We start from the raw sequence: 56622 nt of genomic DNA on the forward strand, positions 1-56622 counted from the left end.
CCACTGGTGCCCGTCTGGACACGGGCCTCAGATCACGACATCGATACCGTGGTGTACAGCTCCCGCAAATCCTTCCTGCGCCAGGAAGGCGCCCCGGAAACCCTCAACGATGTAAACGACGTACAGCTGGACCGCTACTACAAGAACTTTATGCAAGGCATGGGGGAAACCGAAAAAGCTTTCCTCGCCTCCGTCAGCCGGCTGGGCCGCTACCCCGTCGAAGGCGGCCTTGCCGTGCGCTGGGAAAGCGACGGCGTGTACATAGACACGTCACTGAACCTGCACGACCCCAGGCTGAAAAACGCCTTCACCCGCGCCGTCAACAACATGGTGAACCTGGCCCAGGCCATCTACCGGCAGGGCATCTTCAAGAGCTGCCTGTTCAACGCCCGCAACACCCTGCACATCGACCGGGACGAACCGGATCAGCCCTTTGAGCCAGAGCCCGGCATGCGGCTGAAGTACGAAGTCAGCGCGGCACCGGAAGTGGAAGACGAATCCCGCGTGCACTCCTACTTCGAAGACGGCCCCGACCCGGAAGAATTCCTGGTGCTGCCGCAAACCATCATCAGCGCCCTGGAAGCCCTGAACAACATCCACCACACCGGCATGATCATCTTCGAAGCCCTGCCCCGCCACCTCAAGATCCACAGCCACTACCGGCTGCTGGACCCGGACCGGGAAGACGAATTCTCTCGCCTGCTGGACGTGATCCTCTCCTCGGTGGACAAGATCACCGGGCTGGGCGTCTCCGGCTTCATGAAAATGCCCTACAAGGACACCCGCTTCTTCCCCCACATCGAACGTTTGCCGGAACGCTACTACCCCAGAAACCCCAGGGCCGAAGCCGATTCCGCCTGAACGCAATATCCGGCCCAACCAGCGCCAAGAGGACTGGACAGAACACCCCATCACACGTAAGATTGCGCACTCGAAATTGACGCCAAAGCGTTGATATCGACAACCGCCCGTAGCTCAGCTGGATAGAGCGCTGCCCTCCGGAGGCAGAGGTCAGAGGTTCGAATCCTCTCGGGCGGGCCATATTTTTCAAGGACTTGTGTGAAAACGCAGGTCCTTTTTTATTGGCTGTGTCCAAATTGTGTCCATGGTGTGTCCGCACAAATTGGGAAGGAAATCGGGGCGATCAAAATCTGACCTTTGCACTGAACGAAACCAAAACACCTCTGAAAAAAGATTCATTGAGGGCGCTACGGTCGCAAAGCGAACATTCAGGCAGATAGACCAACCCTCACCTTTGGAGGTATTCAGCCTCCTTTTTTGGCATGTCCGCAGTAACGGGATAGAACCCCTGGTGTCGAACTTGCCGGACGGCAGGCGCTCCAGATCCAGGTCGGTCTTGAACTCGCTGTGAAACTGCTCGCTGGTGGCGTGGTCGCTGTACAGCACCATGACTTGTTGCTCACTGGCCATATCGGCGGGCAGGGACGTGATTCAGCCTTCGAGGCTGACCTCCGGCTCCAGATACAGCTGAGCGCTGGCATCGCTGGTGCGAACGGTGAACGTGACCTGATCGAAAACCATGAACGGCTCTGGGAAACCAACGGAGTGGTACATTAACCAGGTTCCTTCTTGGCCTGACATTTGAAAGTGGCCGTCCATAACCGGATATTCTGAGTCGTTCGCATCGAAATAACTGCCTCATACTCCGACTGAACTACATTTTACTGGAAGCATCAGGGAGAATTATATGAACGTCGCATTTATCGGGCTCGGGATCATGGGCAACCGCATGGCCAGCAACCTGCTCAGGCATGACGGAATTACACTGACGGTCTTTAACCGGTCTCCCGAGGCAATGGCACCGCTCAAAAGCGCCGGCAGAAACGGGTGAGCTGACATTCCTGCCGGGCGGTGAGTCCGCTGATGTGGAACAGGTCCGGCCAAATCTGTCTTCGGGCAGGCCAACAGCGCAGGCCACGGACGCGATGACTTTGCTGCGGTATTCGATTACCTGCAGACGCTCGATCACTGAATGTCCTGGAATGGCGTTCACGACTGACTCCTACCTAGTGCGGTCGCTGTTCTTTCCGGGCTCTGATATCGCTGGCTTAAGCTTCTTGATTGGCCACCACGTCATCATACAACGGTAAGGGATGCATGCTTCACGAACTGAATTTTGGCGGAATGCTGTTCAGTCCATTGTTGGTGCTGGTGCCGATGGCATTCATTTTGAGCGCTGTCACCCGGCTGGCGTTGCACCGTCTGGACCTGCGCCGCTACATTTGGAAGCAGGCATGGTTCGATGTCGCCGCGTTCGTGTGCTACCTGGCCATCATTGTTTATCTGTTTGAGGGCTAGAATTAGCCAGACGGGACACATAGGGAAGATTCATGGAAAAGCTACTGCGTGTTGGTATTACGTTGCTGGTGGTGGCGATAGCGGTTGTTGCCGGCAGTTGGGTCTGGAACCATTACCTGTATTCGCCATGGACCCGCGACGGAAGGATTCGTGCCGATGTCATCACGATTGCGCCAGATGTTTCAGGCTGGGTCACGCAACTGAGCGTGGCAAACAACCAGGCTGTAAAGCAGGGCGATCCACTCTTTACCATTGATGATACGCGCTATCTGGCGGTGTTTGCGGAAGCAAAGGCGAAGGTCGCAGAGAAACGCCTTGCTCTGGAACTTGCCAGACATAGGTACCAGAACCGACAAGAGCTGTCCGACGAACACGCCCCCATTGAGGAAGACCCGGAAACCTACCGTATTGACCGGGAGTCCGCGGAGGCCGGTCTTGAGCTCGCCAGGGCGGAACTGGAGATGGCACGTATTGATCTGGACCGCACGCAGGTGGTGGCGCCGGCAGACGGCACCATCAGCAACCTTCATCTGCGTCAGGGCAACTACGTGGATAAAGGAAAGGCAGTGCTGTCTGAGGTTAAGGCCGATTCTTTTTATGTTACCGGGTACTTTGAGGAAACCAAATTGCATAAGGTGCAGGTGGGGCAGTCTGCCCGGATTACCCTGATGGGGGGCGACCGGAAGTTGACTGGAACCGTCGTCAGCATTGCCCCGGGGGTTGCCGATATCAATACCAACAGTAACGACCAGATGCTTCCCCAGGTTCAACAGGCATTCAACTGGGTGCGGTTAGCCCAACGGATCCCGGTAGATATTGCGCTGGACCCGGTGCCGGAGGATATACATCTGAGTGCCGGGATGACGGTTTCTATCTATCTGGACTCCGAGTAGCGGGCCGGCGCATATGTCACCCCATCCGCTATTGACGCAACTCCTGACGCCGAATCGATACGCCGTGATCTTCGCCATCAAGGGCGTGGTCGCCATGGCGTTGGCGTTGCTTGTGTCGATGGCCCTGCAACTGGACAGGCCCTACTGGGCGATGGTTTCCGCGATTTTCCTGCAGATCCGCCCGGAAAGTGGGCTGGTCATCGAGAAAGCGCTCTGCCTGATCGTGGGCTCGGCGGCTGGCGGTGGCTTTGGCATTCTGGTGCTTGCGTTGCTGACACCGTATCCGCTGCTGGCGCTGGGGCTGTTAACGTTGTGGATTGGCCTGAATTCAGCCATCTCCTCCATGGTGCACAACCTCAATTATATCTATGCCTTCGCAATGGCAGGGATGACAGCCGGTCTGGTGGTTATCCTGGTGATGGCGGATGCCGGCACAACCAACAGCCAGGCGGTTTTTACAATCGCCCAGGCGCGGATCAGCGAGATTGCGACCGGCGCCGTGTGCGCCATGCTGGTCAGCCAGCTGTTATGGCCGGTAACCGTAAAAGCTGGCCTGCGTGTGAACGCCCGCAAGGTAATCAACAAAACGCTGGCATATCTCAAACTGGAGCTGGAGCCCGGGAGCTCCCACAAGCAGCGTCACCAGCATGCGGACGAGATTCTGGAAACCCTGGTGGCACTCAATGACGATTCCAGCGCCGTTACCTACGAAGGCCCGGAAGGCTCCGGCCGGAGCAGGGCAGCCCATTTGTTGTGCAACAAGGTAATGTCACTGCTGGCGGTTACTCAGATACTGGGGCGCTTCCACCGGAATCATGGCGACCTGGTATCTCCTGCGTTCAGTGAGGTGCTCAGCCAGCTGCGCCGCTACTTCGGGGAAATCGCGGAAGCAGACAGCTACCAGGAAGGTTACCGGCTTGCCCATGAGCTGCGGCGATCCTTGCTGGAGCAGCGAACCGGGTTCAGGAATGAGTCCGCCATCGTGACGCGCCTGACCAGAACGGCACTGGAGCTGGTGAGTGATCTGGTGGTGGTATTGCGGGCCTATAACGCGCTGGAAAGCCGTGACCGGACGTTGCTCAAGGCACCCATGCTGGAAACCCACCGGGATCCGCTGGTCGGATTGATCAATGGGTTTCGTACGGCCGTGATATTTGGAATCGGGGCGATAATCTGGATCCAGACGGCAAGCTCGGCGGCCCTGATGATCATGATCATGCCCGTGGTGTTTTCCGTGATGTTCGCCCGTTTCTCGCTGGCTGAGCTGACGCCTATTCTGCGCCGGGTATTGATTGGTGCAACGGTGGCGATTCCCGTGGCGCTGATCTTCGGGCTGGGCCTGTTATCTCGTGCCAGTGGCAATGTCGAACTCCTGATACTGGTTCTCGCCGGTCCTTATTTCTTTGGCCTGCTGGCCCTGGCCGATCGTGCCACGCTGCCTTACGGACTGGGCTTCTGTATTCCGTTCACCATCATCACGCAGCCCAGCAACAGCATGACATTCAATGCCGAAAGCGCGGTGAATATTGCACTGGGACTGTTCGTGGGAATCAGTATTCTCTATTGGGTGTTCAAAGTTATTACCCCGCCTGACAACCGGTTTATGCAGCGCCGCCTGCTGAAATCAACGGCCCGTGACCTGACCGCCATTGACGATCACGAAACGCCGGAAAACTGGTTTAATGGTCGTATGGGGGAGCGTCTGTTGCGGCTGGCCAATTATGATCAGAGTTCTGAAAGCAGCGAACGCTATATGACAGACCTGGGGTTCACCGGGCTTAATCTCGGGCATGTGTCCATTCGTCTGCGCAAGCTGATTCAGGATCAGCGCAGCCCCACAGTTGATACGCTTCTGAAAGAGTGGCAACAGACCCTGGCCGAAACCTACCTGTTAAGCGCCCGCGGTGTCGTGAATCCAGCGTTCCGGGAGGCGAACGCCAGGCTGCTTGAGGCGATTCACGCCCAAGGAGATCCGGATCAGAAAACGGTTATCGTCGAAGGCATGTTCGAGCGGCTGGCACTGACAATGGAGCGAACCGCCAGAACAGTGGCTGAGGCGACAGGCCAGAAGGCAGGTCCAACACCGCCACTACATGCACCGCAAGGCCAGGTGCCGGAGCCAGTCCGTAGAGTCCCTTGAAGGGGTCTCATTAATTTCTCGTTATTTCCAGGAGCCCACGACTCAGGCTGGAAAGTATTGCCTTAACGCACGCATCGAGCCGAATTCGCAGGCTGCCCAGATAGACGGTTTGCCAGGCAGGGCCGGCTGGGAACTCACCTTCTTCAACGGCTGAATGTCTGCCTCTTCGCGAACTTCGATCACAGCGTAGCCTCGAGCGTCGTCGGGGAGCTGTTCCAGATTAACGCTAAGGGTCGGAAGTGCCGTCATGTCGACTGCCAACACGAACCAGTCGCCGTTTTGACTGATCAACTTTCGGGCGCCGGGGCCTGCCACCAAAATCTTGTCCCCGCGCTCGGCTTCACTGGCTCAGGCAGAAGCTGGACCGTGGTCCTCGTGCATGACAAAATCCACGTCGATTTCTTCGGGACGCTGCTTGCGGATAGTGTAGATTCGCATCAGGGGGCGAGCGTCACCGCCTTGAAGGAACAGCAGCTTGATATAGGCACTCTTCTGCCCTTGTGGAAAATCCTCCAGCCCATCGCCGCCTAGGGTGATTCGGAGCATGTTTTTCGTCACCCACTAACGTCTTTTTACTTCAAGCTCTCTCTCCTGGGATTTAGCCAAACCGTTATCTCCTAATTGATCCATCAAATTCGCCTTTTCTCACGACACACTGCAAAACCGCGCCAGGGCCAGTATGTAAACTTCCCTCCTGGATATCCCGTACTTTTTCTTCACAGACCAAGATATGGTCTCGGGCAAAAACCGTTTCCACTTCCTCCCGATAAAACATCATGTCCGGATCACCCGGCCCTCCTGTGCCACGCCCGATCTGATCGACGGTATAGCCCTCAAGAATCAGATAGCCGCCTGGCTTGAGAGCCAGACGGGCATTCTTTAAGACCCTCTCTCTAACCGCACTGGGTGTGTGTGCAAAGATCATCACCACTGCATCGTAGGCTGATGGTAGAGGTTCATAAGTTGCCAAATCCGCTTGAATGGTGGTTAAGTTCACCTGATTCTTGAGCGCAAGTTTCTTCGCTTTCTCAAGCCCAACACTAGACAAATCCACGCATGTGACATCGTGGTTGTGACTCGCCATATAAACGGCGTTTCTCCCCTCTCCTTCCGCCAGACACAGAACAGCGCCGGATAAATCAGATAGTTCCTGGCTACACAACTGCTCGACAAGAAACTTATTTGGCTCTTCTCCATAAACATAATCGTCCTGAGCAAATCGCTCGTCCCACATATAAAGCGTCTCCAACTATGAGTATGCTTTTGCAGCCGGATCAGAGGCTCCAGGTCACACCATCCGCTTAAGAGTATCGTCGCCCTTCAAGAAATGATGAACCAGCGCCATGACAACGTGCCCTGCAACCAGCACTGAAAGAATCCATGCCAAAGGAGAATGCAACCCTCCGAGCGTTTTCGCCCAGTCCAGTTCATCACCTTTGGGCAAAATCTCGATGCCAAAGGCTGTCACCCCATAACCACCACCGAGCATCACCAAAATCCCGGTAACAGGCATCAACAAAAGGGCCAAATACAACAATCCATGGCCCGCCTTGACCAGCCCGGCCATTGAAGCGTTTGGTAAAGGTCTTCGTGCTCGCTGAAGAATCGCCCAGAACAGGCGTACGACAATTAGCACCAGGAGCAATGTTCCGATCGATATGTGCCAGGGAACGAGCGTTTGCCCAACCCAGTGCTCGCCATCAGAAATACGATCCCCGAACTTCAGAACCTGCCAGACCACGAGTAACGCCATAGACCAGTGCAAAAACTTGCTGATGGTTCCGTATCGAGTTTTGCTGTCTTTAATCATCGATCTCTTACATCCCCGAAAAGTGTTGAATTTTTAGGCTTCAGTAATATAGCTCGCACGGGAAATGCTTAGAACAGGCTATAATCTTGGGAGAGCTTTAACTGAGAGTAGGAAGTAGACATTGGACCGATATACCAGCATGCGCGTTTTTGTCCAGGCAGCCGCCCGGAGCAGTCTGTCGGCCGCGGGGCGGACATTAGGCATGTCTCCAGCTATGGCAACCAAACATATCGATTCCCTTGAGGCAAGACTTGGAGTGAAGCTGCTCCATCGGACAACCAGAGGACTGTCCCTGACCGATCCTGGTCGGGAATATCTGGAAGGATGTCAGCGCATTCTGCAGGACCTGGCCGAAGTGGAATCTGATATTTCCGCCCAGCGGCAAGAAGCAAAGGGGCGTTTGCGGATGAATGTTCCACTCTCCTTCGGGCTTAGGTTCATTGCTCCACTGATGCTCGGGTTTAGCGAGCGGTATCCGATGGTAGACGTTGAACTTGGACTGAGTGATTCGCGGGAGAATCTATTCGATGGCAACTGGGATCTGATTCTCCGCGTGGGCTATCTGGCGGACAGTGATCTTAGAGCGCGGCGCTTGGGAGATAGTCCCATGAAAGTCTGTGCGTCACCGGATTATCTGGCGAAGCACGGCACCCCTCGGCGCGTGTCTGACCTATCCAACCACAACTGCCTGAGTTATACCCTGTCTCCTTTTCAGAGCAAGGATTTCTGGGCCTTTGGTCACCAGGGTGAAATAGAGGTCCCGGTAAAGGGCAATCTCAGAGCCGACAACGGCGATGCCTTGATGGCGGCTGCCGGTCGGGGCCAAGGCATAATCTATCAACCCGAGTTCATCGTGTCGGATGCTCTAGCTAGAGGCGAACTGATACCCCTGACCCTGGACCATCCACCACTGGAGCCTGGCGGGGTCTACGTGCTGTACTCGCCTGATCGGCGGTTACCCCTGAAAGTCCGGGCAATGATTGATTACCTGATTGAGGTGTTCTGAGACAGGCGTTCTAAGACACAACGCCAGAAAAAGCGGTTTGATTCTTGCAAAGGTTGGCTTTTGAACAAAGTGAGCTGAGGTGGGATAGCCTCTGAAGGCAGCTATAACATCCAGAGTGCGGGCAACCTGATCACCAGAGATGCCGTTGGCCACAAGGATGTCTGGACACTCCTCGGTGAAGTCATCGACAATGGTCAGGCACTTGATCCACCGGCCACATATGAGGCGAAAAGGTCAGGTCGCAATCGGTTGATACTAAGGGAGCTGTGAAGCTCAATAGGCGCCCTTGATCAACTGAATGCCGGGGGTCAGGACCTCAACCCAGGCGCTTTCAAGAGCTTGCGTATGCTCGGGATCGTGTTTGCGGACGGTTTTAAGCAGAGAGCTCAGCCAGAGCTCGTACCATTCCGGCTTGATGTCGTAGTGATTCCTGTTGTGGCTCTCGCCCAACGCGCGTAACTTTCGGTCTGACATGCCTCTGGCGTGGAGGATCAGTTGCATGATTCCATTACGAAGCAGGTGTCTTTGCGCTGCCATATCAGTGTCGATAAAACGATTTTTGATTACTTCTGAACTTGACATGAAGTAATCATAGAAATCGATGAAGAAGGCGTCATTACGACAGCAGCGCCCGTAGCTCTGAAAAACAAGGTCTGTATTATTCATGATGTGATTTCATCCCTGGGGCAGAATTGCAAAAAGCGGGCATAATATACTTATTCGAAAAAGCCTTTTCCGTCAGGATTTGTAACGGATTTCTAATCGAATGTTTTGTAGGGCACGCGCAGTTCGCGAACTGTAGTTGCCCCCAGCCACCACAACACTCTACATGCGACTCCGCACAGGGCGTTTCACTCGGAATGGTTTACTTGATCTATCCATCGCACAATGATGCGAGACTCGAAGGTACTGGTTTATTTTGAAAAGCTGGTAGTGCATCGACACACCTCTGTTCGATTCGTCAGTTGCCTGTCGGCTTTGATGAGAACCTGCGTTCGACAAATCGCGACAGCGATTTGGGCGTCGGAGCAACGCGACGGCGGGGCGAAGCCCCGAGCAACGCGCACAAAGCGTTGCAAGTCCATCCTGACCCATCAAGATTTATACACACTTTGTCTCTGCCCCCCATGTCCGATTACACCGCATTTGATCGCGACGTCTTGACGCAACCAGCCAACTATGATGCAATCGTTTGCATAACTTGTACAACATCAAGTGTCATGATCTGCGTAGCCATTGATCAGTAGGGATAAAAATCGTCATCTCTCACCTGATGAACCCGGTGATTACAGTTGGTCATTCGGTAAATGATATTTTCCGAAAGCACTCTCATGCCATGAAAAGTGTGCCTCGTGACTTCTGAACTCGATGATTCGGAAAAATATCATTGTAGTTTTCAAAAGTTATTGCTTGTCAATTAGTTACGTTCACCAGTTATAGATCTCTTATTTTTAAATAAGTGATTATTTGTTTGTTCAATAATAATGACACGGATTGTCTCAGGGTATCCGAGAGGCAGAAGATATTATGAATAAAAATGCTCGCCTGCACGAACATGTGGTCATTGTTGGAGGTGGCGCCGGTGGTCTTGAGCTGGCGTCCCGCCTGTCACGTAAATATTGCCCCAGGGGCCTCAAGGTTACCCTGGTGGATTCTGAGCACACCCACATCTGGAAGCCGCTACTGCACGAGGTGGCCTCCGGTTCGCTTGACGCCAGCATCGACGAGTTAAGCTATGGCGCCCAGGCCCGCTGCGACGGTTTCGAGTTTCAGTTGGGCCCAATGGAGTCGCTTGATCGCGAGCAACAGTGCATCCGATTGGCGGCCGTGCACGGGCAGGACGGCAAGGTGCTTCTGCCGCCCCGCTCACTTTACTATGACTACCTGGTCATCGCGGTGGGGAGTGTCACTAACGACTTTGGTGTTGAGGGCGTTGCGGAACACTGCACCTTTCTGGACTGCCGTGGCGAAGCCGAGAATTTTCGCACCAGCTTCCTGGAAGCGTACCTCAAAGCCAGCAACCAGCCAGACGAACGATTGCGGGTTGCCATAGTCGGTGCGGGAGCCACAGGGGTCGAGCTTTCAGCTGAACTTTACAATGCGGCACGTGAACTTAAGACATACGGCATATCCAGACTGGATCGTGAACGGCTCGACGTCATTCTGGTTGAAGCCGGCCGCAGCATCCTACCCGCCCTGCCTGAACGAATTTCGGATGCCGCCCGAGAAGAATTGCGGAAGCTTGGCGTGGAGGTCCGCGAAGAAACCCGTGTAGCCTCCGTTACCGAGGATGGCCTGGTTACCGACAAGGGGAAATTAATCGAGGCGCAATTGAAAGTGTGGGCAGCGGGTATCCGTGCGCCGGAATTTCTAACCGGACTTGATGGCCTGGAATACAACCACATGAATCAATTGATCGTCAGCAAAGGCCTTAATACCACCAAAGATAAAAGGATATTTGCCATCGGTGATTGCGCAGCTTGCCCGAAACAGGACGGTTCCGGCAACGTGCCTCCTCGCGCCCAGGCAGCCCACCAGATGGCAGCCCATCTGTTCAGGCATTTTCCCAAGGTTCTCGCCATGGAGGATCTGCCACCCTACGAGTACAGGGATTACGGCTCACTGGTGTCGCTCAGTCGCTTTTCGACCGTTGGCAGCCTGATGGGAAATCTGACCAGTGGAAGCCTGATGGTGGAAGGACGATTGGCCCGTATCGCGTATGTTTCACTCTATCGTCTGCACCAGTTAGCCACGCATGGTTACGTCAAGACATTACTGATTACACTGGTGGCTCGTATCAACAGAGTACTCAGGCCCCGGCTAAAGCTTCACTGAAACCTGTACGCCGTATAAGCCTCCCTATTGAAGCTGCAATTCGAGGAACGTGTGATCCGGAAGAGCATGGCATCCTTCCGGACCACATTGTAAGTACTGTAGTCCTGAAGGATGCCTTGTTTTCTCGTGTTCAGGCAGGTGTCACCACGACGTGGCAATATACTGGGTCTCCAGAAACTCCTTTATACCGTCCTGGGCACCTTCACGGCCGATACCACTCTCCTTCATTCCGCCAAACGGAGCGGCCGGGTCGGATACAAAGCCACGGTTCACGCCAACAATGCCCGCGTTGAGCCTCTGGGCAATGCCCATGGCCTTGCCAACATCACGGCTGAAAACGTAGGCTGCCAGGCCATAAGGTGTGTCGTTGGCCTGCTGGATAACCGATTCCACATCCCGGAAACGCACCAGAGGCGCAACAGGGCCAAACACTTCCTGATCAAGAATGCGGGCATCCGGTTCAACATTGCTCAGCACGGTGGGCGCAAAGAAGAACCCTTCCTCGTGCAGAGTCGTGCCTCCGGTTTCAACGGTGGCGCCGTCGCTTACTGCCTCGGCAATGATGGCCTGCAGCTTGTCCAGTTCTTTACGGGAAATAATGGGGCCGACATCCACGTCAGCTTCGAGACCATTCCCCACTTTCAGGTTGGAGAACCGCTCTACCAGCCGGCTGCAGAACTCGTCGTATATGGAATCGTGAACATAAAGCCTGTTCGCAGCAATACAGGACTCACCGGCATTGCGCATTTTGGCAAGGAAGGCCCCTTCAATCGCCGTGTCGATATTTGCGTCGTCACAGACAATCAGCGGCGCGTTCCCGCCAAGCTCCATTGAGGTATTAAGGATCCGTTCAGCAGCGGAGCCAAGCAGAAGGCGCCCTACTCCCGTGCTGCCTGTGAAAGATATTTTCCGCAGCCGTGGATCCCTTACCAGGGTATCCGTCAGAGCGCCTGCGTCATCCGTTGTCAGGATATTAACGAGGCCATCCGGCACCCCGCATCTTTGCATCAGGTCTGCAAGATACATGGAGGTCAGCGGTGTCTCTTTCGGCGGTTTTACAATGACGCCGCAACCGGCCGCAATGGCCGGTGCGATTTTCCGGGTGATCATGGCCGCCGGAAAGTTCCAGGGTGTGATCAACAACGCCGTACCCACCGGCTGATGAGTCACCACAATGGTGTGCTTGCCCGAAGGTGATGGCCGCATTTCGCCCCCCAGACGCAGGGACTCCTCGCCATACCAACGAAAGAACTCCGAGGCATAATCCACCTCGCCCGCTGACTCCTTGAGGGTTTTTCCTTCTTCAAGTGTGATCAGCCTGGCAATGACGTCTTTTTCTTTCTGCATGGTGTCGAAGACGGATCGCAAGACTTCGGAGCGCTCCCGCGGGGTCAGCGCCATCCACTCCTTCGCAGCCCTGTCACAGGCATCCATAGCCAGCCTTGCATGCTCAGACGTGCAACTGGGAACAGTGGCGATGACCTTCTCGGTAGCAGGATTAACGACCTCGAATTTACCACTGGTTTCAGTGATCCACTCGCCGTTGACAAACAGCCCGTTCGGTATGCTTTGCCCGATTTCTTCAATATATTCTTTCAAACCATAGACTCCCTGATTCTGCAACTGCCTTGAGATTGGTTGCCGGTTAATACTTGTTGGCGATAAACAGTTCCTTGGACGGGAACAGCGTGATCACCTGGCAACCATCGGGGGTCACTACGACTTCCTCCTCGATACGGGCGGCACCATTACCGTCAGCCGCAGGGCAATAGGTCTCCAGCGCAAAGACCATTCCTTCCTGCAATTCGAAGGGGCTGTCAAACGATACAAGCCGACTGATAATGGGCCGCTCGTGCAGCGCCATGCCCAGACCGTGGCCAAACTGCAGGCCGAAGGCTTCCATCTCGTTGGCGAAGCCAAAGTCCGTCGCCTTGGGCCATACCGCCGCAATCTTGTCGGTGGTCATACCGGGCTTGACCAGCTCAATGGCGGAATCAATCCATTCCCGAGCCTGCTTGTAGGCATCCTCCTGCGACTTGGTAGAACTGCCGATATTCAGAGTGCGGTAGTAACAGGTGCGGTAACCCATGAATGCCTGGATGACATCAAAAAATGCCTGATCACCCGGCCGGTACATGCGATCAGTGAAGTTGTGGGGGTGCGGACAACAGCGTTCACCGGATACGGCGTTGATCGCCTCCACGTCATCGGAACCGTTGTCGTACAGGAACTTGTTAACCAGGGCCACCATCTCGTTTTCACGGGCGCCCGGGCGGAGCTTTTCTGCCAGGTGATCATAGGCACCATCCACCATCGTGGCGGCCATATTCAGCAGGGTGATTTCATCCTGGCTCTTGATCTGGCGCGCATCCAGCATGACCTGCTGCACATCCCTGATTTCCAGGCCCGCTTCCTGAAGCGCGAATAACATAGGTGGCTCGCAAACATCCACGCCAACCGGCATGTCGGCAACGCCCTCGGCTTTCAGGATATCCCGGATCTCTTCGGCAGCGCGCTTGAAAAGGCCAGCCTCCTTACCAATGGACCCTCTCAGCCCCAGCATGCCAGCACGACAACGTTCCTGCTTCAGCCAGGGTGCGTAAATGCGGTGGTGGGCGGCGGCTGAACCGAAGTCCCAGAGGTAAGGGTCGGAATTGCCGGTAAACAAGGCATAGCGACAGAACTTGTCTCGGGTCCATTCACCGATAACAGAGCTGGTGAGGTACCGGATGTTGTTGTTGTCGAAACACAGGATGGCACCGAGATCGGAGCCGGCCAGAGCTTCCCGCGCCCTGCCAGTTCTGTAGCGGTGCAGCCGGTCGTAATTTACACGTTCTTCAAAATCGACATGCATCCTGCCCGGTGCCGGTATGGGACGCCCCCAAACCCAATGAGGATCGACATCCTCGGAACGAACAATGGTTGGTTCACTCGGTTTTACTGTCTTGGCCATGACTCCTCCTCAATGCGGCGGCAAAGATAAGCCTGCTCTGGTAATGGAAACTTGCGTTCCATCTCTTCTTTGTCACACTTTAGTGCAAACGTTTGCGTAATTCAATTAAAAAGGAGACAAAGAGCATTTGCGCAATCAAGTTCGTGTATAATTCAGGGAATGTAGTATTACAGCTAAATCAAACGCAGAAGCTCACGACGTAATTTCACGTTGCTATCAAACTCCCTATCAGATACTGGATTCACGTTTTGGTACACAGGAAACGGGTAACACTTCGCGATTTGGCCGAACACCTCAATATAAATACCTCCACGGTTTCCCGCGCCTTGAGTGAGAAATCAAGTGAGATGATTTCCCCTGATGTCGTCAAACGCGTGAGAAAAGCCGCGCGGGAAATGGGCTACAAGCAGAATGCGGCCGCGTACGCCCTCAAGGTCGGAAGCACCAAGACCATTGGCATGATCATCCCGGACCTTATGAACCCCGTGTTTCCACCGATCATACGGGGGATACAGAGCGTCCTTGATCAATATGGGTACACAGCCTTTCTGGCCTACAGTCAGAACAACGAAGGCACCGCCCATACCGAAGTGGAGAGGCTTATCAGCCGGGGCGTCGACGGCATCATCTACGCGGCTGCCTTTCGCAAGGATAGCGTCGTGGAGTTGTGCAAGAGTCAGGGTGTTCCCCTGGTTCTGGTCAACCGGGTGGTCGATCAGGGTGATGTGGATACGGTAAAAGTGGACGACTCACTGGGCATCAAGATGGCAGTGGATCACCTGCTTGAGTTGGGCCACCGCAAGATTGGCTTTATTGCCGGCCCCAAGGATATCTCTGTTTCCTATATCCGGCTGCGCGCCTTCACGCGGACAATGGCGGAGCATGACCTTGAAGTGGAGCCCCACCGCATCGTGGAGGCTCATGCCCTGTCAGAAGCCGCAGGCACGCAGGCCATGTCGGTATTTCTGGGGCAGAACCCCGACGCCACCGCCGTTATCGCGTCCAATGACCTGATTGCCCTGGGCTGTTTTACCGCCCTGAAACAATTTGGCTATAGCTGTCCGAAGAGGCTGTCCATCGTGGGCTTTAACAATATGCCCTACCTCGACTGGTTTGCGACGCCGCTGACCACGGTCTCTATTCCACATTTCCAGATGGGCGAACGGGCGGCAGAGCTACTGCTCAAGCGCATAAAATCCGAGAATCTGGACTACAACGAGGAAGTGCTGCTGAAGCCGAAACTCGTCATCAGAGACTCAACCGCGCCCGTGATCCGTCCCAAGCAAAAAAGCGACGCTACATAGCGTCGCTCTACTGACACTGCCAAAGCAACGATCACACAGTCTGGCCAGTAATGGCTCTGATCAGCGTATCTTCAGTTACCTCATTGCGGTCAAAGCATTGGGTAATGCGGCCATCGTACATGGCGACAATCCGGTCACTGACGGTCAGCACCTCCGGCATTTCCGAGCTGACAACGATCACCGCCAGGCCGGATTTTGCCAGCTCCCTGATCAGATGATGGATCTCTGATTTGGAACCAACGTCAATTCCTCTGGTGGGCTCGTCAAGGATGAGGATCTTTGGCGAGGTACTTAACCATTTACCAATGACCACCTTCTGCTGATTACCACCACTGAGGTTGAGCGTTTCATATTCCCAGCCGGGGCATTTGATTCGAAGCTTTTCCATATACTCTTCGAATATGGTTCTTTCAGCAGCGGTATCTATCCAGCCGAATTTGGTAAATTTGCTGATGTTGGCCAACGTGGTGTTGTCCTTGCAGCTCATACCGAGAACAAGGCCCTGTTCCTTGCGGCTCTCCGGCACCAGGCCAAGACCATGATCGATGGCATCGCACGGGGAATTGATGACCAGGTCTTCTCCGTTGATCTGGACACTTCCGGTATCAGGCTTACGCAGACCGAAAATGGTTTCCATGACCTCGGTACGGCCAGCCCCCACCAGGCCGTAGAATCCGACGACTTCACCCACATGGACATCGAATGAAATGTCGGAATACAAACCCTCGATACCCAGGCCATCGACCTTCAGCGCCTTGTTGCCCAGTTCCGGCGGCTCATGCTCAATATCGGCATCCAGATCACGGCCGATCATGCACTGAGTCACTTCGTCTTCATTGGTTTGCGCGGTTTCAAAAGTGCCCTGGTAGGTGCCATCCCGCAGCACTGTAATGCGGTCGGAAAGTTCAAAAATCTCATCCATCCGATGCGAGATGTAGACAATGGCCGTGCCACTTTCCTTCAGCTCTCTGATAACACCAAACAGCACTACCTTTTCGTAGTCCGTCAGAGAGGCTGTGGGTTCATCGAAGACAACCACCTTGGGCTGGAACACCAGCGCGCGAGCAATTTCTACCATCTGCTGGTTGGCAATTGAAAGATGACCAAGCGGATCCGTGGGCTGGAATTTGCAGTTAAGACGCTCAAGGATCTCGCCACACCGCTGGTTCAGTTGACGATTATTGACAAGCATTCCGCCAAAACGGGGAAGGTTTCCAAGGAAAACATTCTCCGCCACGCTCATGTCCGGAACCAGGGAAAGCTCCTGGTGGATCAGCAACACGCCGTGGTCCCTTGCCTCCAGAGGACTCGACATGGTCACAAGCTGATCCTCGAGAATGACCTCACCCCCGTCCGGCTTGTAGATGCCCGCCAGTATCTTCATCAGCGTGGATTTACCAGCGCCGTTTTCACCAAGAAGGGCATGGACTTCACCTGCGCGCACATCCAGGTCCACGTTATCCAGGGCCTTTACACCCGGGAAAGATTTACTGACATTTTTCAACCTCAGTAGGGGTTTCTGGTCTGGCTGCAGGTTCGCCGATTCGTTACTTTGTGCTGTCTCGACATGCATACTCATGCTCCTACCCCTTGCCCCTGCTGCTCAGAGAAACGTTTGTCGATAAAGAGGACGATGATCAGGATGGAGCCCAGGATGATCAGCACGTAGAAGGAAGGAACCTGAAGCAGGTTCATACCATTTCTCAGAATGGCAATCGCAAGGACACCGCCAAGGGTTCCGATAATGCTGCCATAACCACCCGTAAGGCGGGTCCCTCCGAGCACCACTGCCGTTATCGTCCAGAGCTCATAATCACGACCAAGATTTGGCGTGGACGCGCCCATTTCGGTGGACAACAAAATGCCTGAGAGCGCCGCCATAAAGCCGACGAAAATGAAATTGAATAGCATATGGGGGCCAACACGAATACCCGCCTCTTTGGCAGCCGCCCTGTTACCACCAACCGCAAACACATTGCGTCCGTGAATGGTGTACTTCAGCAACAGGTGGGAAACGACCGTCATGAAGATAAAAATAAACGCCATCACAGGTATGAAAAAGACCTCGCTGGCACCGAAATCAGAATACGCCAGGTCTTGTGCGTAGAATGACTCCTCTCCGGTATATATAAAGACCAGCCCTCTCACGCCTATCATTGCACCCAGGGTGACAATGAAGGCGTCGACGCCGGTTTTCCAGGCAATAATGCCATTGAGGGCACCAATCAGAATGCCCGAAAGCAACCCGACCAGCACCGCGCCTGTTATGCCCAGCTCAGGTTGCAGCCCTACAGCGAGACTTGCCGCAAGTGCCAGGGTGGCACCGACTGACAGGTCAATATTGCCGTTGATCATCACAAATGTCATACCAAGGGCGATCAGGCCAATAGTCGATGCCTGCACCAGGATATTGGTGAAATTACCCGTATCGAAGAAATACGGTGATGCAAAGCTGAAAAATACAAAACAGGCCAGAACAAAGATCCATATCGGCTGTTTTTTTATTGAGGCAAAAAGTTTATTCATTGCATTTATCCCCGTTATAGTTCGGGTTTCAGTAAGAGCTGAACAATTTTCCGCGTTTTGCTGCTATATCGAGCCAGACTGCAGCAATGATAACCACCCAGGTGACAAGCCACTGGCTGTAGTAGGGATATCCCAACAACTGAAGGCCGTTCTGGATTAACGCAAGAATGAGTACGCCAATAACGGTTCTGACAATGCTCCCTGAACCACCAAGAAGGCTGGTTCCGCCAAGAATGACGCCCGCAAGAACCAATAACTCGTAGCCCTGACCAACGTTATTCTGGGACCCCATAACCCGTGACCCCAGAATCAGGGCAGCACAGGCAGTGGTGAACGCAGAGAGCAAATAGGTACTGAAGACAAGGCGGTTTCTGCGCAGGCCCGAGAAGAGTGCAGCGGTTCCATTACCACCAATGGCAAAAACCTTGCGGCCGAAACTGGTTTTCAGAAGCACAACCTGCAATACGATTGCTGACACTATAAATATTAACGCTGGAACCGGAATACCGAAGAGATCGCCTCGTCCGAAGATATCAAACCACGTATTTTCGTCATTGGATATATCGACATTTTTACCACCGGTGTACACCAGGGTAATACCCTGAATTGCAGACAGCATACCCAGGGTGACAATAAGAGAGTTCAATCTCAGATAGCCAATCAGGAAGCCATTGACGGACCCGATCAAAAGGGTAAATACAAACATCAGCGGGATTGCCATACCGGGCCCGACCTTGTCATGAAGATCGACCACCAGAACCGTGGCAAAAGATAGCAGGGACCCTACAGACAGATCGAGATTTCCCCCAATGACGACAAACGTTACGCCCAGTGCGATGGTTCCGATAATGGACGCCTGCATCACCACTTTGAAAAAGTTATCTGTACTGAGAAACTTGTCCGTCGTCAGTGAAAAAATAACAACACATAAGAAGAAAGCTATTGTAATACCATGCTTTCCAAAAAACTGAAGCGGTGTTATTTCTCTATTGGTTAATCCTGGTCTAAATGAATCCAGCAATGCTTTCATTATTCGACTCCACTAACTGGGGGCCCTTAATGTCAGGGACCCCCATTTATTGTCAGATATCCCGGTTCAGAAAACAGGCTTTTCAAACTCGTCCATGTTTTCACGGGTAATCTTTGGAGTGTCGAAGTAGCTCATCTTTTCGACTTCTTTGCCCTGAGCAACGGCAATAGCGGTCTCCAGCGCATTGCGCGCATCCTCTGCGGGTGACTGGTATACCGAACCATGGTATTCACCCCGAGCCATTGCTTCATAACCAACCGCGAAATTGGTCGCACCAATGAAGATCATCTCATCCGCGCGATCTTCAGATTTGGCAGCATTCAGGGCACCCACGCCCATGTTGTCGTCGCCAGCATAGACGCCATCGATCCGGTCATAACTGGTCAGGAAGTCTTCCATGGTGCGCTGTGCTTTCTCGCGATTCCAGTTACCGGGCTGTGAATCCAGAATTTTCACATCAGGACAGACTTCCGCCAGCCTGTCCTCAAAGCCTTTTTGCCGCTCTTTGGCTGTTGTGTAACCGGGCTGTCCGGTAATCTGTACAATCTCACCTTTGCCACCAAGCTGATCGCACATCATTTCCGCAGAGTAAGCACCCTGCTTTATGTTGTCCGGCCCCGAGAAGGCAGCAATCAGGGGCTGACCGGCTTCAGCAATATTGGAGTTGGTGACAACGACCGGAATCCCTGCTTCCTTCGCCCTCTTGACCGCAGGAACAACCGCCTGACCATCGGTCGGCCAGATGATGATCACATCGACCTGCTGCTGGATCAGATCCCTTACCTGGGAAATCTGGCGGGCAACATCACCACCGGCATCCAGGACCACGGTTTCCACATTGTCTGTCTCGTCAGCAGCATCCTTGAAGGCCTGCTCATAGGTAGTCTGGTAGCTGTCCACACCCACATTGTTCTGGGTAATACCAATCCTGAAAGTTTCCGCCTGCGCCATCCCTGACAATCCCAGAGTGAGGGATCCGGCGAGAAGGGAAATTTTGCCGATATGCTGGATGATTCGAACTGAACTGATCTGAACTTTCATTGTTTTGACTCCGTTGCTTGTTTTTTTACGGATATGAGAGTTATTGAAACCTCATTGTTAATCGTTGCAGACTGCAAGCAATAATGCAAACGTTTGCACTAGTTTTTTCTGTTTTTTTGGAATTGGTCATCAGTGCTGATGCCCCTCCTCCACCTGCCCTTGCTCCACAAGCAGAACTTCCGTTGTAATCAACAGTGTCGCCAGCGAAGATGCCGTCTGGAGCGCCAACCTGGTAACTTTGGTAGGGTCGATGATGCCGGACTCAAACAGGTGCTCTACGTTCCCTGTTGCAGCATTCAAACCGTAGTCGAGACTCCCTCCCCTGATATTTTCGATAATCACGCCAGGCACCAGGCCAGCATTTTCCGCAATGGTTGAGATCGGTGCTTCCAGAGCCCTGATGGTCAGTGCGTATCCGGCCGCTTCATCGGGCGTCAGTTCTGCCGGCGCACGCATTTTTTCGATCACCCTGATCAGCGATACACCGCCACCTGGTACGTATCCTTCCTCGACTGCTGCACGCGTGGCCTGGATGGCATCACCAATACGATCCTTTCTTTCTTCCAGCTCGACTTCTGTTGCTGCACCGACTTTGATAACGCCGATACCACCGGAAAGCCTCGCCTTTCGCTGCATCAGCTTTTCACGGTCGTAATCTGAAAATGCATCCGGTATCTGCTGCTTGATCTGGTCGATGCGATCTGTGATCGCATCCGGGTCACCTGCGCCATCGATAATGGTGCAGGTATCCTGGGTTATCACGACTCGCCTGGCACTGCCCAGATCCGGCTCCTGGAGGTCTGAGACGGCGACGCCCAGCTCACTTGAAACCAGCCGGGCGCCGGTCAATACGGCTATATCGGCAATCATGTTTTTACGCCGGTCACCAAAACCCGGTGATTTAACCGCCGCCACTTTTACACGGCCTTTCATGTGGTTGACGATCAGCGTAGGTAGGGTGTCATGCTCAAACTCTTCGGCAATGACCAGCAGTGGTCGCCGCTCTCTTCCGACTGTCTCCAATAACGGAACCAGGTCATTGAACGAATCGAACTTTCCATCGATCGGCAGAATCAGCGGGTTTTCCAGATCCACCGACATGCTTTTGTGGTCGTTGATGAAATGAGGCGAGGCATACCCGCGATCAAACTGCATGCCTTTGACCAGCTTCAGCTCCAGGTCAAGGCCGGTCCCATCCTCAACCGTAATGACCCCTTCAATGCCAATCTCACTCATGGCGTCAGCAATCATCTTGCCCACTGCACCATCGCCATTGGCCGAGATGGTTGCGATACGGCGGATGGACTCAGGCTCATTGCACGGCCGTGACATGGTATTGAGCGCATCGACCGCATCTTTTATTGCCTGCTCTATACCCCGTTTGATGGCAACCGGGCTCATGTTTGCCGCAACCGCCCTCATTCCCTCATTCATCAGTGCCTGAGCGAGGACCGTTGCCGTAGTGGTGCCATCGCCTACTTCTTCATTAACCCTGGATGCGACATTACGGGCAAGACGCGCCCCCGTGTCTTCTATCTCGTCGGATAACTCCGTTTCCTTCGCAACCGAAACACCGTCCTTTGTCACATAGGGCAAACGATCCTTCTTGCTGATAACCACATGACGCCCACAGGGGCCGAGCGTGGCTTTTACGGCATCGCCGAGGGTGTTGATTCCCCGCAACAGCGAGTTGCGGGCTTCCTGGTTGAACTGGATGTGCTTGGCTGACATAGCAATAGGCTCCTTGATAGTTACGGTGAAGAATCTTTACTGGTTGCGGGTCCAGGCGAGCACATCGTCGGTGTGAATAATCACTCTGCTGACACCGGCGTCCGCTACCACTTCGCCCTGCCCGGCGGCAAAGTAAACAGTGTCGCCCTTCTGAAGACCTTCAAGGCGGGTTCTGGCGTCATAACCAATCTCGACAACACATCCTTTTGGCGACTCTCCGGTGCTTCTGTGCGACATGACAATACCTTGGGCGGATTCTTGCCGTTGCTCTATCAGCTCCAACACAACGCGGTCTGGGGCGGGGTTCAGCGTCATAACAGGTTTCTCCGATTGGTAAATTCGTTGTTGTTACTTATATTTATTCCATGCAAAGGAAATTGTTCAATTCAATGTAGCGCAATCGTTTGCATTTGTAAATCCGGTTCGCTAGACTTGCTCTAACACTCGAAACCCATACAAAGACAAAAGCTGGGAGAAGTTATGGACAAGACACGTTTAAAGGGCAAGAACTGCCTGATTACCGGGGCTGCCAGAGGCATTGGTGCGGCTGTTGCGGAGCACTACGCGGCGCAAGGCGCAAAGGTCTGTGTAGCAGATATCAATCTTGAGGGGTGCCAGGAGGTTGTTTCCCGTATCAAGGAGAATGGCGGCGAAGCCATAGCGGTTACTCTGGACGTTACCAGCCGGGAACAGATGAAGGCAGCCGTCCAGGCGACCGTTGATGCGTTTGGCAGCCTGAATGTGATGCTCAATAACGCGGGCATCAACAAACCCCTGATGTTTCTTGATATCACCGAGGAAAACTGGCGCCAGATCATGGATGTGAATGGCTGGGGTTGTCTGCTCGGAATGCAGGAGGCCGCAAAGCAGATGATTGCCCAGGGCAAGGAAAACGGCCCCTATAAAATCATTAATGTCGGCTCGATTCTCAGCCGACAGGCCTTTGACGACGTCATCCCTTACTCATGCAGCAAGCATGCAGTACAGGCAATGATCAACGGTGGCGCCAAGGCACTGGTCGATCACAATATTACGGTCAACGGCTACGGACCGGGTGTTGTCAGAACGGAACTGTGGGAGCAATTGGACAAGGACCTTGTCGCCATCGGGAAATTCGAAAAGCAGGGGCAGTCGATGGACGAACTGGCCGAAAAAATGATCCTGATGAAGCGATATTCCTATCCAGAGGACATCGTGGGAACAGCCTCTTTCCTCGCCAGCAGCGAATCCGACTATATGACGGGCCAGTTGCTGATGATCGATGGCGGCATCGTACTCCAGTAAGAAAGTCGGTCTCCACGAATGTAAGCTGAATAGCGCTTCGTCGATGATGCCCTGACGCTAAACCGGCATTCCATTGTTGTTGTGTAGTGTTGTTTCTAACCCCCCTTGTCAAAGGGAGTTTGCGCCAGCATCTTGCTGGCGCTTTTTTTATTCCTCTCCTTCGATTTTAAACACTTCTGGTTAGATCCAGTGCGTCAAAACTGCCGGCCTTCCACCAAAGAACTGTGGTAAAACATCTGTTTTTTGATGCAAACGTTTGCATTATAGATCAGCTTTTGCTAAAAATTGAATGTGCAGTTGCACACCTCATGTAAACAAAAACAATTCGGAGAGAACCATGACTAGTGTGATACCGAAGGTTAGATTTAATTTTCAGAGCCTACCTGCTGTCGCTGGCGCACTTGCAATGCTTTGCACTTCAACAGTAATGGCACAGGATTCATCCGATAACAGCATGGAAGATATGCAGCGCCGGATCGCAGACCTGGAGGACAAAGTACCTCTCAGGGTCGGGGTTGGCGTAGAGACACTTTACATCCTCGCAGACAGTGACGAATCCAGCCGTGACAAGGTCGGCAACTATTTCCTCGACAAGTTCGAACTGTCCATTAACGGAGATTTCGACGGCGGGCTCTATTACCGGTCCAGATGGGATTACCAGGTTACCCAGCAGGCCTTTTTCCCGGCCTGGACCTATGCCGGGCTGGAACACAATGACGACTGGTCGACGGAAGTCGGCGTCATTATTCAACCACTTGGAGCGGGCGTGGACGGCTCCTATTACGACAACAGTTTTTTGAGTGACGTTCCGCTATGGCTGGGCCTGGCCAACAACTCCGAGCCGGGCATCAAAACCAAGTTCAAGCAGGGCAATATGGACTGGGTGTTCGCCTTTACCAAAAACGCCGAGCTGGCCAGCTCACCTACGGCCCGTTTCCGCCCTGATCTCATCGCACAAGACGACCTTTCCGAAGTGGAACTGAATAATACCTTCCACGGTGGCGGTGCCTACACAATTGACCTGGATGGAGCGAGCCTGCAACTGGGTTCCAACGGGCAATACGGCGACCTTTATAACACGGTGACAACTGAGAGCGGGGGCGAGCATTGGGCGGCAACTGCGTTTGCCAACTACAATGCCGGGGGCTTTGCATTGACTCTCCAGGGCATGGCGTACGACTACAACCTGGAAAGAGCGCCTGTGGGCGGCCCCTCAACCACGGATACTGTTTACCTGTCACAGGGCAAACCGATTCCGGCCAGTGGCAACGTCTACTCAACCCGGATTTCCTACACCATGCCAACGTCCGTTGGCGTCTTTGACACCGTCAAGTTCTATCATGATTACGATTTTCTCGACAGTGGCAGCGACGACACCATTTCTTCTGACGACACCCAGTTCAGCATTGCCGGCGTTCACCTCTCAAGGGGCGCCTTTAATACCTGGGTAAGTCTGTATAGCTCCAAGAACGCCGATTTTGCGAACGGCGGTCCTGATGACGACACATGGAACACACAGTTCACGATTGTAGGTGCTCTTTATTTCTGATCACGCTTTCTGAACCTATCACGGGCAAAGGACTGCCGTTACACATCAAACAGGGTGCTTGCCAAGACTGCAGAATCCTCAACCGATGAACTCTGGATAACTGTCATGACCTCTAAAACCAAAACCCGGACACGAACAAAGACCGCATCGAGTCTGAGCAAAGAAGAACACCTCCGGATGTATACCCAGATGGTCCGCATCCGTACTTTCGAAGACAACGCAAACCAGCTTTACCTCGCCGGCAAGATGCAGGGCCTGACCCATATGTATTCCGGTGAGGAAGCCGTTGCCGTGGGCATCTGCGAGGCACTGACCGACAGTGACCGAATCACCTCAACCCACCGGGGCCATGGGCACTGTGTCGCCAAAGGCGCCAATTACAAAGAAATGTTCTGCGAATTGCTTGGCAAGCAGGAAGGCTACTGCCGGGGCAAGGGTGGATCCATGCACATCGCCGATCAGAGCCACGGCAACCTCGGCGCCAACGCCATCGTCGGCGGTTCCATGGGTATCGCCACCGGTTCGGCGCTGCGGGCAAAACTGCTTGGCCAGGACGATGTAACCGTCTGCTTCTTTGGCGATGGTGCCACCGCCCAGGGCCTGCTCTATGAGGTCATGAACATGGCCGCTTTGTGGAAATTGCCGGTCATCTTCGCCTGTGAGAACAACGGTTATTCCGAGTACACCAAGACCGAAGAAATCGCCGCTGGCTCTATCACAGCGCGCGCCGAGGCCTTTGGCATCGAAGCATTCCAGATTGATGGCCAGGATGTTCTGGCGGTCAACGAACTCAGCAAGAAACTGGTCGCGCGCTGCCGCGACGGTGACGGACCTTTTTTCCTGGAACTGATGACCTACCGCTATCACGGCCATCACGTCGGTGACATCAACCGCGAATACTACCGCTCCAAGAAAGAAGAAGCTGACTGGAAGGAAAACCGCGACCCGATTATTCGCTTCCGAAGCTGGCTGGTGGAACAGGGCATTGCCAAAGAAGACGAGATCGAAGCCCTGAATGCCCAGATCAAACAGGACGCCAAAGAGGCTGTCGCCTATGCCGAAGCCGCCGCCTATCCGGGCCTCGAAGAGGTGGACATGCACGTTTACGCTGAAACCGACCCCGCCACGCTGCAGGCCGGGAAGTGAAGGAGATCGCCATAATGAGAGAAATCACACTGTCCCAGGCCGTCAACGAAGCACTGGCCGAGGAAATGCGCCGCGATCCCACGACTTTCATCATCGGTGAAGATGTGGCCGAAGCCGGCACACCCTTCAAGGTGTTGTCCGGGCTGGTTGAAGAGTTCGGCACCAGCCGGGTCATCGACACTCCTATTTCAGAGCCGGGTTTTGTTGGCATCGGCGTTGGCGCCGCCCTGACCGGCGCGCGCCCCATTGTGGACCTGATGTTCGGCGATTTTATCTATCTGGTGATGGACCAGCTCTGCAACCAGGCCGCCAAGCAGCATTACATGTCCGGCGGAAAGCTGAGCGTGCCCATGGTTCTGCGCACCAACCTGGGCGCTACCCGTCGATCCGGCGCCCAGCACAGCCAGTCGTTGCAGGCACTGGTTGCCCATATTCCGGGAATCAAAGTGGCTTTACCCTCCTCGGCCTATGAAGCCAAAGGGCTGATGAAAACCGCCATCCGGGACAACAACCCGGTCGTGATCATCGAAGACAAACTGATGTACCAGGACAAGGCACCGGTACCCGAGGAGGAATACCTGATTCCTTTCGGTGAGGCCAATATCAAGCGCGAAGGCAGCGACATCACTCTGATCGGCACGTCCTCCATGGTGCAGGTCGCCGAGGCCGCCGCGAAGATCCTTGAGGCAGAGGGCATCAGCGCCGAGGTGATCGACCCGCGCACCATAGTGCCGCTGGACGAAGACACCCTTTTGAAGAGCGTCCGTAAAACCAGTCGCGCCATCGTTATCGATGAGGGCCATCAGAACTATGGCATCACCGGTGAGATCGCCAGTCGCCTCAACGAGAAGGCCTTTTACTATCTTGATGCACCCGTGCTGCGCATGGGCGCAATGGATGTGCCGGTGCCCTTCAGCCCCGTGCTCGAGGATCTCACTGTACCAACACCAGAACGCGTCGCCGAGAATGCTCGCCGGCTCTGCGCGGGGGAGATGATCCATGCCGCTTGACGTCATCATGCCAGCACTCGGGATGGCGCAGGACAGCGGTGTCATCCTTGCCTGGCACAAATCACCCGGGGACCCGGTTGCAGAAGGGGACGCCCTGTTTGAAGTGGAAACCGATAAAGCCGCGATGGAAGTCGAAGCACAGGGCTCCGGCTTCCTGACTGATGTTATGGCCAAGGCCGGAGACGAAGTGCCTGTCGGGCAGGTCCTCGCACGCATTTCGGACACCCCAGAGGACACCGGAACCAAAACAGAGGCTTCCCCGGATGCATCCGGGGAAGCCGATACCCAAGCCGACCAGGCGATGCCGGAAGGTGAGCCGGTCATAATGCCCGCACTGGGCATGGCACAGGACGCTGGTCAGATCGTCGCGTGGCGCAAATCACCAGGCGATGCTGTTACCGCCAGTGATGTTCTGTTTGAGGTGGAAACCGACAAGTCCATCATGGAAGTCGAGGCGGGTCACGACGGATTCGTCGCAGCGCTTCTGGCGGAGGCTGGCGAAGAGGCACCGGTCGGTGATGTCATCGCCATCATCTCCAGTGAAAAGCCGGAAGCACCTATCCAACGCAGCCTCAAGGATCGCGGAACGGCGACACCGGCCGAAGCCGCACCAGCGCGCGAACCGGCGCCCGCCAAAGAATCACCTTCAAAAACTTCTGAATCGCGCCCGACAAAGCAGGCCGTTCCTGCAATGGGCGGGCGGATCCTGGCATCGCCCAAGGCACGGCGACTGGCACTCGAGCGAGGTCTGGATCTGACTCGACTGGCCGATCATGGGTATCCCCAGCCCTATCATGTAAAGGATCTGGAAGTTCTGGAGCGCCTGCCCACGGAAGCCGCTCCACAGCTTTCAACCGCAGCACCTGCCCGCTACCTGTCTGCTCATGTGGAGACGAATGGGTTCGACGATTTTGCTGCATGGGCTGCGAGTGAAGCCGGTCTGCCCGATGCCGGGTCGCTGTTGGCGGCGTTCGCTGGATCAAGCCTGGAGCGGGCCCATGTAACAGTAGCCCTGGAAGCATTTGGCAAGACCCGAATGTTCGCGGTGCATGGCCGGTGGCTGAGTGACGTCGCCGAAGCCGACCCGGAGGCCCGGCCTGATTTGCGGCTGCGGGACTTGCGGTTTGGTCGCCTGATTGAGGTTCAGGCGGGGCCGGAAGATACCCCGGTGCTCAGTGTCATGGCCTCGGGGGCGGGGCTGAAGCTGACGCTGGAGTGCGCTGCAGAACAACTGGATGCCTCCGCAGCCATTACCCTTCTTTCCAATTTCGCAGGTCGGATGGAGCAGCCGCTCCGTCACCTGCTCTGAGTTATGGAGCGGACGCCAATCATGACAGATATTATTGCACCACCTTCGGTTAGGGCGTTGGCCAGGGAAAAGGGCATCAACCTTGAGGAACTTGCTCGCAATCTTGGCCGTACGAATATCGTGCGAGAGGATCTTGATAACACAAGTCCAACCGCCGCCAATAGCAATACCTCCGACACCTCGCTCTGGGATGTCGATCATTCCCGCCATGGCAAGGTGCGGGAAGAGCCCATGAGCCGCTTCGCCCAGGTCGCCGCCTCAAACCTGGCTGCCGCACAGACGCACATTCCGGCAGTAACGCATCACGAGCGCGCCGATATCAGTGCCGTCGAAGCCTGGCGCCGTAAGCTGAAACCAGAGGCGCAGGCACGCGGGGTAAAGCTGACGGCGCTGGCCTTCCACGTTGTGGCACTGGCCCGCTGCCTGCAGGAATTCCCTCGCTTCAACGCTTCGCTTTCTGCTGACGGACAGACACTGGTGCTCAAAGAGTACGTGCACATCGGTATCGCTGTAGATACCGCTCATGGGCTGATGGTCCCGGTGATCCGCAATGCGGAAACCAAAGGGCTGTGGCAGATCGGCGCGGAGATCGCGGATCTGGCCGCCCGCGCGCAGAATCGTAAGATTGCCGCCGACGAAATGGGGGGTGCGTCTATGACAATCACCAACCTGGGCGGAATCGGAGGGATCGGCTTCACCCCAATCGTCAATCCTCCCGAGGTGGCCATTCTGGGACTCACTCGACCCGAAAGCATTCCCGTCTGGGATGGCGACGCTTTCCAGCCTGTCCCGATGGTTTCGGTTGACCTCAGCTATGATCATCGCGTTATCAACGGTGCTGACGCTGCGCGGTTTTCTGCGCGCTACTCATCGTTACTGTCTGATCCGCGGCGAATGATGGTATGAACAACGGTGTGGTGGTCATTCTTGGTCCAGGTTCCCCCCTCCCGTTTCCAGTGGGGGTAAAGATTGACCACCATCCAATGTACCAGGCAGTTCGATGGTCAGGGCTGAGGCCAGGTGGCAGTTGACGAAGTTTCAGATACTCAACACCCGGCCATCACGAACCGACGCCAGCACTGGCAACTGCCCCAGCAAAACCTCGTAGGGCGACCGCCCCTGAAGCACCACGCACCGGGCGGGCAACCCTTCCTCAATGCCGTACTCTTTCAGATCCAGTGCCGCAGCGCCGTTATCGGTAATCAGTTCAAGGCAGTGGTCAATCCACCCCATCCCCAGCATGTGACAGGCGTGCAGACCCACATCCAGGGTACGTAGCATGTTGCCGTTCCCCAGCGGGTACCAGGGATCGCGGATGGAATCCTGGCCGAACGCCACCTTCAGCCCGGCGTCCAGCAGTTCCGGGACACGGGTCAGACCGCGACGTTTCGGGTAACCGTCGAACCGGCCCTGCAGGTGCAGGCTCTCGGTGGGCATCGACAGGAAGCGCAGGCCGGATTTCTTCAGCAACCGGAACAGCCGGCTGCAGTAATGGTCGTTGTAGGAACCCATGGCGCAGGTGTGGCTGGCGGTGACCCGGGAGCCATAATCAAGCTTCAGTGCTTCGGCAGCCAGAACTTCCAGGAACCGGGACTCGGGGTCATCGATCTCGTCGCAGTGTACGTCTACCAGAAGGTCGTGCCTGTGGGCCAGGGCCACCAGCCATTGGACCGATTCAACACCGTAATCCCGGGTAAATTCGAAATGGGGAATGCCACCGACGACGTCCGTTCCAAGGCGCACCGCCTCCTCCATCAGCTCCTTACCCCGGGGAAATGACCAGAGGCCTTCTTGGGGAAACGCCACGATCTGGAGATCCACGGTTTCAGCCATTCGCTCACGCACCTCAAGCATGGCCTTCAGGCCGGTCAGCTTCGGGTCTGTAACATCCACATGGGTACGGACGTGCTGAATGCCATTATCGGCAAAAAGCCGCAGTGTCTGTTCGGCCCGGCCGATCACGTCGTCGCGCGTAAGGCTGGCTTTGCGCTCGGACCAGCACTCGATACCCTCGAACAGGGTGCCGCTCTGGTTCCAGCGTGGCTCGCCCGCGGTCATGGCCGCATCCAGATGGATGTGCGGCTCCACAAATGGAGGTGCGACCAGATTCCCGCCGGCGTCCAGCTGGTCTTCCCCCGCCTCTTCCGATGCATTCTGGGCAGTAATGGCACTGAACCGGCCATCGGCAATGTTCAGCCGGTACAAACCCTCACGGCCCTGCAGCCGGGCATTGATAATAGCGTTCAGATTTTCACTCATAACATCTCCATACAGGTGTCCACTGGATTGTCCTCCTCGCAACTGGATGCTCCCGAGGCCCGGGAGTTCCGGAATGTCGCGGCAGGTCAGAGGCACTTACACGGCTCCCAGAACCTGGGCCCGGCGGTCGCGCACGGCGCCACTGACCACCAGCACAACCCCGTAACTTGCCGCGGCAACCAGAACGCCCACGATCGGCGCGATCCATGGCGAGGTATAGGCCGCCGCAGAACCTATGGCGTAAGCCGCCAGGCCAGGAACGTTGAATGCGGGCAGCGTCACTGTTTCGAGGGACGGGTACTCGCGTTTGTAGCCAATGAAATAGCTGGCCATGATGACGCCCCCGATGGGCGGAATGAAGGTTCCCAGCAGCACAAGGAACGGAATAAGCCACTCGTACATACCCAGAACAGCCAGCAGGGTGCCAACGGCCGCACCAGCGACTGTCACCAACTTGCGCCGGCGGGTACGGATCATGTTGCACCCGGCAACGGCAAAGTTGTATACGGTATTATCCTGCGTTGTCCACAGATTCAGGAACAGCATGAGAATACCCAGGGTCGCCAGTCCCTGCGCCACCATGATGTCGACGATATCCGCCTGCTGGTAAACCAGTGCACCAAAAGCGCCGATCAACGTCATCAGGCCGTTGCCCAGGAAGAACGCCAGCAGAGTCGCAATCACAGCCGTTTTCCCGGATCTGGCAAAACGGGTCCAGTTGGTTGCCTGGGTGCCACCACTGACAAAGGTGCCAAACACCATGGTAATGGCAGCGGCCACCGTCATTTCATCGGAAGGGGTTATGGCAAGCAGCCCGGCGAAGCCGCCTGCGTCCGAGGTTGCGATGGTCATGCTTACGGCCACCAGGATAATCATGGCCGGTACCGCGAAGCGGGACAGCATCTCCAGGCCCTTGTAGCCGATGAACGCGGTTATACAGAAGCCGAAACCGAACACCACCATCAGTGGTGTGGTCCAGCTTTCCGGCAAGCCCGTCAGTTTGACCAGAAGAATCGCCATGGTGGCCGTACCCCACGCGTACCAGCCGATCTGGGTGAACCCGAGAATGAAATCAGATAACTTGCTCCCCAGTTCGCCAAAGGTAAACCGGGACATCAATGCGGTGTTCAGCCCGGTCCTGGCCGCGATGTAACCCAGTATGGCGGCATAGGTTCCCAGGAGGAGGTTACCCGCCGCCAGTACCAGCAGCATGGTGGAAAAATCGAACGCGACACCGATACTGCCACCGGCCCACATGGTGGCGGTGAAAAAGGTAAAGCCGAGGAGCACCAGGCCCATGGACCAGACACTGCGGCGCTGGTCCATGGGCACCGGGCTGAGCGGATAATCCTGTTCTTGAGGTGTTGTCTGTGAGGTCATTGCCTTGTCTCTCTTTGATGAAAACACGCAAGAGAGATGGCAACGTCTGTGCCATGTGGCAATTAAACCCACTCCCATGTCATGCCGCCGCAACCGCTCTTGTGCAATCTGCACAAGCACAGTGGGAACGAACGCAGACTGCCGTGGGGCCTGACCCCGTGTGGTGCAAAAACCCACACCTGAATCCACAATGGTGCGCTGCCCACGGCACCTGACTCCGGGTCAGGCAACCTCCTGCCCCCTCACCCAGGCAGCCCGAAACGTTTCCGCCGCCACGCCTGCCAGGAGCCCGAAAAACGGGTCGGCCCAGACGGTCACCAGGGCTGTGATGGCGATGACAGGCCAGCAGGACGGCCTGGCGGTCCAGAGACGCCTGGACAGCGCAAGTTTGGCAGCCGCCACAAACAGCAAGGCTCCGAGGCCAGCCATGGGCATGGCCGCAATCATTGCGAGACCGCCGGGTATGAAGGCAACCAGAAGCAAGCCTGTTCCCAGCAGAACCGGCGCCAGGCCGGTGCGGGCGCCGAAGCGATGGTGTGCGGCCACACCACCTGCTCCGTGACACATGGGCAGGGCACCAATGGGTACCAGAAAGAGATTGGCCAGGCCGGTGGACACCGACAGCCGGGCCGGCGAGACCCGTTGCGCCTGTTCGCCGAAGTAATCCCCGGCCACCAGCGCAGTCAGTACGATGGCGTTGGTCAAGGTGAGGGCCATCTGGGGAAGCACCAGCGTGGAAATGGCTTGTTGCCAGTCCTCCAGGGTCGGTAGCCCAGGCAATGAGATCACAAAGGGTTCCGCAGCCGGAAGAGTGAGCCCCGGCGCCCCCACCACCGTGCCGATTACCACTGACCCGACAAGCCCGACCAGCGCCGCTGGCCAGTCTGGCAACAGTTTCAGGGTAATGCCGAGGATCGCCAGCGTAACCACCCCCAGCGGCAGGGACGTGGCCATCAGATCAACGCTCATGAAGGCCAGCATCAACCCCAGGCCAAGCTGAAGGCCGCTTAACACCGATCTCGGAATAAGACGGGCTGCTCCATTGATCCATCCGGTCGAACCAAGAATCAGCAGGATCACGCCGATCAGCACACCACTGGCCACCAGGCTCTGGGCACTCACCTGGGTTGTCAGCAACAGTGCGGCCACCGCTTTCATGGGCTGCACGGGTATCGGCAGGCGATAGTACAGCCCCGTTGCGATGTAGAACACGGCAAATCCGAGCAGCACCGGAACCGGAGCCAATCCTGCCAACCCGATAGCCCCCAGCCCCAGGGGAATCAGGGTGCCAATATCACCCAGGGCGCCGCTGGCATCCCTCACTATCGTTTTTTGTACGGAAGGCATTCAGCCTCCTGGTTGATTTGCCTTGTTGTTGTTATTGAAGCTGTTCAGGCGTTATAGACGACCTTCCCCAGCTCACTGATATCATAACCACCCAGCGCCTCGGCGCGCTGCACGAAGCGCTCGCATCCGGCAAATGCCAGCAGGCGCTGCAGGGCCGGCTCAAAGTAATGGCGCCTGCGCATCGCCAGGTCAAAATGTTCCTGTTGCAGCGGGATAAACGCCAGCCCCTGGCGCCGCGCCGCCGCTTCGATACCCACCCCGATGTCCGCCTCGCCCTGGCGAATGGCCAAAGCGAGGTCGTCCTCGCTGAGCGACGGGTGAGCAGCCCACTCAAGGCTACTGGCATCAATGCGGTGGCGGGCCAGCAGCCCCTGCAGCAAATGGCTGACGCCGGCATCAGGCTGGCGATGGGCCACACGAAGACCGGGGCGAGCGATGTCCTCAAGTCGGGCCAGTCGATGAGGGTTATCGGCAGCCAGAAGCAGTCCCTGCTGGCGTTTTGCCCACCTGATCAGCACCAGATCCCGCATCCCGCTCAGCCCCAGCGTGGCAGGGTCATTGTAACGCTGGCTTTCGGAGTGCCAGATATGCATCCCGGCAAGCATCGCGCGCCCGTCGATCAATCGTTGTACGCCGTCGCCGCTTCCCTGGCACAGCAGGGCAAGCTCTGCATTGCTCTCCTTCACCGCCCACTCCAGCAGCGGGTCCTGACTGCCTGCAAGAACCGGCGGAATCGGAGAACTGACAGCATCGTCACCTTCCAGATGGTTCATCAGCCACAGATCTATACGCTGACGCGGGAACAATAGCTTTCCCGTCACCCGCACACAGGGAATAACGCCCTGGCTGACCAGATCGTAGACTTTGCGTTCTTTCAGCCGCAGATACTCGGCAGCTTCGGCTGTGGTCAGGTAAGCGGGAAGGGGCATGGATCTCTCCTGGCATCCGGGAATGGCATAAGGCTGTTTTAAGCTGCATAAATTTCAGCATGCTGTGCAAAGCGTAGTCAGAAACGCCACGATGCTCAATATAAAGGAGGCGGGCCCTTGGAAAATAATAATGCGTTTGAAGTGGCATTGTCGCTACTGCTCAATCTCGACGCCTCACTGTTTCAGATCGTGGCGCTGTCACTGCAGGTTTCAATTCTCGCGGTGCTGATCGCTGCAGTGCTGGGGTTCCCCCTCGGTGCGGCGGTGGCGCTTTGGCGTTTTCCCGGACGGGGCGGATTGATCGTCGTGCTCAATGCCCTGATGGGGCTGCCCCCTGTGGTGGCCGGGCTCATGGTGTATTTGCTGCTCTCGCGCGCCGGGCCTCTGGGAGACTGGGGGCTGCTGTTTACACCCAGCGCCATGATCGTTGCACAGGTTGTGCTGGTTTTGCCCATTCTGGCCGCGCTTTCCCGCCAGAAGGTAGAGGAACTTCTGGGTGAATACCGCGAGCAGTTTGTTTCCCTGGGCATGTCACGTCTACGCATGATGCCCACCCTGCTGTGGGATGCCCGTTTTGCGCTATTGACCATTCTGCTCGCCGGGTTTGGCCGCGCCAGTGCCGAGGTGGGCGCAGTGATGATGGTGGGAGGCAATATCGAGGGTGTAACGCGGGTAATGACAACCTCTATCGTACTGGAAACCGGAAAGGGCAACCTGCCCCTGGCGCTGGGACTGGGCATCGTGCTACTCACACTGGTCATGCTGGTGAACGCTGGCGTCTACTGGGTTGGCGAACTGACCAGGAGGCGGACAGGATGACCTCATTCAACGCTTCGCTCCAGGCCTCCTCCGCGCTTCTACCACCACCGGCGCTGTGTTTTGATGGCGTTACCTTCAGCCACGAAGATAAACAGTTGCTGGGGCCCTGTTCATTCAACCTGGACGGCACCGGTCCTACCCTGGTAATGGGGCCTAACGGTGCAGGAAAAAGCCTGCTTCTGAGGCTTGCTCACGGTTTGCTTGCACCCACTCAGGGACGGGTGGCGTGGTCAGGTGAGGGACGCCCCCGCCAGGCAATGGTGTTCCAGCAACCGGTGCTTTTGCGACGCTCCGCCGTGGCCAACCTCACGCACGCGCTGGCAGTGAATAACGTGCCGCGCAGGACCAGAGTGAAACTCGCGTACGATGCGCTGGAGCGTTTTGGCCTCAGCGCCAGTGCCCATACGCCCGCCCGCGTGCTCTCCGGCGGTGAACAACAGCGCCTTGCTCTGGCGCGCGCCTGGGTGCTTTCTCCGCAGGTGCTGTTTCTGGATGAACCCACTTCCGCGCTGGATCCCGCGGCCATAAAAGCCGTCGAAGCGGCCGTGCGCGAATTTCACCAGCGGGGAACCCGAATCGTGATGACCACCCACGATCTGCACCAGGCCCGGCGCCTCGCCGGCGATGTACTGTTTCTTTCTGGCGGAAAGGTACGCGAACACACCGCTGCTGAAGCCTTCTTCGACAGGCCCGTCTCGCGAGAGGCGCAAGCCTATATTGCCGGAGAACTGGTGGAGTAAAACTCTGGCACCAATCAACGGGATCAGAACAACAAGATGAAAAAAACACTACGCCTCATATTGGCAGTTATGACCAGCATGGGTTTGGCGCAGGCCGCCTACGCCGACGACTACATCACCCTGGCCTCGACCACCTCAACCGAGAATTCAGGACTGTTTGATGCCATCCTGCCGGAGTTCAAAGAAGCCACCGGAATCGAGGTGCGCGTGGTGGCCGTGGGCACCGGGCAGGCGTTTGAAATCGCCCGGCGCGGTGACGCCGACAGCCTACTGGTACACGACACCACCGGTGAGCAGCGCTTTGTCGAAAACGGCCATGCCAGTGAGCGGGTCGATGTCATGTACAACGACTTCGTGCTGATCGGCCCTGCGGACGATCCTGCCAGTATCAGCGAAGCACAGAGTGCATCCGAAGCCTTCGGGGCGATCGCCAGTGCCGAAGCGCCCTTCACGTCCCGGGGCGATGACAGCGGCACCCATCGCGCCGAGCTGCGATTCTGGGAGAACGCCGGTGTCGAACCCGACGGCGACTGGTACCGCGAACTCGGCAGTGGCATGGGGCCTACACTCAACACCGCAGCCGCCATGGATGCCTATGTCATGTCGGATCGGGCGAGCTGGGTGGCGTTCGGAAACCGTCAGAATCTGACGCTGCTTTTCGAGGGTGACGAAGTGCTGTTCAATCAATACGGAAGCTTGCTACTCTCCCGAGACAAGCATCCGCACCTGAAGCACGATCTGGCAGAACAGTGGCACAAGTGGCTTGTCTCAAAGCAGGGCCAGCAAGCCATTGCAGATTTCAGGGTCGACGGGCAACAGCTGTTTTTCCCGAATGCCAAATAGGCTAATCTCTGACAATCTGCGTAAATACTCCATTCTGCGGCGTCCCTGAAACGGCTATAACAAAAATGATGATTGATCCCCTGCTTCCCGATCCGAAAGATCCCCGACTGTCCCGCGCTGTTGAGGGCGTTGATGAACACGGTCAGTCCAAGTCCATCAGCGTGATTGAAGAGCGCCCCCTGACCATCTATCTGAACAGCCAGGAAATCGTCACCGCGATGACCATCGGCGATCATCCGGAATATCTGGCTCTGGGTTTCCTGCTGAATCAGGGGATGCTGAAAGAGACCAATCAGGTTACGAAGATTGATTACGACGAAGAACTGGACGTCGCGGTGGTCCGTACCGCCGGTATTACGGATGTAGAGGAAAAACTGGAAAAGAAAACCCGCACCTCGGGCTGCGCCGTAGGGACCGTATTTGGCGACATGATGGCCGGACTGGACGGGCTGAAGTTGCCGGACACACCGGTGCACACCAGTACCTTTTACGACCTCTCCTACCAGATCAACCATACGCCCAGCCTGTACATGGAAACCGGAGCCATTCACGGCACAGCACTTTGCCAGGGCCGCGAGATTCTCGCCTACATGGAAGATGTCGGGCGTCACAATGCGGTCGACAAAATCGCGGGCTGGATGCACCTGAACAACATCCCGGCGGCGGATAAAGTGCTCTATACCACCGGCCGCCTGACTTCAGAAATGGTGATCAAGACGTCGCTGATGGGTATCCCGACCCTGATCAGCCGGTCCGGCTTTACCGCCTGGGGCGTCGACATTGCCCGGCAGGTCGGGCTGACCCTGATCGGGCGTATGCGGGGCAGGAAATTCACCTGCCTCAGTGGCCAGCACCGCCTGGTGTTCGACCAGGATCTGTCGCAGGTTCCCGAGGAAGACAAGAAAATGCGTCGAAAAGGGGCTGAACATGACTGAGTGCGCCGTCATTCTGGCCGGTGGCCAGGCCAACCGCATGGGCGGTGGCGACAAGGGACGCTTGATGCTGGGTGACCGGTCGCTGATCCATCGTGTCATAGAGCGGATCACCCCGCAGGTCGACGCCGTGGTGTTGAACGCCAACGGGGATCCAGGCCGGTTTGATGATCTGGGTTTGCCGGTGGTGGCTGACTCGATCGGCGATTTTCCCGGCCCGCTGGCCGGTGTGCTTGCCGGTATGGACTGGGCCGCTGAACAGGGCCATGAATGGCTGATCAGCGTCGCGGCCGATACTCCCTCTTTCCCCCGGGATCTGGTTGCCCGCCTGGCGGAACACGATACCCCGGTGGTGTTGGCGGCCACGCCGGATCCGGAGCGTGGGAGACTGCCGCAACCGACCTTCGGCCGCTGGCAGGTGGCACTTCGGCATGAGCTGCGGGCCGCCCTGAATGACGGCGTGCGCAAGATTCGCCAGTGGACACAGGCTCAGGGTGAGAGTCTGGTGGTTTTTGGCGAGAATGACTTTTTCAACATCAACACACCGGAAGACCTGGCCTGGGCGGAGAAACACCTGAAGTGAACGTTATAGGCATTGTAGGCTGGAAAAATTCCGGGAAAACCACGCTGGCCGCCGCTCTGATTCGTGAACTGTCCAACCGTGGCCTGACGGTCAGCTCGATCAAGCATGCCCATCACATGGTGGATGTGGACCAGCCCGGCACCGACAGTTACAAACACCGTGATGCCGGCGCCCGCGAAGTTATCCTGGCAGGCGGTCAGCGCTTTGCCATCATGCACGAACTGCGCGGCGCCGAAGAGCCCACCCTGGACGAACTGCTGGCGCGGCTGGGCCCCTGCGACTGGGTGGTGGTCGAGGGTTTTAAGACCCGCCCACATCCCAAGATTGAAGTACACCGGCGGGAAAGCTCGCGGACGCCCCTGTATAAGGAAGACGCCAGCATTATTGCGGTGGCGGCGGACTACGCTGCGGAGTTCTCCGGCCCAGTTTTCGACCTGAACGATGTGGCTGCCATCGCTGATTTTATCCTGAGCCGCGACCTGTCATGAACGGTACAGACAACAACAGGAAAGCAATGAAACCACTTCGTAATGACTGCTTTGCCCTGCCTCCCGGGGTCAACTGGACGCCCGTGGCCGAGGCCCTGGAGCGGTTGCGCTCGCGTTTGCATCCTGTGGTGGGAGTGGACAGGGCTGTCCCGTTGTCACAGCTGAATGGCCGGATACTGGCGAATGATGTTTATGCGCCTCGCGCCCATCCCCCCAGCAACAATTCCGCGGTGGATGGCTATGCTCTTGCCGGCCCCGTAACCGACGTGCCCTGCGCCCTGCCCCTGGTTGATGGCCGCAGTGCCGCCGGTGAGCCATACACCGGCCAGGTGCCTGAGGGCCATGCTATCCGTATTCTCACAGGCGCCGTCATACCGGCCGGTACCGATACCGTCATCCTGGAGGAAGACTGTGAGGTCATCGATGGACGGTTACACCTGAACGGCACGCTGAAGGCGGGTGCCAATGCACGCAAAGCCGGTGAAGACATCAAGGCACAGGATCGGATCCTCTCTGCATCTACCCGCCTGACTCCCACCCAGATTTCAGTCCTCGCCAGTGTCGGCGTCGAGTCGGTTGATGTTTACCAGCGGCTTCGCGTGGGTGTTCTTTCGACAGGTGATGAGGTGAAGCCGGTTGGCGCGACAGTCACCGACTGGCAGATCTATGATGCAAACCGGCCGATGCTCAGCGCCCTGGTGACGCAGCTTGGCTATGAGCTGGTCGACCTTGGCCATGCACTGGACCGGGCCGAGGAGGTTAAAGCGGCCCTGGAACGAGGCGCGGAACAATGCGACCTGATCCTGACCAGCGGCGGCGTCTCCGCAGGGGATGAAGACCACGTATCGAAAACCCTGAAAGCCCATGGCGACATCAGTAACTGGCGCATCGCCATCAAACCAGGCCGGCCGCTGGCGCTGGCCATGTTCCAGGGCACGCCGGTGGTGGGCCTGCCAGGCAATCCGGTGGCGGCCTGGGTGTGCGCGTTGCGCTTTGGTGCCCCCGCGATGGCGCTGCTGGCCGGAGGGGAATGGTTCGAACCCCAGGGCTATGTCATGCCCGCCAATTTCTCCAAGAACAAAAAGCCGGGGCGCAGCGAGATGTTGCGTGCACGGGTTCGTGATGGACAGGTTGAGGTATTTGGCTCGGAAGGTTCTGGCCGGGTGACCGGCCTGGCCTGGTCCGAAGGCATGGTAGAACTGGACGAAAGCGCCCGGCAGATAGAGCCGGGAACCCCTGTGCGGTTCATTCCCTACGGCAGTTTCGGGCTCTGATACCTTCGGGGGTTATTTATTCATAGCCGCCGTGTACGGCAAAGGCCTCCAGCGAGGCATCCTGCGGCGCCCGGGAGCGGTAGGTTTCCTCAACACCCAGCTCGGTCAGCGTGCGGCTCACCATCAACAGGGTGTTCTCCTCGAAGTCCTCGCACATATGGCGCATCTGGTCGATCTCTTCGCAGGCGACTGGATAGGCAGCGTCAATATCCGGCGCCCCGTAAACCTCGACAAAGGTCTGCGCCAGGGTCTGACGTAACTGCTCCAGCTCGGCCTCGGTGATATTGCAGACACCCACAAAGCTGGCGCGGCCACCGGATTCGATGCTGTACCAGCCATTGGTAAAGGCCTGTCGGGCCTTACCCTTCAGGTCCGCCTCCGACCAGTTGGAAAACTCGAATCCGCCGGAAATGGCCCATTCGCCACTGGGGGCAGGCACTTCGTAAACATTCTCATCGGATATATCCAGTCTCAGGGTTCGGGCCAGTTTCATGTGCGCTCCGCGAATTCAATCAGACTTACTGTTTCGGTCATAACGCCCTGACGTAACAACATCCGGCCTTTCTCGTCCAGCCCGACAAAGACCCCGGATTTCGGTTGGTCAATTTCCTTGCCGAGGCTGTCACAGCGTGGCCGCCATTCGTTGTGTATGCGCTCAAAACCGTTGTCCATGAGGTAGGTCAGCCACAGTAGCGTATGTTTGGACCAGCTTTCCAGCAGTGCCATAGGGGTAACATCGCCGCACCCTTCCTCGTAGAGACAGGTCTGATTCGGGTTCTGCCCGGGGTCGTCGCTTTCCGGTATGAAAGGTATGTCGATCCCGATGACCAGCCAACTCGGATACGCCTTGGGATCAGACACATCCGTCGCAAACCGGACACTGCCGCAGAGCGCGCCGTTGACCTTGATGCGGTCGGGCCATTGGAAGAACACCGGAACTTCCGGTGGGCCCAGTGCACCCAGGCTTTCTGCCAGTCCTATCTGGGCTACATAGACGGCCTGAATAGCATCTTCCAAAGGCGTCTCCGGCGCCAACACCAGGGCTGCTCGCAGGGTATCCGCCGCCTCAGCATAAAAAATTGTACCTGAATCCACTCCCGCAATGGCCCGGCTGACGGCCTTATCAAAAGGGTCCGTGTGTTTGGGCACCACTTCGCCCGAGAGTAGCGGCGGGAACTGGGGTGATTCGATCATAGAACGGCCCGGGCGTAGACGTCTGAGGCGATAAGCTCATCGGCAATGCGTTGGAACGCCTTGGATTGCAGGCTATCCGGCTTTGATACCACAATCGGGACACCGCCGTCGGAACCGATACGGATATCCAGGTCGAGCGGAATTTCACCCAGGAACGGCGCGCCGAGCTTCTCGGCTTCAGCCCTGGCACCGCCAGACCCGAACGGATGGTGCTGTTTACCGCAACCGTCACAGACAAACGATGCCATGTTTTCGATCAGACCGAACAGCGGTACCTCCATGCGGTTGAACATGTCGATGCCTTTGCGGGCGTCCATCAGGGCAATGTCCTGGGGTGTGGAGACCACAACGGCGCCGGCCACAAAGAACTTCTGGCTCAGGGTCATCTGCACATCGCCGGTGCCCGGGGGAAGATCCACCAACAGTACATCCAGCCTGCCCCAATCCACCTGATTCATCATCTGCTCCAGGGCACCCATCAGCATCGGTCCCCGCCAGATGATGGCCTCGTCATCCGGCGTCATCAGGCCCAGGGACATCAGGGTCACGCCATGATTGCGCAGGGGCAGGATGGTATGCCCGTCGGGGCTGGACGGGCGGCCCGAAACGCCCATCATGCGGGGCTGGCTGGGGCCGTAAACGTCGGCATCCAGAAGGCCCACTTTCAGACCTTTCGAAGCCAGCGCGACCGCCAGATTGGACGCCACTGTCGACTTACCCACGCCGCCTTTGCCGGAGGCGATGGCAATGATGCGATCGATCCCCTTCGGATTTTTGTCCTGCGGCCGGGGCGCGTCGGTACCGATCAGATTACTTTTATCGGCATTAACAAATTGAACCATGTTGTATCTCGGTTAGATTTCAGCTGTCCAGATAGTCATCACCGGTGCGAATCCGGGGGCGCTCGCCACTCGCCATGGGCGCGGTGTCCCCGTGAAACTGGGATTTGACCCGACAGTCATCACACATTTTGATCAACTGGACGTTATCAGATTTGGTATACATCCAGTGTCGGTTTTCCAGTTTTTCAACGATCCGGTTGATGGTGCTGGCGACACCAAAGGGCGTGCCACACTTGATGCACTCAAACGGCTCCTCACCATGCAGGGCCCGGGCACTCAGCGCGGCTTTTGACAGATCCAGCTGGGGCTTGAGGGTGATCGCCGTCTCAGGGCAGGTGCTCTCGCAAACGCCGCACTGAACACACGCGTTTTCCGTAAACTGAACCTCTGGCCGGTCGGGATGGTCGCCCAGGGCGCCGGTGGGGCAAAGCGATACGCACGCCAGACAGAGCGTGCATTTGTCGGAGTCGATCTCAATGGCGCCATAGGGCGCGCCCAGCGGGAGGGGGATCGGCGCATCGACATTCTCCGCCATCGCGCTGACGGTCACCCGCGTGATGTCACGGCGACCGCCGACCAGCAGAACCGGCTCACTCACCCGTCCGGCATTCTCCCCGGCCTCGCCAAGTTCTTGTGCTGCAATCACGCGAACCCGGCTGGGAGAATTTCTGGTGCCTGTGAGCATGGCCTGGGCCAGTTCAATTTCCGCAGCAACCGCCCGGCGGTCTGCTTCGGTGTCCGCCAGGATCAGGACTTCCGCGTAGCCCGCGCCGAACGCGGCCATTATCTCTGCGTGGCCTATACGATCGACCTGCCCCAATCCCATCGGGATCAGATCGTCCGCCAGCCCGTCGTAGTAGCGTGCCAGGAAGGCAATCGCGTCAGCACCAGCGCCCAACGTATGGAAAACCAGACGTGGAGATTCGCCAGTGTGCTCGCGATAGACCCGCCCCATCACAGAGATGGCCTGGGTCAGTGCCTCAAAAGGGGTTTCGTTCATGGTTATGGCAGAGGTCGGGCAGACCGCTGCACAGGTTCCACAGCCGGCGCAGATATCCGAATCGATCTGTACATGTTCCCCAAAGGAAAAAATCGCCTCGGTGGAACAGACGTCCAGGCAGCGGGTGCAACCGGGCTGGTTGGCCCGTGAGTGAGCGCACAGGGAAGTTTCCAGATTGAAATAGACGGTTTTTTCGAACTCACCCACCCGATCCCTGGCCGTCAGAGCGATACGCTCCAGTTCTCCGGTTTTGTCCGGGTCAGCCCAGAAGTAGCCGTTGCGTTTTTCATGACTGGGAAATGCGGGCGCACCGCCACGCAAGTCGATAAACACATCGCACTCACTGTGGGCGGTGGCTTTGACCTCGCCATAACCGAGGTCGCCGCGGCCCGCAGGGTTCAGAGCCTGCAACTGGGAAAACTCAAGCTTGAAGTTGCCCAATGCGCCCCGGGCGGCTGTCAGGCGACCTTTGGCGACATCGTAGCCCGCGGAAGGCAGCTGAATAGGCCCGGAATCACTGACGATACAGGTAACGCCCAGCTCATCCTGCACCAATTCGGCCATCCGGATAGCCTGCTCGGTGGGGCCCACAATACAGCACACGCCGTTGGACTGAATGGTTTTCACCGGCACCATGGGCGCCGGCAACTGCGCTGCCGCTACCAGCGCTGCCTGCTTGGCGTGCACACGTTCAGGCTTGGCGCCTGGCGCACTCCAGCCGGCGCGATCCCGGATATCGATGGTGCCCAGCGGCGCGGATTTGCCGATTTCAGCCTGGACATCCTCGCCCAGACGCTCGAACAGGGCTGCCTGCTGGCCACAGGCAACGAGCAGGTCGGCATCGCCTCCCAGATGTTCGGCCGCGATCTGCATATCCTTGCCGCAGAGTTGATCAACAACGATCACCTCCCCGGCCGCCGAGGCCACTTGCAGGGCCTCCGGATTGAAAGACTGCGTTTTATCGCAGGTACACAACAGTAATGTTTTATATGCCGTCATCAGGAATTTGGCTCTTTATGGCTCTTGTAGTTGTTTTTATACGTATCAGTTTCCAATATTGTTCTTCGAGCATGCCACAGCTGTTTGCTCTTGGACAATTGGATAATTGGATAATTGATTGGGCTCTGCTAACTTCAGGGGACAATAAAGAGAAAAGCCATGAGCAGTCGCACAGAGAGTTGGAAACGAGACTTACAAGTTGGTGCAGTGGTTCGCCAGTCGCCTGGCGTGACCCGGTGGGCAAAGCACATCTGGAAACCGGTGGCAGTAATACCGGGTGCCCCCGAAGCTTTCTGGAAGGAATTGGTCCGTGAGGGTGACGTGGTCGATTACCATGCCGGCACTGTGACCATGGGACTGTTTCGTGCCGACGTAGAAGCCTACCTTGTATCTCTCAATATGACTGTTCCCTCCGTCTGGATTGTAATGGATCGCGACGAGAGCCGTCAGTCTCCTTCAGGCTGGTTCGTCAGCGCCATTACGGCGAGTGCCTATGAGGCCCAGGACGCCCTGGATAGCGGCGAAAGCATCGTCGAGCCTGTGCCGATTCCCGAGTCCATGGCGGCGTGGATCAAAGAGTTTGTCGATATGCACTACATCGAAGAACCATTCAAGAAGCGCCGCCGTAAAGAGATCAATGTCGATGGTGTTGAAGACGGCAAGGGCGATGCACGCATCCGTCAGGAGAGCGACGTCTTCCGGGCACCTTCCAACATCAAGAACCCGAGAACGCACTGATGGCCGAATCACGTCTGGCGCGCTGGTCACGCAAGAAAACCGGAGCTGGCAAAAAGGCCGAGCCATCCCCTCCTGCGCAAGTTGATTATGAGCCTTCTCCGGAAGAGCAGGAACTTGCCATAAACCAGGCCCTGCCCGAACACGAAGTGTTGGAGAAGTACGGTTTGCCCGACCCCGACGCCATCGAGCTGGGCACCGACATCAAGGGTTTTTTGCGAAAAGAAATTCCCGAACTGTTGCGCCGCAAGGCTCTGCGCGGGCTCTGGAAATCCAACCCCGTTCTCGCGGTGCTTGATGGCCTGAATGACTACGATGAGGACTATACCGACGCTGGCCTTTCAGCCAAGGCCGTCCAGACCCTTTATAAGGTAGGCCAGGGTTTTGACCGAACCCCAAAGGTTGATGAGCAAGTCGGGGAGCAGATGGAGGAGCGGGTTGCGGATCCTGAACCGGCCGTTTCGGTTGTCCCTCCGGTGGCCAGGGAGAAACCGGAGCTCGAAATCACTGATGAGCCTGCGACCGTGGTTGGTCGAGTTGAACCGGCGGCAACCAGAGGCGAAGCCCTGAGTACCGGGGCCGAGGCGGAATTGACCCCGCGTTATCGCCCCAGAATGCGTTTCGATAGTTAATTTAAGCTATGACTGTAGTGGTAATAAGCTTTCTTGCCCCGGGTTCAGGACGGGTGTATAAGATTGTGTAGCGCAAAATTCAAACAATAACGTGAAGGACAAAAACTTGGCGAACACGGCTGAAGTTCAGTGCCCCCGCTCTATCAACGATGAAGATCGTGCGCGAGCCCAGATGTATCAGTTGCTGGGTGTTTTGCTGAGCGGCCCACCCACCGGCGAACTCCTTCATGGTTTGGCATCGCTGCAGGGTGACGATACCCCCCTGGGGTCCGCCTCCAAAAAACTGGCAGCACTTGCCGAGCGCACCAAGCCACAAGACGCCGAACGGGAATACAACAACCTTTTTATCGGAATCAGTCGTGGTGAATTATTGCCCTATGCCAGTTACTACCTCACCGGGTTTCTGAACGAAAAACCCCTTGCCGATCTGCGCAGCGATCTGATGGCGCGAGGCATTAAAGCCAGCGAAGACATCAAAGAACCCGAAGATCATATCAGCACTCTGTGTGAAATCATGGCTGGCATTATTGCCGGCGATTTCGAATGCGATAGTGGTTTGGCGTCGCAAAAAGCCTTTTTTGACGCGCACCTGGCAAAGTGGGCGGCATTATTTTTTACCGATTTGGAAAAAGCGCAAACTGCGATCTTCTATACACCTGTGGGCTCGCTGGGTCGGGCCTTCATGGAGGTAGAGGCTGATGCATTTGCACTTTGACAACCGGGGTCTATCGGATCCCTTAACCCAGGTGGAGGTGTCCTATGGACAACCAACAGCGTGAAAACAGCCGTCGCCGTTTCCTGCGGATGGCCGCAATAGCAGTTCCAGCTGCCGTTGCCGTGGCCGTTGCACCGAACGCCGCAGCCGAGGCCGTCAGCAGTGACGCACCCAAAAGCAGCGGTCTACGTGACACTGAGCACACACGGAAATATTTCGAATCTGCTCGCTTTTAAGGAAACGTGAGTCATTCAAGGTTGCGAAAGGCTCTTGAATGACCGCGTTCCCGAAAGAACGAGAATAATAAAAGAGAGAGGTAGTTGATATGTTAAGGAAGAAAACCAACGGGGTAGCGAAAGGCTCCCGTGCGGGCTCTTTACTTTCATCACTCGCTGCAAAAACGATGGACCGTCGCGGGTTTTTAACGGCTTCAGGTGTCGCAGTAGGCGGCCTGGCAGCCCTGTCACTCCCGTCAACGCGTGTAAAAGCTGCAACTCCGTCGAAGGAAGGCGGGGAAGTGGTTATGAAAAAATCCGTGTGTACGCACTGCTCGGTGGGCTGCACGGTAGAGGCAGAAGTGCAGAACGGCGTCTGGACTGGCCAGGAGCCAGGATGGGACAGCCCGTTCAACCTGGGCGCCCATTGTGCCAAAGGCGCCGCCGTTCGTGAGCACGCCCACGGCGAGCGTCGACTCAAGTCGCCCATGAAAATGGTCGATGGCGAGTGGAAGAAGATCTCCTGGGAAGATGCCATAAACGAAATTGGCGACAAGATGTTGCAGATTCGTGAAGAGAGCGGTCCCGATTCGGTTTACTGGCTCGGCAGCGCAAAGCACAGCAACGAACAGGCTTACCTGTTCCGCAAGTTTGCGGGCTACTGGGGCACCAACAACGTGGATCACCAGGCCCGTATCTGTCACTCAACAACCGTCGCCGGTGTAGCCAACACCTGGGGCTACGGTGCGATGACCAACTCCTACAACGACATCCACAAGTCCAAGGCGATCTTCCTGATCGGGGGCAACCCCGCCGAAGCGCACCCGGTGTCGCTGCTACACATCCTCAAAGCCAAGGAAGAAAACAACGCCCCGCTCATTGTCTGCGACCCGCGCTTTACGCGTACGGCGGCTCACGCCGATGAGTTTGTGCGGTTCCGGCCCGGCTCGGACGTCGCGCTGATATGGGGAATCCTGTGGCACATCTTTGAAAACGGTTGGGAAGACCAGGAGTTCATCCGTACCCGGGTGTACGGCATGGAAGACATCCGTGAAGAGGTGAAGCGCTGGAACCCCGAGGAAGTTGAGCGCGTGACCGGTGCCCCTGGCGGGCAGCTCGAGCGAGTCGCCCGCACCTTGGCCAACAATCGCCCCGGCACCGTGATCTGGTGTATGGGTGGCACCCAGCACACTAACGGCAACAACAACACCCGCGCCTACTGCATACTTCAACTTGCTCTGGGCAACATGGGCGTTGCCGGTGGTGGCACCAACATCTTCCGTGGCCACGATAACGTGCAGGGCGCCACCGACTTTGGTGTTGTGGCAGACAGCCTGCCTGGATACTACGGCGTGGCCGCAGGCTCCTGGGCCCACTGGGCGCGTGTCTGGGAAGAAGACCTGGACTGGCTCAAAGGGCGTTTTGCCACCTGGGACAAAGATGGCAAATCCCGCGCCATGATGAACGAGAAAGGCATTCCGGTATCCCGCTGGATCGACGGTGTTCTGGAAGCCAAGGAAAACCTTGAGCAGCCGGACAACACCCGGGCCATGGTGCTGTGGGGTCACGCGCCCAACTCCCAGACCCGTATGCTGGAAATGAAGGAAGCCATGGAAAAACTCGACCTGCTGGTCGTGGTTGACCCCTTCCCGACCGTGTCTGCAGTGCTGCACGACCGGAAGGATGGCGCCTATCTTTTGCCGACAACCACCCAGTTCGAAACCAGCGGTTCCGTCACCGCCTCCAACCGCTCCCTGCAGTGGCGGGAGAAGGTCATAGAACCGCTGTTCGACTCCAAGGTTGACCACGAGATCATCAAACTTTTTGCCGACAAGTTCGGTTTCACTGACCGCCTGTTCCGCAACATTGCCATTGAAGGCGACGAGCCGGTAATTGAAGACATCACCCGCGAGTACAACCGTGGCATGTGGACCATCGGCTACACCGGTCAGTCGCCCGAGCGCCTGAAGCTCCACATGGCCAACCAGCACCACTTCGACAAGACCTCTCTGCGTGCCGTGGGCGGTCCCTGCGATGGTGACTTCTATGGTCTGCCATGGCCATGCTGGGGAACACCGGAGATGAATCACCCGGGCACGGCAAACCTTTACGACATGTCGTTACCGGTATCCAAGGGTGGCCTGACGTTCCGGGCACGTTTCGGTGTTGAACGCGATGGCGAGAACCTGCTGGCGGATGGCGTGTACTCCAAAGACTCCGAGATCAAGGACGGCTACCCCGAGTTCACCATGCAGATGCTGATGGACCTGGGCTGGGATGGCGACCTGACGCAGGAAGAACGCGCTGCCATTAATGATGTAGGTGGCCCCGAGGCCAACTGGAAGATTGATCTGTCCGGCGGTATACAGCGGGTGGCCATCAAGCACGAATGTGCACCCTTTGGTAACGCCAAGGCCCGCTGCGTTGTCTGGAACTTCCCGGATCCGGTGCCACTGCATCGCGAGCCGTTGTACACCAACCGCCGTGACCTCGTGGAAGACTATCCGACTTATGCCGACAAGACCTTCTGGCGGGTGCCGACGCTGTATGAGTCCATCCAGAAGAAGGACTTCAGCAGCGACTTCCCCATTATTCTGACCTCAGGCCGGCTGGTCGAGTACGAAGGTGGTGGTGACGAGACACGGTCAAACCCATGGCTGGCGGAACTGCAGCAGGAGATGTTCATCGAGGTGAATCCGCGTGATGCGAACAACCTGAACATTCGTGACGGCAATGATGTCTGGGTTTCTGGCCCCGAGGGAGGGCGAATAAGAGTCAAGGCAATGGTGACAGAACGTGTTGGCGAGGGAGTAGCCTTTATGCCGTTCCACTTTGGCGGACATCTGGAAGGTAAGGACCTGAGGGACAAATACCCCAAAGGCTCTGACCCCTATGTCCTGGGCGAATCCACTAATACCGTTCAAACATACGGGTACGACTCGGTCACGCAGATGCAAGAGACCAAGTGTACCCTGTGTTCGATCGCGCCAGCATAATAAGAGGTACATAACATGGCTCTCGAAGGACAAGCACGCGCAAAGTTTCTTTGCGATGCCGAACGCTGCATTGAATGCAATGCCTGCGTTACGGCCTGTAAGAATGAGCATGAGGTCCCCTGGGGCATCAACCGCCGCCGCGTGGTGACTGTCGATGATGGTAAACCAGGCGAGCGCTCGATCTCGGTGGCTTGCATGCACTGTTCAGACGCGCCCTGTATGGCAGTCTGTCCCACGGACTGCTTCTACCAGACCGACGACGGAATCGTATTGCACTCCAAGGATCTGTGCATTGGTTGTGGGTATTGTTTTTACGCCTGCCCCTTTGGCGCGCCCCAGTTCCCCCAGGCGGGTAACTTTGGCAGCCGGGGCAAGATGGACAAGTGCACCTTCTGTGCAGGTGGTCCGGAGGAAGACAACTCCACAACCGAGTTCAACAAGTACGGACGCAACCGTATTGCCGAGGGCAAGTTGCCCATCTGTGCGGAAATGTGCTCGACCAAAGCCCTGTTGGCCGGTGACGGCAACGAGGTGTCGGACATCTATCGCCAGCGTGTGGTGAACCGTGGTTTCGGTTCCGGCGCCTGGGGATGGGGCACGGCCTACGAGAAGAAGGGTGCCTGAGCAAGCCTGACGATTCCGGGGCTTTCGGGCCCCGGAATTGATTGAGGCAACAAATTCTTTTTGTTGGTTCCGTTGGAGTGCTTTCATGAACTTTAAACAATTCGGTGCTGCCGCCTTTGTGCTGGCGACACTGCTATTCAATCCCGGCTGGGCGCAGGACGCCCCCGAGGTTGACCGGACAAGTACCGGGGGCGCCCAAACCCTGGAAGATATCATGGCTCGTCAGAAGAAGTTGGACGTTGACGAGTCTTTCCGTTCGGAAAACCTGGGTGATCCTGACAGTGCTGCGGCAATGAGCGAGCAACTGGGGACCCAGGGCGGTACTTCTGACTCCGATAAGTGGCGTGGTATCCGGTACAACGAGAGTGAGATCACGACCCAGTCGAGAGGGCCTGCGGCCGACGTCCTGATTCAGGATGGCGGCATGCCCTGGTACGAATTGCGTGAAGGTCCGGTCATCACCTACGGCGGCCTGGCGTTGCTGGGCATCATCGCGCTACTGGCGGTGTTCTACTTTGTTCGCGGCAAAATCATGATCGACGGTGGCCCTGCCGGCACCAGGATTGAGCGGTTCAAGGCTATCGAACGTTTCGGTCACTGGTTACTTGCGGGCTCCTTCATCGCATTGGCCCTGACCGGTCTGCTTACACTTATGGGGCGCAGTTTCCTGATCCCTGTTATCGGGCACGAAGCCTTTTCGCCCCTGGCAATTGGCTCCAAGTGGCTCCACAACAATATTGCCTGGGCCTTTATGTTGGGCCTGGTGATGACATTCGTCATGTGGGTAGCGCACAACATCCCCAACAAGCTCGACTGGCAGTGGCTCAAGGCGGGCGGCGGTATCTTTACCAAATCCCATCCTTCATCAAAGAAGTTCAACGCCGGCCAGAAAATCATCTTCTGGACCGTGATGATTCTTGGTTTCTCAGTGTCACTGTCGGGCCTGTCGCTGCTGTTTCCGTTCCAGATGCCCATGTTTGCTGACACCTTTGGCGTCATAAACAGCATTCTGGGGACAGACTTCCCAACGGCTCTGGCACCCCATGAAGAGATGCAGTTGTCCAACATCTGGCACTCGATCGTGGCGTTTCTGATGATGCTCGCCATCATCGCTCACATCTATATCGGCTCGGTCGGTATGGAAGGTGCGTTTGATGCCATGGGTACCGGTCAGGTTGATCTCGAGTGGGCCCGCCAGCACCACGATCTGTGGGTGGAAGAGGTCCAGGCCAGACAGGGCAAAGGAGAATCGTCGTGAAAGTCATGCTCGCCGGATTTGTCGCCGCCCTGGTGATCGCCGCTCTCGCACCCGTCGTTCTGGACCAGTTCGGATGGTCTTCTGCCGAGCACTGGAGCAGCGAAACGAGTGTGCGGCTTGACTGATCAGTCAGAGGCAAATGAGGAGGTACACCAGATCGACGCCGTCGGCCTGGTGTGCCCTCTCCCCATCCTCCGCTTTAAAAAACGCATCCGGGATCTACCCAGCGGCACTCATGTCGATTTTCTGGCCGATGACCCCAGTGGCCGGCGGGATTTACAGGTATTCTGTGAATTGACCGGTCACAGGATCGAATGGATTCGCGAGGAGGAGGCCGGGGTTCTTCGTTATCGGGTCCACCTTGCCTAGCCGGCACCTGAAACAACAGGCAACAAAAACTTACTCTTTTTTACACTCCGTGCGCCACCGAACAGACCGCTCAACACGGAAAGCCTATTCTTGATCCAGATGAGGCGATGGAGCTGCCGATACAGGAAGTTACATCATGCGCCGCAGGGACGGTGGCGCAACCAGAATTCAGGAATCGAATGTGAAAAGGAGAAGTTGCCATGAACAATATCGTCTATATCGTCGGTGCAGTGGTTATCGTTTTGGCGATTCTCTCTTTTCTCGGATTTCGTTGAGTCTCCACACTTGAAGGCTTTTCGATCGCAGTAAGGCTTCGGACCCCCCCGGCCTGTTCTCACCGGCCATCGCCACACGGCGATGGCCGTTTTTCATATACATCCCTATCTGATCTCCAGCGACGCGGGCCATGGTGTCATCGTTGTTGCTCCCTAAACCGCCCCATAGGCGACAATCTCCACCAGCATCTCAGGCCGCGCAAACCCGGAAACAATGATCGCGGCGCGATTGGGGTACGGTTCGCTGACGTACTCGGCGTAAACCTGATTCACGGCGGTCAGGTGCTCCCGGTCGGTGACGTAGATCAGCGCCTGGGTCAGGCCGGCCATGCCGGGGCCGGCGCGCTCCAAGGTGTGTCTCAGGTTCGCCATAGTCTGCCGGGCCTGGGCCTCGATGCCCCCGGCAACCACCTGGCCAGTGGCGTCGATGGGGATCTGTGCGGTGAACAGGATACCGTTGGCACTCACGGCCCATTCCAGGGGCGCCTTCGAGCGGGGCAGTTCAGTGGCAATCGGGGTTATGGTCGGCGTTGTTGTCATTGTGATCTCGCTGTTCAGTCGTTGTCGGTGGTACCAGCACCGGCGCCACCGCGGGAGGCCTCGGTCGCTTCCACCAGCAACCGGTCGGCCAGGGACTTCATGGTTTTCCAAAGCTGGTCATCCACCTCCAGGCCTTCCACCAGGGCCCGGTCTCTCTGCAGCTCAAGGTCTTCCTCGGTTTGCCGCATAAGATTGGTCAGGGCATAGTCCGAGCGCAGGCTTGGCAGCAGATCGACATGGTTGGCCATGATCAGGGTGATGCCATCGTTCTTCTCGGTATCGTCGGGGATATCCTCAAGGCTGTAGATGCAAATCTCCGGAACCGGATGGCCGGCCCTGAAACCTACAACTTGCTCTATCAGGGGTTCGTGGGAGTTACGCCAGAAGGCGGTGACGTTCATACCGCGACGGGCCAAGCGGGACAGATAGCCGATCACCAGCACCCGGTTGTGACAGTGGCGGATCTTGGTAATCGAAAGCCCGCGTGCACGTGCCCGGGCGTATCCCAGTTCCAGCGCCAGGCTGGCATTGCCGAGGATGCTGTGGTTGTGGGCATCCAGCACGCTGAAGTCGGCGTCCTGATACACCAGTGTCGGGGGTTCGTTCGGGTCTTCCCTCAGCAGGTAGTCCAATCCCTTCTTGAGGGCCGCCGCACCACCCAGGCCATGGGCTTCCATCCAGGCGACCATTTCCGCCGCATCAATGGCATCACCCTCCTCGAACCCGATGCCGATGAAGGCCTTGCGGCCCATTCCCTGCAGTTCGTTGAAGGACACTTTCATAGTGAATCCGGCTCCGGTTCTACGGGAAAACTCCAGTCATCCAGTGCCGCCAGCCTGGCCTTGTCGGCGCCGTAGTCGCTGAACAGCTCAGAGAACAGCGGAGCACCCTGAAACAGGGTGACACGGACCCAGCGATCGGACTTGGGATCGAACCGGCTGGCACCGAAGAAAGAGAGCTTGGTACGCAACAGGTGCATGGGCTTCATGTCCCGGTGCCAGAGATTGGCCTGGATCTCGCCATAGGGGGTGGCCCCCATGGTCTGGATTCGCCGGACACATTCCTTCTGCCCCGGATGAGCCATCAGGAACTCCACCACCGAGCCCCGGGAACTACGGTCCAGAAACACATCCAGCAATTGATAGGTATTGTGTATGCGGGGGCCAATGGCCAGCGAGAGTTCCTTCTCCGCACCCGGCTCCTCGCTGCGCACCCCCAGCCGGGGTTCCTCTTTTTCCGCCGAGCGATACCAGAACCAGTAATTGTGGCCCGGATTGCCGGGTTCATAATCCAGCGCCCAGGCAAATTTTGATTCGATCATCTGTCTGAGGGTGGCGGCGCGCATTTCCGGCTGCAGTTCCAGTATTTCCTCGCAACCCAGGTCGTCCTCAGCGGCATCAATCAGATCCGGGTAGAGTTCAATAAGCAGGGTATTGATCAGCTCCTGGGCTTCCAGGGAACAGTGGTCATCGGCCCAGTCCAGCAGGTCATCCCACAGGGTCGGTGTGGCCGGTGTCTGATCCAGCCAGTGGATGACCGACTCAATGGAGGCGACCGTCGCGAGATTTCGCTGGGTTTGTTCATGGTCTTCCGTCACTGTCTCGACAAAATGCTGATGAGCCCGGCGCAGCAGTCTCATCAGACCGTGCCGGGTGCCCTCGGTGGGCCTCTGCTCACGGGCAAAAGCCAGTGCCCTTTCCCGGCAGTACACCCACTGCTGGATCAACTGCGGGTGGTTGATCAGAAACGGCGCCATGCCCAGGCCCGTGGAGTTGCCGATACCCAGGTACCGTTGCAGGGCTGCGGCCAGGGGAACGGCGGTATCGGGGGAACGACTGCAGGCGAGGTGTTCCACCTGCTGGATGGAGAAGTGGCGCAACAGGTAGACCGCAAACATCTGGGCCGAGAACGGCCGGTTAAAATCCGGGTTTTTCTGCAAACGGGCGTAGTCGGCAATGCCGAACTTGCCATTGCCGTATACCGCCGTGGTGCGATAAAGGTAACCCACACGGGTCAGCCACGCCGGGTCAGGCTGACGCCCGGAAGCAAGGGCATCCACAAAATGGTCAAAGTTGCGCAGGCTCTTGTTGGCCCGTGACAGTACCAGCAGCCTTGGGTGCTGCCGCCCGGCTTCCTGCAGTGGCACATTGGACGCCATCTGCTCCAGCAGGCTGTCACCCACCGGCCCCTCCACCAGGGCAAAGGTGACATCCCAGGCCTCGGCGATCACCCGGTCGGATCGCAGGGCAGGGTCCAGGTGCTGGGAAAAGATCACCCCGTGATAGGTGTGGTGGGGCGTCTGCAAGCGGTAGATCACCACACCATGGCCCTGGCTATCCAGCTCACGCCGAACCGTGCTGACCGTCCAGTCTTCACGGGCCATCTGGCGAACCAGGCTGCGGGCGAAGCTCAGGCGGCTGGCATGAAGGCTGCCCAGCCGCACCAGGTTCATTACCCTGGCGGCGGGGCGCAGTTTCAGCTGTGGCTGTAAATCCAACTGGGTAGCCATTCTTTAACTCCGCGAAACGTGTTCGGACGAGCCGGTTGTCTCACCCACCAGGGCCACTTCACCCTTGGGAGGCACAATGCCCTGCTCCCTTGCCATGGCATAGGCGGATTTCGGCCCTATGTAAAGTGATGGCAGCAGAATCAGGGACACAGGGATCGCCGTGATGACGATGAACTGCTGCAAGGCACTGATCTGCCCCGCCCCCATATAGAGCAGAACAGCAGCCATCAGCGCCATGGCCACGCCCCAGAAGGCGCGAACCATAGGGTCGGGATCGTCATGTCCGGCGCTGACAACGGCGATGGCGTAACTCATGGAATCGCCCGTTGTCGCCACAAAGATCGTGGTCAGCAACAGGATGGCGAGCGCCATCAGCGTACCGCCGGGCAGCGCCTGGGCGATGGTGAGTGTGGCCACATCAAACTGGAAATTATTGAGGGCTTCGGTCAGGTCGATGGCCCCCGTCAACTGGTAGAAAATCCCGGAACCGCCCAGCAGGGTGAACCAGATGGTGGTTGCCACCGGAGCCATGACGGCCACGGCCAGAATCATCTGGCGGATCGTCCTGCCACGGGAGATGCGGGCGACGAAGATGGCCATCAGGGGCCCGTAGCCCAGGAACCAGGCAAAGAAGAACACCGTCCACCACTGCATCCACCAGCCTTCGGCAGTACCGGAGGTCACTGTCGCCATGGCGAAGAAGGAAGTGACGTACTCCCCGAAGCCCTGGGTGTAGGCATTGGTCAGGAACAGAGTAGGGCCGAAGACAAAGATGACTGCTGCGATTGCCAGCGCCAGAAACACATTAAACCGGCTCAACAGCTGAATTCCCCTGTGGATACCCGTCATGGCGGAGGTCACGTAAACCCCTGCCAGCACTGCAAGTATGACCAGCTGGGTGCCGTAACCCTGGGGAAAACCGAACAACTCATGGAGGCCGAAACTGACCTGCGTGGCCAGGAACCCGATCGGCCCCACGGTGCCGGCAACCACCGCAATCACACAGGCAGCATCCACAACGCCACCAAACCAGCCATGCATTACCCGGTCACCAAAAACCGGGTAAAGCAATGTCCGGGGCTGAAGTGGCTGGCCCTTCACATAGTGGGCATGAGCCAGCACGATGGCAGACAAGGTTCCAAGAATGGCCCAGGCGAGGAACCCCCAATGCATGAAGGACTGGGCGAGGGCCGGCGCGACCGCCTCTGCCGTTCCCGCTTCGGTGCTGAATACGGGTGGCGTCACCACGAAGTGATAAACCGGCTCACCGGCAGCGAAGAACACACCACCGCCTGCCAGAAGGGTACACATAATGATGGACAGCCATTTGAACGTACTCAGCTCCGGGGTACTCCGGTTGCCCACCTTGGCACTTCCAGCCGGAGAGACCGCAACGCCCATGCCGATCAGGAAGGTCAGCAAAAGCAGAAGCTGAAAGAACGAACCCAGCGACTCCGCCGTCCATGCGAAACCACTGGAGATCAATCCGGCCGTCCACTCAATGTCATACAGTGAGAGACCAAGAAAGAGCAATATGAACCCGATGCTCAGGGCCAATACAATTGGGTCCCCCAGGCGCCGAATACCTGCTTCAGGAGTCGCGGTAGAACTGGCTGAGATTGTCATGGCGTTTACCTGTTTTTGTTGTTGGAGCTTTATTTTAGGAACAAAGATGATTCAGAACACAGCCCCTGCCTGGGGCCGTGTACCATCGGTTAATTGCCGGAGCCAGTTACGGCCCATGATCTTTTCGATTTCTTCGCGATTGAATCCCTTCAGGTGCAGGCCTTCCGCGATATTGTTGAAATGACGGTTGTCGCTGAACCAGGAAAGCGGCGCCGGCCAGCCAGCATTCGACTGACTGCCTTCACCATAATCCATGGCCTTGGTCCAGCGGCCGTTGCGCATCCAGGTCAATACCGACTCCGGCTGCCCCTGGCACAGGTCAGTGCCCAGGCCAATATGGTCGATGCCCATCAACTCCGCGGTATCAGCCACCATGCCGCAGAACTCATCCAGGGTGCAGTCCGGGCCGTTTTTCAGGTGGAACGGATACACGGAAAACCCAAGGATGCCGCCGCTTTCCGCCACCGCGCGCAATACGTCATCAGACTTGTTGCGTTTTGCGGCATGGAAACTGGCCGGGTTGGCATGGGAAATAATCACCGGCCGTTCCGACAGCTCAATGGCATCCAGGGTAGAGCGTTCCGAGCTGTGGGACATGTCGATCAACATACCG

At 56.8% G+C, this 56622-nt stretch carries 56 protein-coding genes, 1 tRNA gene and 2 pseudogenes (2 of these 59 only partly in view); 31 read left to right on the forward strand and 28 right to left on the reverse strand.

Annotated elements, in window-relative coordinates; translation table 11 throughout:
• On the forward strand, positions 1 to 861 hold the end of the coding sequence (locus tag HLUCCO03_RS09885; RefSeq protein WP_036197216.1) for a protein kinase. Its footprint begins 987 nt before the window's first position; the window shows 861 of its 1848 coding nt (coding positions 988-1848); the start codon falls outside the window, past its left edge; it ends in the stop codon at positions 859 to 861.
• Between the two features lie 103 nt (positions 862 to 964).
• Positions 965 to 1041, forward strand: a tRNA-Arg gene (locus tag HLUCCO03_RS09890).
• 270 nt (positions 1042 to 1311) lie between these two features.
• Here HLUCCO03_RS09890 and HLUCCO03_RS09895 read toward each other — a convergent pair.
• Positions 1312 to 1482 (reverse strand): annotated as a pseudogene (locus HLUCCO03_RS09895) (IS1380 family transposase); the annotation flags it as partial.
• A 226-nt stretch (positions 1483 to 1708) separates the two neighbouring features.
• On the opposite strand from HLUCCO03_RS09895, the gene HLUCCO03_RS09900 reads away from it, so the two are divergent.
• The 4 genes from HLUCCO03_RS09900 (at position 1709) to HLUCCO03_RS09915 (ending at position 5352) form a co-directional block, all read left to right on the forward strand.
• Positions 1709 to 1852, forward strand: coding sequence for an NAD(P)-binding domain-containing protein (locus HLUCCO03_RS09900; RefSeq protein WP_081813489.1), 144 nt, complete (start codon positions 1709 to 1711; stop codon positions 1850 to 1852).
• A gap of 266 nt (positions 1853 to 2118) precedes the next feature.
• Positions 2119 to 2319, forward strand: a complete 201-nt coding sequence (locus HLUCCO03_RS09905) for a DUF1656 domain-containing protein (protein WP_027830713.1) — start codon at positions 2119 to 2121, stop codon at positions 2317 to 2319.
• Between the two features lie 32 nt (positions 2320 to 2351).
• The gene (locus tag HLUCCO03_RS09910) at positions 2352 to 3212 is read left to right on the forward strand and encodes an HlyD family secretion protein (RefSeq protein ID WP_027830712.1); all 861 of its coding nucleotides are present in this window, start codon (positions 2352 to 2354) and stop codon (positions 3210 to 3212) included.
• A gap of 13 nt (positions 3213 to 3225) precedes the next feature.
• Entirely contained in the window at positions 3226 to 5352 is a 2127-nt protein-coding gene (locus HLUCCO03_RS09915) for an FUSC family protein (RefSeq protein WP_081813488.1), read from the forward strand.
• A 42-nt stretch (positions 5353 to 5394) separates the two neighbouring features.
• Here HLUCCO03_RS09915 and HLUCCO03_RS09920 read toward each other — a convergent pair whose 3' ends face one another.
• The 4 genes from HLUCCO03_RS09920 to HLUCCO03_RS09935 all read right to left on the reverse strand — a co-directional run bounded on the left by HLUCCO03_RS09920 (position 5395) and on the right by HLUCCO03_RS09935 (position 7162).
• Positions 5395 to 5667 (reverse strand): siderophore-interacting protein, encoded by a 273-nt coding sequence (locus HLUCCO03_RS09920; RefSeq protein WP_367142348.1) that lies wholly within the window; start codon positions 5665 to 5667, stop codon positions 5395 to 5397.
• A gap of 33 nt (positions 5668 to 5700) precedes the next feature.
• Entirely contained in the window at positions 5701 to 5898 is a 198-nt protein-coding gene (locus HLUCCO03_RS09925) for a siderophore-interacting protein (RefSeq protein WP_292016681.1), read from the reverse strand.
• 64 nt (positions 5899 to 5962) lie between these two features.
• The gene (locus tag HLUCCO03_RS09930) at positions 5963 to 6586 is read right to left on the reverse strand and encodes a class I SAM-dependent methyltransferase (RefSeq protein WP_027830709.1); all 624 of its coding nucleotides are present in this window, start codon (positions 6584 to 6586) and stop codon (positions 5963 to 5965) included.
• 54 nt (positions 6587 to 6640) lie between these two features.
• Complete coding sequence (locus HLUCCO03_RS09935; protein WP_027830708.1) at positions 6641 to 7162, reverse strand: cytochrome b/b6 domain-containing protein; 522 nt, start codon at positions 7160 to 7162, stop codon at positions 6641 to 6643.
• 139 nt (positions 7163 to 7301) lie between these two features.
• Here HLUCCO03_RS09935 and HLUCCO03_RS09940 point away from each other — a divergent pair, with 139 nt between their 5' ends.
• Positions 7302 to 8168 carry a LysR family transcriptional regulator gene (locus HLUCCO03_RS09940; RefSeq protein ID WP_036197213.1) on the forward strand — a complete coding sequence of 289 codons (867 nt, stop codon included), beginning with the start codon at positions 7302 to 7304 and terminating at the stop codon, positions 8166 to 8168.
• A 75-nt stretch (positions 8169 to 8243) separates the two neighbouring features.
• Here the strand turns inward: HLUCCO03_RS09940 and HLUCCO03_RS09945 are convergent.
• Together HLUCCO03_RS09945 and HLUCCO03_RS09950 are read right to left on the reverse strand one after the other, a co-directional pair.
• Positions 8244 to 8384: pseudogene (locus tag HLUCCO03_RS09945) on the reverse strand (IS3 family transposase); the annotation flags it as partial.
• A gap of 57 nt (positions 8385 to 8441) precedes the next feature.
• Entirely contained in the window at positions 8442 to 8834 is a 393-nt protein-coding gene (locus tag HLUCCO03_RS09950; RefSeq protein ID WP_027830706.1) for a globin, read from the reverse strand.
• Between the two features lie 879 nt (positions 8835 to 9713).
• Here HLUCCO03_RS09950 and HLUCCO03_RS09955 point away from each other — a divergent pair.
• On the forward strand, positions 9714 to 11003 hold the full coding sequence (locus HLUCCO03_RS09955) for an NAD(P)/FAD-dependent oxidoreductase (protein ID WP_292016687.1): 1290 nt from the start codon (positions 9714 to 9716) through the stop codon (positions 11001 to 11003).
• A 141-nt stretch (positions 11004 to 11144) separates the two neighbouring features.
• Here HLUCCO03_RS09955 and HLUCCO03_RS09960 read toward each other — a convergent pair whose 3' ends face one another.
• Positions 11145 to 12602, reverse strand: a complete 1458-nt coding sequence (locus HLUCCO03_RS09960) for an NAD-dependent succinate-semialdehyde dehydrogenase (RefSeq protein WP_292016682.1) — start codon at positions 12600 to 12602, stop codon at positions 11145 to 11147.
• Between the two features lie 46 nt (positions 12603 to 12648).
• A complete protein-coding gene (locus HLUCCO03_RS09965) occupies positions 12649 to 13956 on the reverse strand; it encodes a Xaa-Pro peptidase family protein (protein WP_027830703.1) in 1308 nt (435 codons plus the stop codon).
• Positions 13957 to 14237: 281 nt separating this feature from the next.
• Here HLUCCO03_RS09965 and HLUCCO03_RS09970 point away from each other — a divergent pair, with 281 nt between their 5' ends.
• Positions 14238 to 15260: a LacI family DNA-binding transcriptional regulator gene (locus HLUCCO03_RS09970; RefSeq protein WP_051603758.1), complete on the forward strand. Its 1023-nt coding sequence runs from the start codon at positions 14238 to 14240 to the stop codon at positions 15258 to 15260.
• A 31-nt stretch (positions 15261 to 15291) separates the two neighbouring features.
• On the opposite strand, the gene HLUCCO03_RS09975 is transcribed toward HLUCCO03_RS09970, so the two are convergent.
• The 6 genes from HLUCCO03_RS09975 to HLUCCO03_RS10000 form a co-directional block, all read right to left on the reverse strand.
• Positions 15292 to 16839, reverse strand: a complete 1548-nt coding sequence (locus HLUCCO03_RS09975) for a sugar ABC transporter ATP-binding protein (RefSeq protein ID WP_292016683.1) — start codon at positions 16837 to 16839, stop codon at positions 15292 to 15294.
• Positions 16836 to 17786: an ABC transporter permease gene (locus HLUCCO03_RS09980; protein WP_027830700.1), complete on the reverse strand. Its 951-nt coding sequence runs from the start codon at positions 17784 to 17786 to the stop codon at positions 16836 to 16838. The genes HLUCCO03_RS09975 and HLUCCO03_RS09980 overlap by 4 nt, the downstream gene beginning before the upstream one ends.
• A 28-nt stretch (positions 17787 to 17814) precedes the next feature.
• Entirely contained in the window at positions 17815 to 18816 is a 1002-nt protein-coding gene (locus tag HLUCCO03_RS09985; protein ID WP_051603757.1) for an ABC transporter permease, read from the reverse strand.
• A gap of 66 nt (positions 18817 to 18882) precedes the next feature.
• Positions 18883 to 19857 carry a sugar ABC transporter substrate-binding protein gene (locus HLUCCO03_RS09990; RefSeq protein WP_197025637.1) on the reverse strand — a complete coding sequence of 325 codons (975 nt, stop codon included), beginning with the start codon at positions 19855 to 19857 and terminating at the stop codon, positions 18883 to 18885.
• A gap of 129 nt (positions 19858 to 19986) precedes the next feature.
• Positions 19987 to 21588, reverse strand: coding sequence for a chaperonin GroEL (gene groL, locus HLUCCO03_RS09995; protein ID WP_027830697.1), 1602 nt, complete (start codon positions 21586 to 21588; stop codon positions 19987 to 19989).
• Between the two features lie 36 nt (positions 21589 to 21624).
• On the reverse strand, positions 21625 to 21903 hold the full coding sequence (locus HLUCCO03_RS10000; protein ID WP_027830696.1) for a hypothetical protein: 279 nt from the start codon (positions 21901 to 21903) through the stop codon (positions 21625 to 21627).
• Positions 21904 to 22068: 165 nt separating this feature from the next.
• Here HLUCCO03_RS10000 and HLUCCO03_RS10005 point away from each other — a divergent pair, with 165 nt between their 5' ends.
• The 6 genes from HLUCCO03_RS10005 to HLUCCO03_RS10030 all read left to right on the forward strand — a co-directional run bounded on the left by HLUCCO03_RS10005 (position 22069) and on the right by HLUCCO03_RS10030 (position 28792).
• Positions 22069 to 22872 carry an SDR family oxidoreductase gene (locus HLUCCO03_RS10005; RefSeq protein ID WP_027830695.1) on the forward strand — a complete coding sequence of 268 codons (804 nt, stop codon included), beginning with the start codon at positions 22069 to 22071 and terminating at the stop codon, positions 22870 to 22872.
• 454 nt (positions 22873 to 23326) lie between these two features.
• Entirely contained in the window at positions 23327 to 24421 is a 1095-nt protein-coding gene (locus HLUCCO03_RS10010) for a hypothetical protein (RefSeq protein WP_027830694.1), read from the forward strand.
• Positions 24422 to 24526: 105 nt separating this feature from the next.
• Positions 24527 to 25567 carry a thiamine pyrophosphate-dependent dehydrogenase E1 component subunit alpha gene (locus HLUCCO03_RS10015; protein ID WP_051603756.1) on the forward strand — a complete coding sequence of 347 codons (1041 nt, stop codon included), beginning with the start codon at positions 24527 to 24529 and terminating at the stop codon, positions 25565 to 25567.
• Between the two features lie 11 nt (positions 25568 to 25578).
• On the forward strand, positions 25579 to 26577 hold the full coding sequence (locus HLUCCO03_RS10020; RefSeq protein ID WP_197025703.1) for an alpha-ketoacid dehydrogenase subunit beta: 999 nt from the start codon (positions 25579 to 25581) through the stop codon (positions 26575 to 26577).
• Entirely contained in the window at positions 26567 to 27886 is a 1320-nt protein-coding gene (locus tag HLUCCO03_RS10025; RefSeq protein ID WP_027830691.1) for a biotin/lipoyl-containing protein, read from the forward strand. The genes HLUCCO03_RS10020 and HLUCCO03_RS10025 overlap by 11 nt, the downstream gene beginning before the upstream one ends.
• A 21-nt stretch (positions 27887 to 27907) precedes the next feature.
• Positions 27908 to 28792 carry a 2-oxo acid dehydrogenase subunit E2 gene (locus tag HLUCCO03_RS10030; protein ID WP_051603755.1) on the forward strand — a complete coding sequence of 295 codons (885 nt, stop codon included), beginning with the start codon at positions 27908 to 27910 and terminating at the stop codon, positions 28790 to 28792.
• Positions 28793 to 28924: 132 nt separating this feature from the next.
• Here HLUCCO03_RS10030 and codA read toward each other — a convergent pair whose 3' ends face one another.
• The 4 genes from codA to HLUCCO03_RS10050 form a co-directional block, all read right to left on the reverse strand.
• The gene (gene codA, locus HLUCCO03_RS10035) at positions 28925 to 30145 is read right to left on the reverse strand and encodes a cytosine deaminase (RefSeq protein ID WP_036197205.1); all 1221 of its coding nucleotides are present in this window, start codon (positions 30143 to 30145) and stop codon (positions 28925 to 28927) included.
• A gap of 96 nt (positions 30146 to 30241) precedes the next feature.
• A complete protein-coding gene (codB, locus tag HLUCCO03_RS10040) occupies positions 30242 to 31525 on the reverse strand; it encodes a cytosine permease (RefSeq protein WP_027830690.1) in 1284 nt (427 codons plus the stop codon).
• Positions 31526 to 31747: 222 nt separating this feature from the next.
• Positions 31748 to 32872, reverse strand: a complete 1125-nt coding sequence (locus tag HLUCCO03_RS10045; RefSeq protein WP_027830689.1) for a putative sulfate/molybdate transporter — start codon at positions 32870 to 32872, stop codon at positions 31748 to 31750.
• Positions 32873 to 32916: 44 nt separating this feature from the next.
• Positions 32917 to 33801 carry a helix-turn-helix transcriptional regulator gene (locus HLUCCO03_RS10050; protein WP_027830688.1) on the reverse strand — a complete coding sequence of 295 codons (885 nt, stop codon included), beginning with the start codon at positions 33799 to 33801 and terminating at the stop codon, positions 32917 to 32919.
• Between the two features lie 117 nt (positions 33802 to 33918).
• On the opposite strand from HLUCCO03_RS10050, the gene HLUCCO03_RS10055 reads away from it, so the two are divergent.
• The 7 genes from HLUCCO03_RS10055 (at position 33919) to HLUCCO03_RS10085 (ending at position 39480) form a co-directional block, all read left to right on the forward strand.
• On the forward strand, positions 33919 to 34620 hold the full coding sequence (locus HLUCCO03_RS10055) for an ABC transporter permease (protein WP_027830687.1): 702 nt from the start codon (positions 33919 to 33921) through the stop codon (positions 34618 to 34620).
• Complete coding sequence (locus HLUCCO03_RS10060) at positions 34617 to 35360, forward strand: ATP-binding cassette domain-containing protein (protein WP_027830686.1); 744 nt, start codon at positions 34617 to 34619, stop codon at positions 35358 to 35360. The genes HLUCCO03_RS10055 and HLUCCO03_RS10060 overlap by 4 nt, the downstream gene beginning before the upstream one ends.
• A gap of 36 nt (positions 35361 to 35396) precedes the next feature.
• A complete protein-coding gene (locus HLUCCO03_RS10065) occupies positions 35397 to 36203 on the forward strand; it encodes a substrate-binding domain-containing protein (RefSeq protein WP_027830685.1) in 807 nt (268 codons plus the stop codon).
• A gap of 65 nt (positions 36204 to 36268) precedes the next feature.
• The gene (locus HLUCCO03_RS10070) at positions 36269 to 37138 is read left to right on the forward strand and encodes a formate dehydrogenase accessory sulfurtransferase FdhD (RefSeq protein ID WP_027830684.1); all 870 of its coding nucleotides are present in this window, start codon (positions 36269 to 36271) and stop codon (positions 37136 to 37138) included.
• On the forward strand, positions 37131 to 37718 hold the full coding sequence (gene mobA / locus HLUCCO03_RS10075; RefSeq protein ID WP_027830683.1) for a molybdenum cofactor guanylyltransferase MobA: 588 nt from the start codon (positions 37131 to 37133) through the stop codon (positions 37716 to 37718). The genes HLUCCO03_RS10070 and mobA overlap by 8 nt, the downstream gene beginning before the upstream one ends.
• Complete coding sequence (gene mobB / locus HLUCCO03_RS10080) at positions 37715 to 38206, forward strand: molybdopterin-guanine dinucleotide biosynthesis protein B (protein WP_027830682.1); 492 nt, start codon at positions 37715 to 37717, stop codon at positions 38204 to 38206. Before mobA ends, mobB begins: the two co-directional genes overlap by 4 nt.
• Positions 38207 to 38232: 26 nt before the next feature.
• Entirely contained in the window at positions 38233 to 39480 is a 1248-nt protein-coding gene (locus tag HLUCCO03_RS10085; protein ID WP_027830681.1) for a molybdopterin-binding protein, read from the forward strand.
• 16 nt (positions 39481 to 39496) lie between these two features.
• Here the strand turns inward: HLUCCO03_RS10085 and HLUCCO03_RS10090 are convergent, their stop codons facing one another.
• Genes HLUCCO03_RS10090 through HLUCCO03_RS10105 form a run of 4 tightly spaced genes read right to left on the reverse strand, consistent with a single transcriptional unit; the run spans position 39497 to position 43515 of the window.
• The gene (locus HLUCCO03_RS10090; RefSeq protein ID WP_027830680.1) at positions 39497 to 39973 is read right to left on the reverse strand and encodes a DUF6505 family protein; all 477 of its coding nucleotides are present in this window, start codon (positions 39971 to 39973) and stop codon (positions 39497 to 39499) included.
• Positions 39970 to 40674 (reverse strand): biotin/lipoate--protein ligase family protein, encoded by a 705-nt coding sequence (locus HLUCCO03_RS10095; protein WP_027830679.1) that lies wholly within the window; start codon positions 40672 to 40674, stop codon positions 39970 to 39972. Before HLUCCO03_RS10095 ends, HLUCCO03_RS10090 begins: the two co-directional genes overlap by 4 nt.
• Positions 40671 to 41516 carry an Mrp/NBP35 family ATP-binding protein gene (locus tag HLUCCO03_RS10100; protein ID WP_081813487.1) on the reverse strand — a complete coding sequence of 282 codons (846 nt, stop codon included), beginning with the start codon at positions 41514 to 41516 and terminating at the stop codon, positions 40671 to 40673. Before HLUCCO03_RS10100 ends, HLUCCO03_RS10095 begins: the two co-directional genes overlap by 4 nt.
• A 19-nt stretch (positions 41517 to 41535) precedes the next feature.
• Positions 41536 to 43515: a 4Fe-4S binding protein gene (locus HLUCCO03_RS10105; RefSeq protein ID WP_027830678.1), complete on the reverse strand. Its 1980-nt coding sequence runs from the start codon at positions 43513 to 43515 to the stop codon at positions 41536 to 41538.
• Between the two features lie 159 nt (positions 43516 to 43674).
• Here HLUCCO03_RS10105 and HLUCCO03_RS10110 point away from each other — a divergent pair, with 159 nt between their 5' ends.
• The 9 genes from HLUCCO03_RS10110 to HLUCCO03_RS10150 all read left to right on the forward strand — a co-directional run bounded on the left by HLUCCO03_RS10110 (position 43675) and on the right by HLUCCO03_RS10150 (position 51059).
• Positions 43675 to 44253, forward strand: a complete 579-nt coding sequence (locus HLUCCO03_RS10110) for a DUF3305 domain-containing protein (protein WP_027830677.1) — start codon at positions 43675 to 43677, stop codon at positions 44251 to 44253.
• Positions 44253 to 44882, forward strand: a complete 630-nt coding sequence (locus HLUCCO03_RS10115) for a DUF3306 domain-containing protein (protein WP_027830676.1) — start codon at positions 44253 to 44255, stop codon at positions 44880 to 44882. Before HLUCCO03_RS10110 ends, HLUCCO03_RS10115 begins: the two co-directional genes overlap by 1 nt.
• A gap of 106 nt (positions 44883 to 44988) precedes the next feature.
• Positions 44989 to 45597, forward strand: coding sequence for a molecular chaperone TorD family protein (locus tag HLUCCO03_RS10120; protein ID WP_027830675.1), 609 nt, complete (start codon positions 44989 to 44991; stop codon positions 45595 to 45597).
• A 44-nt stretch (positions 45598 to 45641) separates the two neighbouring features.
• Positions 45642 to 45833, forward strand: coding sequence for a ubiquinol-cytochrome c reductase iron-sulfur subunit N-terminal domain-containing protein (locus HLUCCO03_RS10125; protein WP_027830674.1), 192 nt, complete (start codon positions 45642 to 45644; stop codon positions 45831 to 45833).
• Positions 45834 to 45922: 89 nt separating this feature from the next.
• The gene (locus HLUCCO03_RS10130) at positions 45923 to 48808 is read left to right on the forward strand and encodes a formate dehydrogenase subunit alpha (protein ID WP_027830673.1); all 2886 of its coding nucleotides are present in this window, start codon (positions 45923 to 45925) and stop codon (positions 48806 to 48808) included.
• A gap of 15 nt (positions 48809 to 48823) precedes the next feature.
• Positions 48824 to 49432, forward strand: coding sequence for a formate dehydrogenase FDH3 subunit beta (gene fdh3B / locus HLUCCO03_RS10135; protein ID WP_027830672.1), 609 nt, complete (start codon positions 48824 to 48826; stop codon positions 49430 to 49432).
• A gap of 85 nt (positions 49433 to 49517) precedes the next feature.
• Positions 49518 to 50690 (forward strand): formate dehydrogenase subunit gamma, encoded by a 1173-nt coding sequence (locus HLUCCO03_RS10140; protein ID WP_027830671.1) that lies wholly within the window; start codon positions 49518 to 49520, stop codon positions 50688 to 50690.
• Complete coding sequence (locus HLUCCO03_RS10145) at positions 50687 to 50815, forward strand: hypothetical protein (RefSeq protein WP_027830670.1); 129 nt, start codon at positions 50687 to 50689, stop codon at positions 50813 to 50815. The genes HLUCCO03_RS10140 and HLUCCO03_RS10145 overlap by 4 nt, the downstream gene beginning before the upstream one ends.
• Positions 50799 to 51059, forward strand: a complete 261-nt coding sequence (locus tag HLUCCO03_RS10150) for a sulfurtransferase TusA family protein (protein WP_292016684.1) — start codon at positions 50799 to 50801, stop codon at positions 51057 to 51059. The genes HLUCCO03_RS10145 and HLUCCO03_RS10150 overlap by 17 nt, the downstream gene beginning before the upstream one ends.
• Positions 51060 to 51487: 428 nt before the next feature.
• Here HLUCCO03_RS10150 and HLUCCO03_RS10155 read toward each other — a convergent pair whose 3' ends face one another.
• The 5 genes in view from HLUCCO03_RS10155 to HLUCCO03_RS10175 are tightly spaced (at most 51 nt apart) and all read right to left on the reverse strand, a layout consistent with a single transcriptional unit that may run on beyond the window.
• Positions 51488 to 51874, reverse strand: coding sequence for a RidA family protein (locus tag HLUCCO03_RS10155; protein WP_027830668.1), 387 nt, complete (start codon positions 51872 to 51874; stop codon positions 51488 to 51490).
• 14 nt (positions 51875 to 51888) lie between these two features.
• A complete protein-coding gene (locus HLUCCO03_RS10160; RefSeq protein ID WP_027830667.1) occupies positions 51889 to 52656 on the reverse strand; it encodes a DUF3726 domain-containing protein in 768 nt (255 codons plus the stop codon).
• Positions 52653 to 54383 (reverse strand): hypothetical protein, encoded by a 1731-nt coding sequence (locus tag HLUCCO03_RS10165; RefSeq protein WP_051603754.1) that lies wholly within the window; start codon positions 54381 to 54383, stop codon positions 52653 to 52655. The genes HLUCCO03_RS10160 and HLUCCO03_RS10165 overlap by 4 nt, the downstream gene beginning before the upstream one ends.
• A gap of 3 nt (positions 54384 to 54386) precedes the next feature.
• Positions 54387 to 56009, reverse strand: a complete 1623-nt coding sequence (locus tag HLUCCO03_RS10170) for a BCCT family transporter (protein ID WP_051603753.1) — start codon at positions 56007 to 56009, stop codon at positions 54387 to 54389.
• A 51-nt stretch (positions 56010 to 56060) separates the two neighbouring features.
• Positions 56061 to 56622, reverse strand: partial view of a membrane dipeptidase gene (locus HLUCCO03_RS10175; protein ID WP_027830666.1) — the 3' portion only. Its footprint extends 440 nt past the window's final position; the window shows 562 of its 1002 coding nt (coding positions 441-1002); its start codon lies off the right edge, out of view — the gene reads right to left on this strand; its stop codon occupies positions 56061 to 56063.

Source organism: Marinobacter sp. HL-58 (assembly GCF_001314605.1).
GTDB lineage: Bacteria > Pseudomonadota > Gammaproteobacteria > Pseudomonadales > Oleiphilaceae > Marinobacter.

Excerpts from the sequence above, each read along its gene's own strand:
- groL (WP_027830697.1), bottom strand. The coding sequence starts at position 21,588 with ATGTCAGCCAAGCACATCCAGTTCAACCAGGAAGCCCGCAACTCGCTG.
- HLUCCO03_RS10110 (WP_027830677.1), top strand. The coding sequence starts at position 43,675 with ATGAGCAGTCGCACAGAGAGTTGGAAACGAGACTTACAAGTTGGTGCA.
- HLUCCO03_RS09900 (WP_081813489.1), top strand. The coding sequence starts at position 1,709 with ATGAACGTCGCATTTATCGGGCTCGGGATCATGGGCAACCGCATGGCC.
- HLUCCO03_RS09935 (WP_027830708.1), bottom strand. The coding sequence starts at position 7,162 with ATGATTAAAGACAGCAAAACTCGATACGGAACCATCAGCAAGTTTTTG.
- HLUCCO03_RS10065 (WP_027830685.1), top strand. The coding sequence starts at position 35,397 with ATGAAAAAAACACTACGCCTCATATTGGCAGTTATGACCAGCATGGGT.
- HLUCCO03_RS09980 (WP_027830700.1), bottom strand. The coding sequence starts at position 17,786 with ATGAATAAACTTTTTGCCTCAATAAAAAAACAGCCGATATGGATCTTT.
- HLUCCO03_RS10090 (WP_027830680.1), bottom strand. The coding sequence starts at position 39,973 with ATGAAACTGGCCCGAACCCTGAGACTGGATATATCCGATGAGAATGTT.
- HLUCCO03_RS10170 (WP_051603753.1), bottom strand. The coding sequence starts at position 56,009 with ATGACAATCTCAGCCAGTTCTACCGCGACTCCTGAAGCAGGTATTCGG.
- HLUCCO03_RS10025 (WP_027830691.1), top strand. The coding sequence starts at position 26,567 with ATGCCGCTTGACGTCATCATGCCAGCACTCGGGATGGCGCAGGACAGC.
- HLUCCO03_RS10000 (WP_027830696.1), bottom strand. The coding sequence starts at position 21,903 with ATGACGCTGAACCCCGCCCCAGACCGCGTTGTGTTGGAGCTGATAGAG.
- HLUCCO03_RS10140 (WP_027830671.1), top strand. The coding sequence starts at position 49,518 with ATGAACTTTAAACAATTCGGTGCTGCCGCCTTTGTGCTGGCGACACTG.
- HLUCCO03_RS10155 (WP_027830668.1), bottom strand. The coding sequence starts at position 51,874 with ATGACAACAACGCCGACCATAACCCCGATTGCCACTGAACTGCCCCGC.
- HLUCCO03_RS10010 (WP_027830694.1), top strand. The coding sequence starts at position 23,327 with ATGGAAGATATGCAGCGCCGGATCGCAGACCTGGAGGACAAAGTACCT.
- fdh3B (WP_027830672.1), top strand. The coding sequence starts at position 48,824 with ATGGCTCTCGAAGGACAAGCACGCGCAAAGTTTCTTTGCGATGCCGAA.
- HLUCCO03_RS10045 (WP_027830689.1), bottom strand. The coding sequence starts at position 32,872 with ATGCCTTCCGTACAAAAAACGATAGTGAGGGATGCCAGCGGCGCCCTG.
- HLUCCO03_RS09990 (WP_197025637.1), bottom strand. The coding sequence starts at position 19,857 with ATGAAAGTTCAGATCAGTTCAGTTCGAATCATCCAGCATATCGGCAAA.
- HLUCCO03_RS10130 (WP_027830673.1), top strand. The coding sequence starts at position 45,923 with ATGTTAAGGAAGAAAACCAACGGGGTAGCGAAAGGCTCCCGTGCGGGC.
- HLUCCO03_RS10125 (WP_027830674.1), top strand. The coding sequence starts at position 45,642 with ATGGACAACCAACAGCGTGAAAACAGCCGTCGCCGTTTCCTGCGGATG.
- HLUCCO03_RS10100 (WP_081813487.1), bottom strand. The coding sequence starts at position 41,516 with ATGGTTCAATTTGTTAATGCCGATAAAAGTAATCTGATCGGTACCGAC.
- HLUCCO03_RS10030 (WP_051603755.1), top strand. The coding sequence starts at position 27,908 with ATGACAGATATTATTGCACCACCTTCGGTTAGGGCGTTGGCCAGGGAA.
- HLUCCO03_RS09915 (WP_081813488.1), top strand. The coding sequence starts at position 3,226 with ATGTCACCCCATCCGCTATTGACGCAACTCCTGACGCCGAATCGATAC.
- HLUCCO03_RS10015 (WP_051603756.1), top strand. The coding sequence starts at position 24,527 with ATGACCTCTAAAACCAAAACCCGGACACGAACAAAGACCGCATCGAGT.
- HLUCCO03_RS10115 (WP_027830676.1), top strand. The coding sequence starts at position 44,253 with ATGGCCGAATCACGTCTGGCGCGCTGGTCACGCAAGAAAACCGGAGCT.
- HLUCCO03_RS10085 (WP_027830681.1), top strand. The coding sequence starts at position 38,233 with ATGAAACCACTTCGTAATGACTGCTTTGCCCTGCCTCCCGGGGTCAAC.
- HLUCCO03_RS09905 (WP_027830713.1), top strand. The coding sequence starts at position 2,119 with ATGCTTCACGAACTGAATTTTGGCGGAATGCTGTTCAGTCCATTGTTG.
- HLUCCO03_RS09985 (WP_051603757.1), bottom strand. The coding sequence starts at position 18,816 with ATGAAAGCATTGCTGGATTCATTTAGACCAGGATTAACCAATAGAGAA.
- HLUCCO03_RS09925 (WP_292016681.1), bottom strand. The coding sequence starts at position 5,898 with ATGCTCCGAATCACCCTAGGCGGCGATGGGCTGGAGGATTTTCCACAA.
- HLUCCO03_RS09950 (WP_027830706.1), bottom strand. The coding sequence starts at position 8,834 with ATGAATAATACAGACCTTGTTTTTCAGAGCTACGGGCGCTGCTGTCGT.
- HLUCCO03_RS09910 (WP_027830712.1), top strand. The coding sequence starts at position 2,352 with ATGGAAAAGCTACTGCGTGTTGGTATTACGTTGCTGGTGGTGGCGATA.
- HLUCCO03_RS10070 (WP_027830684.1), top strand. The coding sequence starts at position 36,269 with ATGATGATTGATCCCCTGCTTCCCGATCCGAAAGATCCCCGACTGTCC.
- HLUCCO03_RS09940 (WP_036197213.1), top strand. The coding sequence starts at position 7,302 with ATGCGCGTTTTTGTCCAGGCAGCCGCCCGGAGCAGTCTGTCGGCCGCG.
- codA (WP_036197205.1), bottom strand. The coding sequence starts at position 30,145 with ATGAGTGAAAATCTGAACGCTATTATCAATGCCCGGCTGCAGGGCCGT.
- mobA (WP_027830683.1), top strand. The coding sequence starts at position 37,131 with ATGACTGAGTGCGCCGTCATTCTGGCCGGTGGCCAGGCCAACCGCATG.
- HLUCCO03_RS09965 (WP_027830703.1), bottom strand. The coding sequence starts at position 13,956 with ATGGCCAAGACAGTAAAACCGAGTGAACCAACCATTGTTCGTTCCGAG.
- HLUCCO03_RS10105 (WP_027830678.1), bottom strand. The coding sequence starts at position 43,515 with ATGACGGCATATAAAACATTACTGTTGTGTACCTGCGATAAAACGCAG.
- HLUCCO03_RS10060 (WP_027830686.1), top strand. The coding sequence starts at position 34,617 with ATGACCTCATTCAACGCTTCGCTCCAGGCCTCCTCCGCGCTTCTACCA.
- HLUCCO03_RS09930 (WP_027830709.1), bottom strand. The coding sequence starts at position 6,586 with ATGTGGGACGAGCGATTTGCTCAGGACGATTATGTTTATGGAGAAGAG.
- HLUCCO03_RS10165 (WP_051603754.1), bottom strand. The coding sequence starts at position 54,383 with ATGGCTACCCAGTTGGATTTACAGCCACAGCTGAAACTGCGCCCCGCC.
- HLUCCO03_RS10005 (WP_027830695.1), top strand. The coding sequence starts at position 22,069 with ATGGACAAGACACGTTTAAAGGGCAAGAACTGCCTGATTACCGGGGCT.
- HLUCCO03_RS10050 (WP_027830688.1), bottom strand. The coding sequence starts at position 33,801 with ATGCCCCTTCCCGCTTACCTGACCACAGCCGAAGCTGCCGAGTATCTG.
- HLUCCO03_RS09975 (WP_292016683.1), bottom strand. The coding sequence starts at position 16,839 with ATGAGTATGCATGTCGAGACAGCACAAAGTAACGAATCGGCGAACCTG.
- HLUCCO03_RS10160 (WP_027830667.1), bottom strand. The coding sequence starts at position 52,656 with ATGAAAGTGTCCTTCAACGAACTGCAGGGAATGGGCCGCAAGGCCTTC.
- HLUCCO03_RS10095 (WP_027830679.1), bottom strand. The coding sequence starts at position 40,674 with ATGATCGAATCACCCCAGTTCCCGCCGCTACTCTCGGGCGAAGTGGTG.
- codB (WP_027830690.1), bottom strand. The coding sequence starts at position 31,525 with ATGACCTCACAGACAACACCTCAAGAACAGGATTATCCGCTCAGCCCG.